The organism is Mycolicibacterium houstonense (assembly GCF_900078665.2).
In the GTDB taxonomy this organism is placed as follows: domain Bacteria; phylum Actinomycetota; class Actinomycetes; order Mycobacteriales; family Mycobacteriaceae; genus Mycobacterium; species Mycobacterium houstonense.
Window position 1 is genome coordinate 3,249,051 of sequence record NZ_LT546207.1, and the last position, 54,462, is coordinate 3,303,512.

The 54,462-nt window shown below is 66.6% G+C and carries 59 protein-coding genes, 1 tRNA gene and 3 pseudogenes (2 of these 63 running past the window's edge); 34 read left to right on the forward strand and 29 right to left on the reverse strand.

Annotated features, from left to right (window positions below):
* Positions 1-73, forward strand: the end of a protein-coding gene (locus BN4332_RS16485; RefSeq protein ID WP_066899718.1) for a family 1 encapsulin nanocompartment shell protein. The gene continues 725 nt to the left of window position 1, outside the view; the window shows 73 of its 798 coding nt (coding positions 726-798); the start codon falls outside the window, past its left edge; its stop codon occupies positions 71-73.
* 96 nt (positions 74-169) lie between these two features.
* Here BN4332_RS16485 and purQ read toward each other — a convergent pair.
* From purQ to BN4332_RS16500, 3 genes and pseudogenes are all read right to left on the reverse strand, one after another.
* A pseudogene (gene purQ, locus BN4332_RS16490) lies at positions 170-891 on the reverse strand (phosphoribosylformylglycinamidine synthase subunit PurQ).
* Positions 888-1,127 carry a phosphoribosylformylglycinamidine synthase subunit PurS gene (purS, locus tag BN4332_RS16495; protein ID WP_066899830.1) on the reverse strand — a complete coding sequence of 80 codons (240 nt, stop codon included), beginning with the start codon at positions 1,125-1,127 and terminating at the stop codon, positions 888-890. Before purS ends, purQ begins: the two are co-directional and overlap by 4 nt.
* Before the next feature lie 10 nt (positions 1,128-1,137).
* Entirely contained in the window at positions 1,138-1,773 is a 636-nt protein-coding gene (locus BN4332_RS16500; RefSeq protein WP_435405195.1) for an ATPase, read from the reverse strand.
* Positions 1,774-1,819: 46 nt separating this feature from the next.
* Here BN4332_RS16500 and BN4332_RS16505 point away from each other — a divergent pair, with 46 nt between their 5' ends.
* Positions 1,820-2,458, forward strand: a complete 639-nt coding sequence (locus tag BN4332_RS16505) for an MBL fold metallo-hydrolase (RefSeq protein WP_066899722.1) — start codon at positions 1,820-1,822, stop codon at positions 2,456-2,458.
* Between the two features lies 1 nt (position 2,459).
* On the opposite strand, the gene BN4332_RS16510 is transcribed toward BN4332_RS16505, so the two are convergent.
* From BN4332_RS16510 to BN4332_RS16535, 6 genes and pseudogenes are all read right to left on the reverse strand, one after another.
* The gene (locus BN4332_RS16510) at positions 2,460-4,103 is read right to left on the reverse strand and encodes an FAD-binding dehydrogenase (protein WP_066899723.1); all 1,644 of its coding nucleotides are present in this window, start codon (positions 4,101-4,103) and stop codon (positions 2,460-2,462) included.
* 44 nt (positions 4,104-4,147) lie between these two features.
* Positions 4,148-4,720: pseudogene (locus tag BN4332_RS16515) on the reverse strand (DUF2334 domain-containing protein); the annotation flags it as partial.
* An 80-nt stretch (positions 4,721-4,800) separates the two neighbouring features.
* A complete protein-coding gene (locus tag BN4332_RS16520; RefSeq protein WP_066899725.1) occupies positions 4,801-5,289 on the reverse strand; it encodes a glutathione peroxidase in 489 nt (162 codons plus the stop codon).
* A gap of 20 nt (positions 5,290-5,309) precedes the next feature.
* On the reverse strand, positions 5,310-5,855 hold the full coding sequence (locus tag BN4332_RS16525) for a TetR/AcrR family transcriptional regulator (protein ID WP_066899727.1): 546 nt from the start codon (positions 5,853-5,855) through the stop codon (positions 5,310-5,312).
* Between the two features lie 32 nt (positions 5,856-5,887).
* Positions 5,888-8,044 (reverse strand): S9 family peptidase, encoded by a 2,157-nt coding sequence (locus tag BN4332_RS16530; RefSeq protein ID WP_066899729.1) that lies wholly within the window; start codon positions 8,042-8,044, stop codon positions 5,888-5,890.
* The gene (locus tag BN4332_RS16535; protein ID WP_066899731.1) at positions 8,041-8,928 is read right to left on the reverse strand and encodes a phosphoribosylaminoimidazolesuccinocarboxamide synthase; all 888 of its coding nucleotides are present in this window, start codon (positions 8,926-8,928) and stop codon (positions 8,041-8,043) included. The genes BN4332_RS16530 and BN4332_RS16535 overlap by 4 nt, the downstream gene beginning before the upstream one ends.
* Before the next feature lie 30 nt (positions 8,929-8,958).
* On the opposite strand from BN4332_RS16535, the gene BN4332_RS16540 reads away from it, so the two are divergent.
* Both BN4332_RS16540 and BN4332_RS16545 read left to right on the forward strand, forming a co-directional pair.
* The gene (locus BN4332_RS16540) at positions 8,959-9,582 is read left to right on the forward strand and encodes a hypothetical protein (RefSeq protein ID WP_066899733.1); all 624 of its coding nucleotides are present in this window, start codon (positions 8,959-8,961) and stop codon (positions 9,580-9,582) included.
* A gap of 93 nt (positions 9,583-9,675) precedes the next feature.
* Positions 9,676-10,575: a type IV toxin-antitoxin system AbiEi family antitoxin domain-containing protein gene (locus tag BN4332_RS16545; RefSeq protein ID WP_066899735.1), complete on the forward strand. Its 900-nt coding sequence runs from the start codon at positions 9,676-9,678 to the stop codon at positions 10,573-10,575.
* On the opposite strand, the gene BN4332_RS16550 is transcribed toward BN4332_RS16545, so the two are convergent.
* The 3 genes and pseudogenes from BN4332_RS16550 to purB all read right to left on the reverse strand — a co-directional run.
* On the reverse strand, positions 10,520-11,113 hold the full coding sequence (locus BN4332_RS16550; protein ID WP_066899737.1) for a DUF1707 SHOCT-like domain-containing protein: 594 nt from the start codon (positions 11,111-11,113) through the stop codon (positions 10,520-10,522). The genes BN4332_RS16545 and BN4332_RS16550 overlap by 56 nt on opposite strands.
* A gap of 10 nt (positions 11,114-11,123) precedes the next feature.
* Entirely contained in the window at positions 11,124-12,326 is a 1,203-nt protein-coding gene (locus BN4332_RS16555) for a cytochrome P450 (protein WP_096867099.1), read from the reverse strand.
* A 36-nt stretch (positions 12,327-12,362) separates the two neighbouring features.
* Positions 12,363-13,676: pseudogene (gene purB, locus BN4332_RS16560) on the reverse strand (adenylosuccinate lyase); the annotation flags it as partial.
* A 50-nt stretch (positions 13,677-13,726) separates the two neighbouring features.
* Between purB and relZ the strand changes: the two are divergent.
* On the forward strand, positions 13,727-15,445 hold the full coding sequence (relZ, locus tag BN4332_RS16565; protein WP_066899739.1) for a bifunctional ribonuclease/(p)ppGpp synthase: 1,719 nt from the start codon (positions 13,727-13,729) through the stop codon (positions 15,443-15,445).
* On the opposite strand, the gene BN4332_RS16570 is transcribed toward relZ, so the two are convergent.
* Together BN4332_RS16570 and BN4332_RS16575 are read right to left on the reverse strand one after the other, a co-directional pair.
* The gene (locus BN4332_RS16570; RefSeq protein ID WP_066899741.1) at positions 15,442-16,896 is read right to left on the reverse strand and encodes an APC family permease; all 1,455 of its coding nucleotides are present in this window, start codon (positions 16,894-16,896) and stop codon (positions 15,442-15,444) included. The two genes, relZ and BN4332_RS16570, sit on opposite strands and share 4 nt — an antisense overlap.
* A 10-nt stretch (positions 16,897-16,906) precedes the next feature.
* The gene (locus BN4332_RS16575) at positions 16,907-17,545 is read right to left on the reverse strand and encodes a TetR/AcrR family transcriptional regulator (protein WP_066899743.1); all 639 of its coding nucleotides are present in this window, start codon (positions 17,543-17,545) and stop codon (positions 16,907-16,909) included.
* Positions 17,546-17,670: 125 nt separating this feature from the next.
* Between BN4332_RS16575 and BN4332_RS16580 the strand changes: the two genes are divergently transcribed.
* On the forward strand, positions 17,671-18,504 hold the full coding sequence (locus BN4332_RS16580) for an alpha/beta hydrolase (protein WP_066899832.1): 834 nt from the start codon (positions 17,671-17,673) through the stop codon (positions 18,502-18,504).
* Here BN4332_RS16580 and purD read toward each other — a convergent pair.
* Positions 18,501-19,769, reverse strand: coding sequence for a phosphoribosylamine--glycine ligase (gene purD, locus BN4332_RS16585; RefSeq protein WP_066899745.1), 1,269 nt, complete (start codon positions 19,767-19,769; stop codon positions 18,501-18,503). The genes BN4332_RS16580 and purD overlap by 4 nt on opposite strands.
* A 109-nt stretch (positions 19,770-19,878) precedes the next feature.
* Here purD and BN4332_RS16590 point away from each other — a divergent pair, with 109 nt between their 5' ends.
* Positions 19,879-21,105, forward strand: a complete 1,227-nt coding sequence (locus BN4332_RS16590) for a cytochrome P450 (RefSeq protein WP_200820419.1) — start codon at positions 19,879-19,881, stop codon at positions 21,103-21,105.
* A 38-nt stretch (positions 21,106-21,143) separates the two neighbouring features.
* Positions 21,144-21,773: a TetR/AcrR family transcriptional regulator gene (locus tag BN4332_RS16595; protein WP_066899749.1), complete on the forward strand. Its 630-nt coding sequence runs from the start codon at positions 21,144-21,146 to the stop codon at positions 21,771-21,773.
* A 12-nt stretch (positions 21,774-21,785) separates the two neighbouring features.
* Here BN4332_RS16595 and BN4332_RS16600 read toward each other — a convergent pair whose 3' ends face one another.
* Positions 21,786-22,493: a M15 family metallopeptidase gene (locus BN4332_RS16600; protein ID WP_096866923.1), complete on the reverse strand. Its 708-nt coding sequence runs from the start codon at positions 22,491-22,493 to the stop codon at positions 21,786-21,788.
* Positions 22,494-22,614: 121 nt separating this feature from the next.
* Here BN4332_RS16600 and BN4332_RS16605 point away from each other — a divergent pair, with 121 nt between their 5' ends.
* The 3 genes from BN4332_RS16605 to BN4332_RS16615 are packed head-to-tail and all read left to right on the forward strand — an operon-like array spanning position 22,615 to position 24,487.
* Positions 22,615-23,244, forward strand: a complete 630-nt coding sequence (locus BN4332_RS16605; protein WP_200820309.1) for an EspA/EspE family type VII secretion system effector — start codon at positions 22,615-22,617, stop codon at positions 23,242-23,244.
* Positions 23,241-23,858: a sensor domain-containing protein gene (locus BN4332_RS16610; RefSeq protein WP_074133093.1), complete on the forward strand. Its 618-nt coding sequence runs from the start codon at positions 23,241-23,243 to the stop codon at positions 23,856-23,858. Before BN4332_RS16605 ends, BN4332_RS16610 begins: the two co-directional genes overlap by 4 nt.
* A 20-nt stretch (positions 23,859-23,878) precedes the next feature.
* Positions 23,879-24,487 carry a sensor domain-containing protein gene (locus tag BN4332_RS16615; RefSeq protein WP_235654280.1) on the forward strand — a complete coding sequence of 203 codons (609 nt, stop codon included), beginning with the start codon at positions 23,879-23,881 and terminating at the stop codon, positions 24,485-24,487.
* A 17-nt stretch (positions 24,488-24,504) separates the two neighbouring features.
* Here the strand turns inward: BN4332_RS16615 and BN4332_RS16620 are convergent, their stop codons facing one another.
* The 5 genes from BN4332_RS16620 to BN4332_RS16640 form a co-directional block, all read right to left on the reverse strand.
* Positions 24,505-25,731, reverse strand: coding sequence for a hypothetical protein (locus BN4332_RS16620; RefSeq protein WP_066899755.1), 1,227 nt, complete (start codon positions 25,729-25,731; stop codon positions 24,505-24,507).
* A complete protein-coding gene (locus BN4332_RS16625; RefSeq protein WP_003879857.1) occupies positions 25,721-26,164 on the reverse strand; it encodes a carboxymuconolactone decarboxylase family protein in 444 nt (147 codons plus the stop codon). Before BN4332_RS16625 ends, BN4332_RS16620 begins: the two co-directional genes overlap by 11 nt.
* An 11-nt stretch (positions 26,165-26,175) precedes the next feature.
* Positions 26,176-27,087, reverse strand: a complete 912-nt coding sequence (locus BN4332_RS16630) for an NAD(P)-dependent oxidoreductase (protein ID WP_435405162.1) — start codon at positions 27,085-27,087, stop codon at positions 26,176-26,178.
* On the reverse strand, positions 27,056-27,808 hold the full coding sequence (locus BN4332_RS16635; protein WP_066899759.1) for an SDR family oxidoreductase: 753 nt from the start codon (positions 27,806-27,808) through the stop codon (positions 27,056-27,058). Before BN4332_RS16635 ends, BN4332_RS16630 begins: the two co-directional genes overlap by 32 nt.
* 83 nt (positions 27,809-27,891) lie before the next feature.
* Positions 27,892-29,361, reverse strand: coding sequence for an aldehyde dehydrogenase (locus BN4332_RS16640; RefSeq protein ID WP_066899761.1), 1,470 nt, complete (start codon positions 29,359-29,361; stop codon positions 27,892-27,894).
* A gap of 189 nt (positions 29,362-29,550) precedes the next feature.
* Here BN4332_RS16640 and BN4332_RS16645 point away from each other — a divergent pair, with 189 nt between their 5' ends.
* The 8 genes from BN4332_RS16645 (at position 29,551) to BN4332_RS16680 (ending at position 36,778) form a co-directional block, all read left to right on the forward strand.
* Positions 29,551-30,162, forward strand: coding sequence for a TetR family transcriptional regulator (locus BN4332_RS16645; protein WP_066899763.1), 612 nt, complete (start codon positions 29,551-29,553; stop codon positions 30,160-30,162).
* Between the two features lie 22 nt (positions 30,163-30,184).
* Entirely contained in the window at positions 30,185-31,387 is a 1,203-nt protein-coding gene (locus tag BN4332_RS16650; RefSeq protein WP_066899765.1) for a cytochrome P450, read from the forward strand.
* Positions 31,388-31,400: 13 nt separating this feature from the next.
* Positions 31,401-32,228, forward strand: a complete 828-nt coding sequence (locus BN4332_RS16655; RefSeq protein WP_066899767.1) for an SDR family oxidoreductase — start codon at positions 31,401-31,403, stop codon at positions 32,226-32,228.
* The gene (locus BN4332_RS16660) at positions 32,225-33,580 is read left to right on the forward strand and encodes a lanosterol 14-alpha demethylase (RefSeq protein ID WP_066899769.1); all 1,356 of its coding nucleotides are present in this window, start codon (positions 32,225-32,227) and stop codon (positions 33,578-33,580) included. Before BN4332_RS16655 ends, BN4332_RS16660 begins: the two co-directional genes overlap by 4 nt.
* Positions 33,581-33,590: 10 nt before the next feature.
* The gene (locus BN4332_RS16665) at positions 33,591-33,797 is read left to right on the forward strand and encodes a ferredoxin Fdx (RefSeq protein ID WP_066899771.1); all 207 of its coding nucleotides are present in this window, start codon (positions 33,591-33,593) and stop codon (positions 33,795-33,797) included.
* A 12-nt stretch (positions 33,798-33,809) separates the two neighbouring features.
* On the forward strand, positions 33,810-34,349 hold the full coding sequence (locus BN4332_RS16670; protein ID WP_066899773.1) for a nuclear transport factor 2-like protein: 540 nt from the start codon (positions 33,810-33,812) through the stop codon (positions 34,347-34,349).
* A gap of 93 nt (positions 34,350-34,442) precedes the next feature.
* Positions 34,443-35,576: an NDMA-dependent alcohol dehydrogenase gene (locus tag BN4332_RS16675; RefSeq protein WP_066899775.1), complete on the forward strand. Its 1,134-nt coding sequence runs from the start codon at positions 34,443-34,445 to the stop codon at positions 35,574-35,576.
* Between the two features lie 104 nt (positions 35,577-35,680).
* Positions 35,681-36,778 carry an SDR family oxidoreductase gene (locus BN4332_RS16680; RefSeq protein ID WP_074133095.1) on the forward strand — a complete coding sequence of 366 codons (1,098 nt, stop codon included), beginning with the start codon at positions 35,681-35,683 and terminating at the stop codon, positions 36,776-36,778.
* Here the strand turns inward: BN4332_RS16680 and BN4332_RS16685 are convergent.
* Positions 36,775-37,095 carry a hypothetical protein gene (locus tag BN4332_RS16685; protein ID WP_066899777.1) on the reverse strand — a complete coding sequence of 107 codons (321 nt, stop codon included), beginning with the start codon at positions 37,093-37,095 and terminating at the stop codon, positions 36,775-36,777. The two genes, BN4332_RS16680 and BN4332_RS16685, sit on opposite strands and share 4 nt — an antisense overlap.
* A gap of 110 nt (positions 37,096-37,205) precedes the next feature.
* Here BN4332_RS16685 and BN4332_RS16690 point away from each other — a divergent pair, with 110 nt between their 5' ends.
* Entirely contained in the window at positions 37,206-37,622 is a 417-nt protein-coding gene (locus BN4332_RS16690) for an HIT family protein (RefSeq protein WP_066899836.1), read from the forward strand.
* Here BN4332_RS16690 and BN4332_RS16695 read toward each other — a convergent pair.
* Positions 37,582-39,015 carry a sensor histidine kinase gene (locus BN4332_RS16695; protein ID WP_066899779.1) on the reverse strand — a complete coding sequence of 478 codons (1,434 nt, stop codon included), beginning with the start codon at positions 39,013-39,015 and terminating at the stop codon, positions 37,582-37,584. The genes BN4332_RS16690 and BN4332_RS16695 overlap by 41 nt on opposite strands.
* Before the next feature lie 30 nt (positions 39,016-39,045).
* Entirely contained in the window at positions 39,046-39,765 is a 720-nt protein-coding gene (locus BN4332_RS16700; RefSeq protein ID WP_066899781.1) for a response regulator transcription factor, read from the reverse strand.
* A 96-nt stretch (positions 39,766-39,861) separates the two neighbouring features.
* On the opposite strand from BN4332_RS16700, the gene BN4332_RS16705 reads away from it, so the two are divergent.
* From BN4332_RS16705 to BN4332_RS16720, 4 genes are all read left to right on the forward strand, one after another.
* Positions 39,862-40,677, forward strand: a complete 816-nt coding sequence (locus BN4332_RS16705; protein ID WP_066899784.1) for a hypothetical protein — start codon at positions 39,862-39,864, stop codon at positions 40,675-40,677.
* 27 nt (positions 40,678-40,704) lie between these two features.
* A tRNA-Thr gene (locus BN4332_RS16710) sits at positions 40,705-40,779 on the forward strand.
* Positions 40,780-40,819: 40 nt separating this feature from the next.
* Complete coding sequence (locus BN4332_RS16715; RefSeq protein ID WP_066899786.1) at positions 40,820-41,224, forward strand: HNH endonuclease; 405 nt, start codon at positions 40,820-40,822, stop codon at positions 41,222-41,224.
* A gap of 134 nt (positions 41,225-41,358) precedes the next feature.
* On the forward strand, positions 41,359-42,549 hold the full coding sequence (locus tag BN4332_RS16720) for a hypothetical protein (RefSeq protein WP_066899788.1): 1,191 nt from the start codon (positions 41,359-41,361) through the stop codon (positions 42,547-42,549).
* Here BN4332_RS16720 and BN4332_RS16725 read toward each other — a convergent pair.
* The 3 genes from BN4332_RS16725 to BN4332_RS16735 form a co-directional block, all read right to left on the reverse strand.
* Positions 42,546-43,691, reverse strand: coding sequence for a glycoside hydrolase 5 family protein (locus BN4332_RS16725; RefSeq protein ID WP_066899790.1), 1,146 nt, complete (start codon positions 43,689-43,691; stop codon positions 42,546-42,548). The two genes, BN4332_RS16720 and BN4332_RS16725, sit on opposite strands and share 4 nt — an antisense overlap.
* A gap of 85 nt (positions 43,692-43,776) precedes the next feature.
* Positions 43,777-44,478, reverse strand: coding sequence for a cutinase family protein (locus tag BN4332_RS16730; protein WP_066899792.1), 702 nt, complete (start codon positions 44,476-44,478; stop codon positions 43,777-43,779).
* Positions 44,479-44,575: 97 nt separating this feature from the next.
* Positions 44,576-45,229: a M15 family metallopeptidase gene (locus BN4332_RS16735; RefSeq protein WP_066899794.1), complete on the reverse strand. Its 654-nt coding sequence runs from the start codon at positions 45,227-45,229 to the stop codon at positions 44,576-44,578.
* Between the two features lie 116 nt (positions 45,230-45,345).
* On the opposite strand from BN4332_RS16735, the gene BN4332_RS16740 reads away from it, so the two are divergent.
* From BN4332_RS16740 to BN4332_RS16760, 5 genes are read left to right on the forward strand one after another with little or no spacing between them, the layout of a single operon-like run.
* Positions 45,346-47,706: a xanthine dehydrogenase family protein molybdopterin-binding subunit gene (locus BN4332_RS16740; protein ID WP_066899796.1), complete on the forward strand. Its 2,361-nt coding sequence runs from the start codon at positions 45,346-45,348 to the stop codon at positions 47,704-47,706.
* Positions 47,707-47,708: 2 nt separating this feature from the next.
* Positions 47,709-48,410, forward strand: a complete 702-nt coding sequence (locus BN4332_RS16745) for an SRPBCC family protein (RefSeq protein WP_066899798.1) — start codon at positions 47,709-47,711, stop codon at positions 48,408-48,410.
* On the forward strand, positions 48,407-49,294 hold the full coding sequence (locus BN4332_RS16750) for an FAD binding domain-containing protein (protein ID WP_066899800.1): 888 nt from the start codon (positions 48,407-48,409) through the stop codon (positions 49,292-49,294). Before BN4332_RS16745 ends, BN4332_RS16750 begins: the two co-directional genes overlap by 4 nt.
* Positions 49,287-49,796 carry a (2Fe-2S)-binding protein gene (locus BN4332_RS16755; protein WP_066899802.1) on the forward strand — a complete coding sequence of 170 codons (510 nt, stop codon included), beginning with the start codon at positions 49,287-49,289 and terminating at the stop codon, positions 49,794-49,796. The genes BN4332_RS16750 and BN4332_RS16755 overlap by 8 nt, the downstream gene beginning before the upstream one ends.
* Positions 49,797-49,849: 53 nt before the next feature.
* The gene (locus tag BN4332_RS16760) at positions 49,850-50,737 is read left to right on the forward strand and encodes an NAD(P)-dependent oxidoreductase (protein ID WP_066899804.1); all 888 of its coding nucleotides are present in this window, start codon (positions 49,850-49,852) and stop codon (positions 50,735-50,737) included.
* Positions 50,738-50,800: 63 nt separating this feature from the next.
* Here the strand turns inward: BN4332_RS16760 and BN4332_RS16765 are convergent, their stop codons facing one another.
* Positions 50,801-51,637: an SDR family oxidoreductase gene (locus tag BN4332_RS16765; RefSeq protein WP_066899806.1), complete on the reverse strand. Its 837-nt coding sequence runs from the start codon at positions 51,635-51,637 to the stop codon at positions 50,801-50,803.
* A 12-nt stretch (positions 51,638-51,649) separates the two neighbouring features.
* Entirely contained in the window at positions 51,650-52,558 is a 909-nt protein-coding gene (locus tag BN4332_RS16770; protein WP_066899808.1) for an enoyl-CoA hydratase, read from the reverse strand.
* 267 nt (positions 52,559-52,825) lie between these two features.
* Here BN4332_RS16770 and BN4332_RS16775 point away from each other — a divergent pair, with 267 nt between their 5' ends.
* From BN4332_RS16775 to BN4332_RS16795, 5 genes are all read left to right on the forward strand, one after another.
* Positions 52,826-53,182 carry an intersectin-EH binding protein Ibp1 gene (locus BN4332_RS16775; protein WP_066899810.1) on the forward strand — a complete coding sequence of 119 codons (357 nt, stop codon included), beginning with the start codon at positions 52,826-52,828 and terminating at the stop codon, positions 53,180-53,182.
* A 46-nt stretch (positions 53,183-53,228) separates the two neighbouring features.
* Complete coding sequence (locus tag BN4332_RS16780) at positions 53,229-53,567, forward strand: hypothetical protein (RefSeq protein WP_435405163.1); 339 nt, start codon at positions 53,229-53,231, stop codon at positions 53,565-53,567.
* A 96-nt stretch (positions 53,568-53,663) separates the two neighbouring features.
* Positions 53,664-54,053 (forward strand): intersectin-EH binding protein Ibp1, encoded by a 390-nt coding sequence (locus BN4332_RS16785; protein WP_084459297.1) that lies wholly within the window; start codon positions 53,664-53,666, stop codon positions 54,051-54,053.
* A 45-nt stretch (positions 54,054-54,098) separates the two neighbouring features.
* A complete protein-coding gene (locus tag BN4332_RS16790; protein ID WP_096866927.1) occupies positions 54,099-54,263 on the forward strand; it encodes a hypothetical protein in 165 nt (54 codons plus the stop codon).
* Positions 54,264-54,462, forward strand: the 5' end (the start) of a protein-coding gene (locus BN4332_RS16795) for an alpha,alpha-trehalose-phosphate synthase (UDP-forming) (RefSeq protein ID WP_066899812.1). It continues 1,253 nt past the right edge of the window; only the first 199 of its 1,452 coding nucleotides appear in the window; its start codon is at positions 54,264-54,266; its stop codon lies beyond the right edge, outside the window. It begins immediately after the preceding gene.

The following is a 54,462-nucleotide window of genomic DNA, read 5'->3' on the forward strand; positions in this document are numbered from 1 at the left end:
GCAGCTGTACCTGCAGGAGACCCTGACGTTCCTCTGCTACACGGCCGAGGCGTCCGTCGCCCTCACCGCCTGAGTCCCCTTGCTCCGCGAGCGGGCGTGTCTGCTGCCCGACACGCCGCTCGCGGGCAGCACTCTGCGCACGCTCGCGGGCAGCGAGTGAGACAGAGAGCTAGACCGACAGAACCGCGTCCAGCGCGGAGTAGAACAAGCCGAGCCCGTCATCGGACGGTCCGGTCAGCGCCTCGGTGGCATGTTCCGGGTGCGGCATCAGGCCGACGACGCGACGGTTGGCCGAGCACACACCGGCGATGCCGCGCATGGAGCCGTTGAGGTTCTCGCGGTAGCGGAAGACCACGCGGTCTTCGCCCTCGAGCTCGTCGAGCACGGCCTCGGACGCGACATAGCGGCCCTCCCCCGACTTCAAGGGGATCAGCAGGTCCGCGCCGGCGTCGTAGCGGGTGGTCCAGGCTGTGGTGTTGGAGGCCACCTCCAGCCACACGTCGCGGCAGATGAAATGCAGCCCGGCATTGCGGGTCAGCGCCCCCGGCAGCAGACCGGCCTCGCACAGCACCTGAAAGCCGTTGCAGATGCCCAGCACCGGCATGCCCTTACCGGCCGCCTCCACCACCGAGCCCATGACGGGCGCGAACNGCCCTTACCAGCCGCCGTCACCACCGAGCCCAGGACGGGCGCGAACGTCGCGATGGCCCCGCAGCGCAGGTAGTCGCCGTAGGAGAAACCGCCCGGCACCACGACCGCGTCGACCCCCTTGAGGTCGGCGTCGGCGTGCCACAGGCTGACCGCCTCGGCACCGGCCAGCCGCACCGCGCGGGCCGCGTCGATGTCGTCGAGCGTGCCGGGGAAGGTGATCACCCCGACCCGTGTGGTCACGAGTCCTCCCGGCTCACCGAGAAGTCCTCGATCACCGTGTTGGCCAGCAGCGATTCCGCGATCTCGGCGAGGGTGTCGTCGGCCACGGAGTCGTCGACTTCGAGCTCGAAACGCTTACCTTGCCGGACGTCGGAGATACCGCCGTGTCCGAGCCGACCGAGTGCCCCGACAATCGCCTGACCCTGCGGGTCGAGGATCTCTGCCTTGGGCATGACGTGCACAACCACCTTTGCCACGGCGCACACTCTACCGGCACGACCCGATGTAAGCCGTGCACAGTGGGGCCTCCAGCGCATCGAGCACCCGGCGGTCCGACGGCGCCGACCACGCCACCTGTGGCGGCACCGTCGACCACATGGCCAACTCGACGATGGTGCTGTTGCGCGGGTCGGCGACCAGATACTGGTGCAACACCCGCCCACCGTCGAGGTCGAGGACCGCGGCCAGCCGTCCGGGCCGGTCGGTGGTGATCGTCGGGGCGTCGGGCCGGCAACCACGCAGCGCGGCCACGGCCCCCTGCACGACGGCCAGTGCGGTCTGCCCGCCCTGCCACGTCTCCCCGCGCCAGTGGATGACCTGTACCTGCAGTTGCCAGTGGCCCGGGGGCTGTCCGACGTCGGCTCGCGCCGCAACGGCGTAGGTGCGTGGGTCGCCGGGCACCGGCGGCACGGCGCACTCGTCCTCGAAGCGGAAGCGCGGCGCCACCGCGGTCACGGCCAGACCGGCCAGGCCGGGCCAGCGGTAGTCGCGGGCCATCGGAAGCTGAGCCGGGTTCACCCAGGCCGAGTCCGGGATGCGGTCGCACAGCGGCGGACAGTCGGCACTCGGATCCGGCCAAGCCGAAGGCGGCGCTGCGGCCAGCCCGCAGAGCATGAGCGACATTGTCGCGATCACCCGCCAGATCCCCACCGAGCGCCACAATATAGGCATGCAACTCACGCATTTCGGACATTCGTGCCTACTGGCCAGCATTTCCGACACCACCGTGCTGTTCGACCCGGGCAACTTCTCCCACGGTTTCGAGGGCATCACCGGCCTGGCGGCCATCCTGATCACCCATCAGCACCCCGACCACGCCGACACCGCGCGGTTGCCCGCGCTCATCGACGCCAATCCGCAGGCGGCGCTGTACGCCGATCCGCAGACCGCCGCTCAGCTGGGCGAACCCTGGCGGGCCGTCCACCCCGGTGACGAGTTCCGCATCGGCTCACTCAACGTCCGCGGCACGGGCGGCAGGCACGCCGTCATCCATCCGGAAATCCCTGTGATCGACAACATTTCGTATCTGTTGGGCGACGACGAGCATGCTGCCCGTCTGATGCATCCGGGCGATGCGCTGTTCGTTCCCGACGAGCCGGTCGATGTGCTGGCCACCCCGGCGGCCGCACCCTGGATGAAGATCTCCGAGGCGGTGGACTACCTGCGCGCGGTCGCCCCGGCCCGGGCGGTGCCGATTCACCAGGGCATCATCGATCCTGGTGCGCGTGGCATCTACTACGGGCGGCTGGCCGAGATGACGAACACCGAATTCCAAGTTCTCACCGAGGAAAACGGCACGGAATTCTGACTCAGGCGATATCGGCTGCCGCGCCCCGACCGGCGGCGCGCCCGGAGAAGATGCAACCACCCAGGAAGGTGCCTTCCAGCGAGCGATAGCCGTGCACCCCACCCCCGCCGAACCCGGCCGCCTCGCCGGCGGCGTACAGGCCGCCGAATGCGGTACCGTCGGCTTTGAGCACGCGTGAGCTCAGGTCGGTCTCCAACCCGCCCAACGACTTTCGGGTGAGGATGTGCAGCTTCACGGCGATCATCGGGCCGGCTTTCGGATCGGTGAGCCGGTGCGGAGGCACGACGCGGGTGAACCGGTCCCCCAGGTAGCTGCGTGCCCCGTGGATCGCGGTGATCTGCCCGTCCTTGGTGAACTTGTTGGCCACCTCGCGATCTCGCGCGGTGACCTCGGCCGCCACGGTGGCATAGTCGAGTTCGACCACATCCGGCACACCGTTCATGGCAGTGACGAGTTCCCGCAGTGAGTGGGCGCTGACGAAGTCGACGCCACGGTCGACGAAAGCCTGAACCGGCGCCGGGGCACCGGGCTTGACGCGGGCCAGCACGTCCCGCAGGCTGCGCGAGGTGAGGTCGGGGTTCTGCTCCTGACCGGACAACGCGAACTCCTTGGCGATGATGCGCGCGTTGAGGATGAACCACGTGTAGTCCTGCCCGGTGCGGCAGATGTGTTCGAGCGTGCCCAGGGTGTCGAAGCCGGGGTAGAGCGGGCCGGGGAGCCGTTTCCCGTTGGCGTCCAACCACAATGACGACGGCCCGGGCAGGATGCGGATACCGTGGTCGGGCCAGATCGGGTCGTAGTTGGTGATGCCCTCGGTGTAGTGCCACATCCGGTCGCTGTTGATGACGCGGGCACCGGCAGACTCGGAGATACCGATCATGCGGCCGTCGACATGCGCGGGCACCCCGCTGAGCAGCTGCTCGGGGACCCGGCCCATGCGCGCCGGCCAGTTCTTGCGCACCAGTTCGTGGTTGCCGCCGATCCCGCCACTGGCGACGATCACCGCCGACGCGCGGAACTCGAAGTCGCCGACGACGTTTCGCGACGACGCCGCCCCTCGGGGCGCATCGGACGGTTCCAGCACCGACCCCCGGACCCCGACGACGACACCGTCGGAGACGATGAGCTCGTCGACGCGGTGGCGGTGCGCGAACCGGACCCGGGGGTCGCCCACCAGACGGCGGGCGAACACGTCGACGATGGCCGGCCCGGTCCCCCAGGTGATGTGGAAGCGCGGCACCGAATTGCCGTGCCCCAGCGCCCCGTAGCCGCCCCGCTCGGCCCATCCGACCAACGGGAAGGTCTGCAGGCCGCGGGCCCGCAGCCAGCTGCGCTTCTCCCCGGCAGCGAAGTCGACATAGGCATGCGCCCACTCCCGCGGCCAGTGATCCTCGGGCCGGTCGAACCCGGCGGTGCCGAGCCAATCCTGCAGGGCCAGTTCCTGGCTGTCGCGAATGCCGAGCCTGCGCTGTTCGGGGCTGTCGACGAAGAACAATCCGCCGAACGACCAGAATGCCTGGCCGCCGAGGTTGGCGGCGTTCTCCTGGTCGAGGATCAGCACTCTGTGCCCGCGCTCGATCAGTTCACATGCGGCGACCAGTCCGGCCAGACCCGCCCCCACGACAATGACATCGGCGTCTGCCATGAGACGCAAGACTAGACCTTGTCAGGCGGCCTCGGTCAGTACCNGACCGCGACCCGCACCAGGCCCTCGCGCCGCGCGGTGCGTTCGGCGGCCAACACCACGGTGCGGCACCACCACGGCTCGGTCAGGAAACCTTCGCCGATCCCCACCACCCGGGCCCGCGTGGTGGTGTGGCGGACCAGGTCGGTGATCCCGTTCAGCTCGGCCAGCAGGCGAAAACCGTTGCGTGGCAAAGCCGTCACAGTTCCCTGTGACACGGTCCAGCCGGGGGCGGCGAACAGCCTGGTACGCAGCCCCAGATGCTCGAGCACCCGGTCGGCGCCCATCAGGCGCAGGTTTGCCTCGTGCGCGGGCAGCGAGGCGAACTCACCGCGACGTTTCTTGGTGGCGGCCTCGTCGTATCCGTGCAGGACGACGGCGTCACCACCGCGACGTCGCTGGGCCACCCATTCGACGGTCGCCGCGTCGCGGTCCAACCGGTAGCCGCCCTTGAGCCGCGGCGCCACCATCAGCGAGGCGGGGACGCCACGTGCGTCGAGCTCGGCACAGAACGACGCGACATCGCCCAGCGTGCGATCGCTGATCTGCGATATCGAGACGATGAGTTGTCCGGTCACGCTGCCAGTGTGGCAACGTCACATGTCGGGACGGTGTCGAACACTCTGACGCCGAGTGTCCATTGGGATAGACCCTGCGGTCAGCCCGGCAGGACCGCCTCGATGGCCGCAATGACCTCGGGCGCGTCGGGCTCGGTGCGGGGCCGGAACCGGTTGACCACCGTGCCGCCCGGGGCGAGCAGGAACTTCTCGAAGTTCCATTGGATGTCGCCGGCCTCGCCGTCGGCGTCGGCGGCCTGCGTGAGCTCGGCGTACAGCGGGTGCCGGTCGGCGCCGTTGACGTCGGTCTTGGCCAGCAACGGGAACGTCACACCGTAGGTGGTCGAGCAGAACGTCTGGATCTCCTCGGCGCTGCCGGGTTCCTGCCCCATGAACTGGTTGCACGGCACACCGACGACGGTCAGCCCGCGCGCGCCGTACTCCTGGGCGAGCTTCTCCAGCGCGGTGTACTGCGGCGTCAGCCCGCATTTGGAGGCCACGTTGACCACCAGTGCGGCACCGGTCGCCAACTCGGCCAACGTCGTCGACTTGCCGTCGAGGGTGGTCAGCGGAATCTCGTTGAGGCTCATGGCAGGGACGGTACCCGACGCTAGTCGTCGAACAGGATCGCGGCCAGACGTTCCACCTGGGCGATCGGATCGCCCGCCGTCTCGATTGCGTCATTGAGCCACAGCATCGAAAAGCCGTGCACCAGCGACCAAGCGGCGAGCGCCGCGGCGGCCGGATCGGCGGCGGCCTTCGGGTCGGCCAAGGTACCGACGCCGCTGTTGAGTTCGGCGCCGGCGGCCGACGCTGCAGCGGCCAGTTCGGGGTCGGTGTCGTCGTACAGCGACTTGTCGAACATCACCTCGTAGTGACCGGGGTGGTCGAGGGCGAAGCGCACGTAGGCCTTGGCGGCGTCGATGAATTGCGGTCGCGCCCCGGCCAGTGCGGCGGTGAGCAACTGGAAACCCTCGGTGGCCAGTGCCGTGAACAACCCACGCCGGTCGTTGAAGTGGTGTGCGGGCGCGGCGTGTGACACTCCGGCGGCGCGCGCCAGCTCGCGCAGCGAGATGCCGTCGGCACCGCGCTCGGCCACCAGCGTCGCGGCCTGCGCGAGGATCACGGCCTTGAGATCACCGTGGTGATAACCCATGTGAGCATCTTAGGCCCACATCTTGACAGCGCCTAGATGCTGGACGACCCCGGGCCCGCGAACAGGCTGCCCACCTGACCATTGCCGAAATTCTCCGGATCGGCGGCGGCCAGCAACCAGGCGTACTGGAATGCGGCCTCCTTCCACCGCTCGTAACGGCCGGACAGACCGCCGTGGCCGGCCACCATCTCGGTCTTCAACAGCACCGGGTGGCCATCGGTCTTGGTATGCCGCAGGACGGCAACCCATTTCGCGGGCTCGACGTAGTACACCCGGGTGTCGTTGAGTGAGGTCATCGCCAGGATCGCCGGATAGTCCTGCGCCGCAACGTTCTCGTACGGCGTGTAGGACTTCATGTAGTGGTACACCTCGGGGTCCTCCAATGGATTTCCCCACTCGTCCCACTCGGTGACGGTCAGCGGCAGCGACGGATCCAGGATCGTGGTCAACGCGTCCACGAACGGCACCTGGGCCAGGATGCCGGCGAACAGCTCCGGCGCCATGTTGGCCACCGCACCCACCAGCAGCCCGCCCGCGCTGCCACCGAGGGCCACCAGATTCTGCGGACGGGTCACCCCGGTATCGACCAGATGCCGTGCCGCGGCGATGAAATCGGTGAACGTGTTGGTCTTCTCCAGCAGCTTGCCGTGTTCGTACCACGGCCGGCCCAGCTCGCCGCCGCCCCGCACATGCGCGATCGCGAACACCATGCCCCGGTCCAGCAGGGACAACCGGGCGATCGAGAATCGCGGATCCTCACACGACTCGTAGGCGCCGTAACCGTAGAGCAGCGCCGGCGCCGGGAACTGCAGCCCGGCCCGGTGGATGATCGAGATCGGAATCCGGGCCCCGTCGGAGGCGACCGCCCAATCCCGGCGCTCCACATAGTCTTCCGGCCGGTAACCGCCCAGCACCGGTTGCTCACGCAGCAGCGTGCGCTCCCCGGTGGCCAGGTCCAGGTCGTAGATGCGGGCCGGGGTGATGAACGACGTGGCACCGATGCGCAGCTTCGGCGCCGACCAGTTCGGGTTCCCGCCCATGCCCGCGGCGGTCAGCTCGGAATCGAAGGTCAGTTCCTCGCGCGCGCCGTAGCCGTCCTCCGTGAGTCGCCACAACGCCATTTTCGGCAGGGCCTCGCTGCGGTAGCTGATCACCAGGAAGCCGTCGAACGCATCCACGCCGTCCAGGCGCACATCCGCCCGGTGCTCGATCAGCGTCCGGAAGTCGCTGGGGTCGCTGACCGGGGCATCCACCAGCATGAAGTTCTCGGCGCCGTCGTTGTGCAGGATCAGGAACCGGTCCTCGCCCCCGACGACGGCATGCTCGACGGAGTACTCCACCAGGTCGCGACGGCCCCACACGGTGGTGAGCTCTGCGCTCGGATCGTTGGCGTCGACGTAGTGGACTTCGGCGGTGACCGCACTGCCCGAGGCGATGAACAGGTACTTGTCGCTGCGGCTGCGGCCGATCGCGACCCAGAACCGTTCGTCGGGTTCGTGGTACACCTTTTCGGCGGGCAGGCCCGAGGCCAGTCGATGCCGCCACACCGTGTCGGGCCGCCACGCCGCGTCCACGGTCGTGTAGTACAGCGTGCGACTGTCGGCCGCCCAGGTGCCGCCGGCCCCGATCCCTGTGATGGTGTCGGGGTAGAGCTCGCCGGTACGTAAGTCCTTGAACTTCAAGGTGTATCGCTCGTCGCCGAGGACGTCGACCGAATAGGCCAGGACGTTGCCGTCCAGACTCACCGTGGCCGCGCCGAGCGAGAAGTAGTCGTGCCCCTCGGCCTCGACGTTCTCGTCCAGCAACACCTGCTCGCCGGGAATCTCGGTGTTCTCATCGAGCGCGGGCGGGGTCCAGTCATCGGGATCGCTGATCGGACAACGGCAGTGGACCGCGTACTGCTTGCCCTCGAAGCTGCGGGCGTAGTACCACCAGCCGGCCCGGCGCATCGGCACCGACAGGTCGGTCTCCTTGGTGCGGGCCTTGATCTCGTCGAAGATCTTCTGCCGCAACGGCTCCAGATGTGCGGTGGCATCCTCGGTGTAGGCGTTCTCGGCCTCGAGGTAGGCGATCACCTCGGGATCGTCCTTGTCGCGCAGCCACTCGTACGGGTCGATGAACACGTCGCCGTGATGCTCGCGGCGGTGGTTGCCACGTTTGGCGATCGGCGGCGTCACAGGCTCGGTCATGCGCCGATCCAATCGTCGAACCGCAGGCCCGAAATCCGTTCGTACGCCTCGATGTACCGGTCGCGGGTAGCGGCCACGATCTCATCGGGCAGCGGTGGGGGCGGGGTGTCACCGTGGCGGTCCCAGCCGGAGTCCGGACCCGTCAGCCAGTTGCGGACGAACTGCTTGTCGAAGCTGTCCTGAACCACGCCCTGTTGATACGTCTCAGCGCGCCAGTACCGAGAGGAATCCGGGGTGAACACCTCATCGGCGAGCACCACGGTGCCGTCGGCATCGACACCGAACTCGAACTTGGTGTCGGCGATGATGATGCCCTTGGTCAGCGCGTGTTCGGCCCCTTGCAGGTAGGTCTGCAGCGTGCGTTCCTTCAGCCGGCCGGCCAATTCCGGTCCGACCAGGTCGACCACCTTGGCGAACGAGATGTTCTCGTCGTGCTCACCGAGGTCGGCCTTGGTGGCCGGGGTGAACAGCGGCTCGTCGAACCGGCTGGCCTCGCCCAGCCCGGACGGCAGCGGGATGCCGCACACCGAACCGGAGGCCTGGTAGTCGAGCAGGCCAGAGCCGGTGAGGTAGCCCCGGGCCACACACTCGACCGGCAGCATCTTGAGCCGGCGCACCACCAGCGCCCGGCCCAGCACGTCCTCGGGGATGCGCTCGTCGTCCGGCGGCCCGGCCAGATGGTTGGGCGCGCTGATCAGGTCGAAGAAGAACACGCTCATCGCGGTCAGGATCCGGCCCTTGTCCGGGATCTGCGAGTCCAGGACGTAGTCGTAGGCCGAGATGCGGTCGGACGCCACGAAGAGCAGATGGTCATCGTCGATGCGGTACAACTCGCGGACCTTGCCGCTGGCCAGGTGCTGGTAGTCGGACAGAGCGGGGCGCATTGGGCCAGCCTATGTGTTGGGATCGGTCCCATGAGATCGCGGTACCTGCCCTATGCCAGCAGACCCGGCCGCTTGTTGGCGCAGCTGTTCAGCGACGTGGCCGTCGTCACGTGGACGGCGGTGTGGATATTGGTCGGGGTCGCGGTGCATTCCGCGGTGTCCACCATCGCCGAGGTCGGCAGGCAGGTCGAGAGCGGCGCCAACGGGGTGGCCGACAACCTCGGCTCCGCCGGGGACAGCACCGACAACGTTCCGCTGGTCGGCGACACGTTGAGCAAACCGCTGCGCGCGGCGAGTGAGGCGGCCCTCGACATCGCCGGGGCCGGGGCCAACCTGGACAGCACGGCGAGCTGGCTGGCCTGGGTACTGGCCCTGGCTGTCGCGGCCGCCCCCATCCTGTTCGTCGCCATGCCGTGGCTGTACCTGCGGGTGCGGTTCTTCCGACGCAAGTGGACGGCGATCACCCTGGCCTCGACGGCCGCGGGGGAGCAGCTGCTGGCGCTGCGGGCGTTGGCCAACCGGCCGCTGGCCAAGCTGACCCGGGTGTCCGACGACCCGGTCGGCGCCTGGCGCAGCCAGGACCAGCAGGCCATTCGCGGCCTGGCTGCCCTGGAACTCCGCTCGGCCGGCATGCGCCTCCGCCGCATCGACTAGTGATTTGTGCACCTCTCGTAACGCCCACCGTTACTGGAGGTGCACAAATCACGGGACCGGGAACCGTTCGACCGGTAACGCCGTCGAATCTGCATGCTTGAGGACTACTTGCGCGACCACGACGGAGTCATCACGCTTGCTCAGGCCGCGCAGGCGGGCCTCTCACGCCAAGCTGTGCATCGCCGCGTGCGGTCCGGGAAATGGCTGCACTGTGCACGCGGCGTCTACTTCGCCGATGACCGACCGTTCACCGACGCCGCCCGAATCCGGGTCGCGGTCTGGTCGTTGGGTACGAAGGCAACGGCCAGTGGGCTTGCCGCGGCGTGGTGGCACGGAGTGACAACGTACGCCCCGGAAACCATCGAAGTCACCGTTCCGAAGGTCAGCAATTTTCGGCGTCGACCTGAGACCAAGTTGCGCCGGCGTGACCTCGACCCACACGACATCGTCGAACGCAGGGGCCTGCGGCTGACCGCGCTGCCGCTGACCGTGGTCGAAGCGGCGGTCCGGCGTGGCGGCGGCGCCAAGCTCATGGACAGTGCGTTGCAGCGGCACACCAACCTGCGTGACCTGTGGCGCGCACACCTGAACAACAAGGGCAGGCACGGCTCGCCCGCCGCCCGCATTCTGCTGCAAGCCGCCGACGACGGGGCCAGATCCGAAGCCGAGCGTCTGCTCGTGAAGCTGCTCAAGGAAGCCGGCGTCACCGGCTGGAAGGCGAACCACCGCCTCGGCCGATACGTGATCGACGTGGCCTTTCCCGCCGAGAAGCTCGCGATCGAAACCGACGGCTGGGCGTTCCACCACGACCAGGAGGTCTTCCAGAATGACCGCGTCCGACAGAACGAGATCGCGCTGATGGGCTGGCAGGTGCTGCGGTTCACCTGGCTGGATCTCACCGAGTATCCGCAGCGGGTGATCACCGAGATTCGGTGCGCTATCCAGTACCGCTCAGTCGCCGCAGCCAGCTTCCGAACGGGTGCCGGACGGTGACCGAGCCCATCCGCACGCGGCCACGCACGATGAGATGCAGCTGGTCCGACGGCGGGCTGGTGCGTACCTTGACCGTGGCGCTGCCGGCGACGGCGTTGACGCCGTTGAGGTCGGCGGTGGCCGCAGTGGGCACGATGATCTCGGTCGAACTGCAGTAATCGTCGACGAGGATCTCGACGACCCGGCTGGGCAGGACCGCCGAGGTGAAGTCGAGGGTCGTGCTGCACAGCCGGGTGTTCAGGCGCAGGGTGGGCGTCACGGTCCACTGGCCGCGACGCACGATCGACGACATCCACCCGCGCAGTTCCTCGGGCGCAACCGCCGGACGCGACGGTGCCGGGGCCGGTGCCGCCAGCGGCAGATCGGCGACGACGGCGCTCAGCTCACCGCGCGTGCGGGCGGCCAGTGCGGCGTCGTAGCGCTCGGTGAACTCGTCGAGCGTGATCATGCCTTCGCCCACCGCGCGTTCGAGCAGTTGTCCCACTCTGGCGCGCTCGGCGTCTGAGACTCGGAGATGGTCGTGTTGGCCTGAGTCCATGGTCCCGAGGTTAGGCGAATTCCACGACCAGATGCCGGATCCCGGTGTGGCGGTTGCTGCGGGCCCATTCGACGGGCTTGGCCAACCGGGCCGACGAGAACCGGCCCAGGAGTTCCTCGAACAGCACGCGCAATTCCAGCCGGGCCAGGTTGGCGCCCAGGCAGTAGTGGACTCCGTAGCCGAAACCCAAGTGTGGGTTGGGTTTACGCGTGATGTCGAAGACGTCCGGCCGCTCGAACACCAGACCGTCCCGGTTCGCCGACCCCTCCCACACCTGCACCTTCTGCCCGGCCTCGATGTCGCAGCCACCCAGCGTGACCGCTCGGGTTGCGGTGCGCCGCTTGGACGGCGACGGCGAGGTCCAGCGCACCATCTCCTCGATCGCGGTGGGCAGCAGACCCAGATCGTCACGGAGCAACGCCATCTGGTCGGGATGCTCGATCAACGCCAACAGGCCGCCGGCCACCGCATTGCGGGTGGTCTCGGCGCCGGCGCTGAACAGCAGGCTGAAGAACAGGTACAGCTCAAGATCGCTCATCTCGGCATCCGACGCGTTGGCCACCACCGACAGCATGTCGTCGGTCGGCTCAGCCCGCTTTGCCGCGATCAACTCGGACCCGTAGGTGTACATCCGGGATCCGGCCTCTTCGGCCGTCATCTGCGCCATGGCCGCCGAGCGGGAGCCGCCGAAGTCGAACTGCGGCTCGATCGCGCGGAACAGCCAATGCCGTTCGGATTCAGGCACTCCCAGCAGAATGCAGATCATCTGCATCGGCAGTTCGGCGGCCACCTCGACCAGGAAGTCCAGCGGTTCGCCGGCCGCCACCTCGTCGAGCAACCGGCGCGCCCGCGATCGCAGATCGTCTTCGACCCGCCGGATCATCCGTGGCGTCAGCCCGGAGCTGACCAGCCGGCGGATCTCGGAATGGCGCGGGTCGTCCATCATGTTGAGCACCTGCCCGGCGATGGACAGGTCCTGCAGCAGGGTGCCGCCGTAGGGCCGGTCACCACCGGTCACCGACGAATAGGTCTCGGCATCCCGCAGCACCGAGAGCGTTTCGGCGTGGGTGGCCACGGACCAGAAGCCTTCGCCGTCCGGGGTGTGTTCGGTGGGCGCGTGCCAGTACACCGGGGCTTCGCGCCGGTGCTCGGCGAACAACTCGTGCGGGAATCCGGCGGCGAAGTTGTCCAGGTCGGTGAGATCGACCGCCAGGCTCACAAGATGGCACNATGTGTATAAGAGACAGGTGAAGGCCTGCTTGTCGGCCAGTGCGGCTTCCAGGGCGGCCCGGTCGAGCGGCAGCCGCGGGTCGGCGGCCAGCCGGTCCAGCAGATCGGGCTCACGTCCCTGCTCGCGCATCGCCAGAGCCACGGCCACGGCGTGTTCCTTGATCACCTCGTGCGCGGTTTCGCGGCCCACCCCGGCCCGGACCGCGGCGATCAGGATGCGGGTGGTGGCCAGGAACGGCAGGTAGCGGTCCAGCTCACGCTGGATGACGGCCGGGTAGGCACCGAACTCGTCGAGCACGGTCAGGAAGGTCTCGGTCTGCCCGTCGATGGCGAAGAACCCGTCGGGCAGTGCGACGCGGCGCACCACCGAGCAGAACACGTCGCCCTCGTTCCACTGCGCACCGGCCAGTTCGGCGGCCATCGAGGCGTAGCCGCGCAGCACCACCTGCAGACCGTTGACCCGCTCACACGACCGGGTGTTCATCTTGTGCGGCATGGCCGAGGACCCGACCTGCCCGGGCGCGAAGCCTTCGGTCACCAGCTCGTGGCCGGCCATCAGCCGGATGGTGTGCGCCAGCGAGGACGGTCCGGCACCCACCTGCACCAGCGCCGAGAGCACGTCGTGGTCGAGCGAGCGCGGGTACACCTGCCCGACGCTGGTGAAAACGTCTGTGAATCCCAGGAATTGGGCGACCCGACGCTCCAGCTCGGCAAGCTTGGCGGTGTCCCCGTCGAACAGATCGAGCATGTCCTGGGCGGTACCCATCGGACCCTTGATGCCGCGCAGCGGGTAGCGGTCGATGAGCTCACGCAGCCGGGTGAGGGCCACCAGCGTCTCTTCGGCCGCCGAGGCGAACCGCTTGCCCAGCGTGGTGGCCTGCGCGGCGACGTTGTGCGAACGCCCGGCCATCACCAGGTCGCGGTAGACCACCGACCGTTCGGCCAGCCGGGCCACCACCGCCACTCCGTGCGAGAACACCAGCTCCAAAGAATTGCGGATCTGCAGCTGTTCGACGTTCTCGGTGAGGTCGCGGCTGGTCATGCCCTTGTGCACGTGCTCGTGGCCGGCCAGCGCGTTGAACTCCTCGATGCGGGCCTTGACGTCGTGGCGGGTGACGCGCTCGCGGGCGGCGATCGAGGCGAGGTCGACGTTCTCCAGGACGCGCTCGTAGTCGTCGATCACACCGTCGGGAACGGGGACACCCAGCTCGACCTGTGCCCGCAGCACGGCCAGCCAGAGTCGTCGTTCGGCGACGATCTTGGCCTCCGGCGACCAGATCGCGACCATTTCGTCGCTGGCGTAGCGGTTGGCCAGAACATTCGGGATCGTCACGAACACACAGCTTACGGCCCGGGCCGGGTCACCAATGAGACAGTGGACGGATGTACTTCGTCGGACTCGACCTCGCGTGGGGCGAGAAGAATCAGACGGGTGTCGCGGTCATCGACTCGGGTGGCCGGGTTCTCCACGTCGGTGTGGCGCAGGACGACGACGACATCGCGGCGGCCATCGAGCCGTATGTCAGCGGCGACTGCCTGGTCGCGATCGATGCACCGCTCATCGTGAAGAACCCGACGGGCCACCGTCCGTGCGAGCGGGATCTCAACCGGGATTTCCAGCGGTTCGACGCCGGGGCACGTCCGGCGTTCACCGAGCGGCCGGAGTTCAAGCATCCGCGCGGCGCCCGCATCGCCGCGGCGCTGGGTCTCGACCTGGATCCGTCGTCGCCGTCGAGCCGCCGCGCGATCGAGGTCTACCCGCACCCGGCGACCGTCGCGCTGTTCGGGCTCGACAAGACGCTGAAGTACAAGCGCGGCACCTTCGGTGACCGGCAGCGCGAGCTGCTGCGGTTGATGACGTTCATCGAGGACCTCGACACCGCGACGCCGAGGCTGCGGGCGAACCGCAACGTCGGCTGGGTGGAGCTACGCAAGCGGATCGAGGCAGCCACCCGGCCCGGGCAGCTGGACCGCGACGAGGACCCGGTCGACGCCCTGCTGTGCGCCTATATCGCGCTGTACTGGTATCACCGGCCCGAGGACGTGACCATCTACGGCGATTACGCCTCGGGTTACATCGTCACCCCGTCCCTGCCCGCCGATCGTCTGCCGCGACCGCGAACCCGGACGGCCCCGGTCCGTGAACCGGTGCTGTCGGCGGCGGTCGCCGAATACGCGGCCCGGCGCCCTGACCTGGTGGCGGCCACCGAGCAGTACCTCAAGCTGGTGACCGGGCTGCTCGACGATGCGGGCATCAACTACCTGAGTATCACGGCACGCACCAAGAGTGTGGAATCGTTCGCGACGAAGGCCGAGCGCCGGGCCCCCGACGGCACCCGCATGTACAGCGACCCGCTGGTCGAGATCACCGATCAAGTGGGCCTGCGGGTCATCACCTATCTGCGTGAGGATGTCGACGCGGTGGCCAATCTGCTGGCCGAGGAGATGCGCCTGCTCGACGACCAGGACATGGGTCTGCAGACCGCGCGGCAGGGCCGGTGGGGGTATGCCAGCCGGCATCTGCTGATCGGGGTGGAAGGTGAGCAGCATCCGGCGTCGGTCCAGGTGCGTACCGTGCTGCAGCACGCGTGGGCCGAGTTCGAGCACGACGTGCGCTACAAGGGGTCCATCCCGGCCGAGCATGTCAGCGAGCTGGACCGCCGGTTCACGCTGGCCGCCGGGCTGCTGGAGCTGGCCGACCGCGAGTTCACCGAAATCCGGGAACGCTTGCGCCTCACCATGTCCGACGAGGACGAGAAGCCATCGGAGGATGCGCGGATCGCCACCCCGGTGCTCGCCACCTATCTGGGGCATCGCTTCGCCGACGCCGGCTGGTCGCGGACCGACCACTACGGCTGGATCTCAGGCCTGCTGCTCGAACTCGGCATCACCTCACTGGATGCCCTGACGGGCGTGCTGGATTCGGTGGACACCGATGAGATCAACCGCCTGATGGACTACCGGTTCCCTCCCGGCGCGGTGCGCCGCCTCGATGATGCGCTGCTCGCGGTCTTCGGTGAGCGCTATATCGAACTGGACGGCAATGGGCATCGGATCGCCTTGCTGCAGAACCGGATCGGGAAGCTGCGCAGCGAGTCCTAGGGCGCGTCGGCCAGGTGGGTCGGGTCGGTGATGCCCGGCCCACGGATTCCCAGCTGCCGGTTGATCGCCTTGGTGATCACGAACAGCACCACGCCGATGACGACGAGCACCAGGGCCAGCACGTACTGCACGGCCGGCCGGCCAGATGTCGGCAGCACCAGATACATCGACGCGATGAACCCGATGACGGGAAGGACGGTGGGTGTCTTGAAGTGCCCGCCCTCGGCGCGAACGTCGCGACGCAGCACCAGCACCGCGACATTGACCACCGAGAACACCGCGAGCAGCAGCAGTGAGGTGGTGCCGCCGAGGATCGCCACGGTGTCGCCGCTGGCGAAGGCCGACACGTAGAAGATCAGCCCGAATGCGATGAGCGTGGTGAAAAGGATTGCCACCCATGGCGTGTGCCGTTTCGGGTGCACGGTTCCGAGCACCGGCGGCAAGACGTGCTGACGGGCCATCCCGTAGATCAGCCGGCTGGCCATGAGCATGTTGATCAGCGCGGTGTTCGACACCGCGAACATCGAGATGATCGGCAGGATGTTCGCGAACGGCAGACCCGGTGCGGCGGCCTCCATCACCTTCACCAGCGGGGAGGAGTCCGATTCGGACAGGACGCCGACCGGGACGAGGGCGACGGCGATGACGGCCACGACCACGTAGACCAAGCCCGCGATGCCAAGGCCGGTCAACAACACTTTCGGGAAGATCCGCACCGGGTCCTTGGTCTCCTCGGCCATGTTGACCGAGTCCTCGAAGCCCACCATCGCGAAGAAGGCCAGTGACGTGGCGGCCGTGACCGCGACGAACGCGTTCTTCTGTTCCGCTGTCTCGAACGCGACGACGCGGGAGAAGTCGACATCGACACCGCTGATGATCGCCCACAGCCCCACTGTGACCACGATGACCAGACCGGTGATCTCGATGAACGTGAGAACCACGTTCAGCTTGACGCTTTCACTGACACCGCGCAGGTTCACCGTGGCGATCAGGGCCATGAACAGCAGGGCCAGCAGGACGACCCCGACCGTCTTCAGGCCGGCGACATGATCGTCGAAGAACTGGTCGAAGTTGACCTCGATCGCGTCGAAGAAGCTGATCGCGAAGAATCTCGATGCCGTTGATGCCGAGGTGATTCCGGAGCACATCACGATGAAGGCCACCAGGAATGTCACGAAGTGGATCCCGAAAGCCTTGTGCGCGTAGAGCGCTGCGCCGGCGGCCTGCGGATACTTGGTGACCAGCTCCAGATAGCTGAAGGCGGTGATGGTGGCGATCAGGAACGCCGCCAGGAACGGGATCCAGGCGGCGCCACCGACTTCCTTGGCGACCTGCCCGGTCAGGGCATACACACCCGTGCCGAGGATGTCTCCGACGACGAACAGCAGCAGCAGACCGGGCCCCATCACCCGCTTCAGCTGTGGCTTCTCCGCAGTTGCGGGTTGCGACATTCCCCCTCCTTCAGCCGGTCAGACGCGTACCCGCCCGCTCGTCGACGGGCGCAAGCACGTCGATGACGTCGATCAACGTGGCGCGGGCACTGGCTCTGGGCCCCTCCCCTTCGTCGACCAACGATGCCACAACCGCTCCGTCGACGGCGCACACGAGGGCGGTGACCAGTTCGGCCCGCACCGAGCGGCCCGAGCGTTCCACCACCTCGACCACAGCGTCGGTGCGCTGTTGAAGGATACGGCGCTGAATGTCGCGCAGCCCGGGCTGCCGGGCGCACGCGATGTAACGCTCGTAGCGCGAGATCAACTCCTCGGTGCCGCGCCACTCCGGCGACTCGCCGAGCAACAAATCGACGAGGATGTCAGCGGTCGACTCGGCACCGCGACGCCGCCTCGAGAGCGCGGCCACACCGGCCGTCAGTTGCTCGGTTTCGCGGGTGCCGATGTATTCGACCGCCTTCGCGATGAGGTCGTCGAGTGAGGAGAAGTAGTACGTCGTGGAGGCCAGCGGCAGCCCGGCCCGCCGTGCCACGGCGCGGTGCCGCACGGCGTCGAAACCGCCTTCACACAGCAACTCAGCGGCCGCCCTGACGAGGGCGTACCGCCGACGCTCCCCTTTAGGAGTGACTGCTGCCGTCACCTTTAGCATGCTGCCAGCCAGGCCCTCTTCACATGGGGGTTTCGCCCAATCATCAGCCTTTACTCAGGTTTTGCCACCGTTACGTGACACCGCAAGAATGCCACCGGCGAATGCCACCTTCGGGCGATGGCAAGATGGCCGGCATGCCCAACTTGAGCCGTCGCGCAGTCCTGCGCCTCGGCGTCGGTGCAGCCGCCGGCGCCGCCGGCGCCATGGCCCTCGCCGGTGCCCCGTTCGCTGCGGCCAGCCCGGTTTCCGCTCCCACGTTCGCCAGTGGCTCGTTCGTCTCGGCTGCCCGCGGTGGCACGAACACCAACTGGGCCATCGCCCGCCCGCCAGGGCAGACCGGCAAGCTGCGCCCGGTGATCGCCCTGCACGGCAAGGGACAGGATGCTGCCGGGGTGATGGCCGGCGGGGTGGAACAGGGCCTGGCGGAGGCCGTCGCGGCCGGACTGCCCCCCTTTGCCGTCGTTGCCGTTGACGGTGGCGGAAGTTATTGGCACAAGCGCGCATCCGGCGAGGACTCGGGCGCCATGGTGCTCGACGAGCTCATCCCGATGCTCGGCGACCAAGGCCTGGACACGTCGCGGGTCGGGTTCCTGGGCTGGTCGATGGGCGGCTATGGCGCGTTGCTGCTGGGCTCACGGCTGGGTCCGGCCCGGACCGCCGCGATCTGCGCGGTGAGCCCGGCGCTGTGGACGTCGTCCGGGGCCGCCGCGCCCGGCGCCTTCGACAGTGCCGCCGATTATGCCGCCAACAGCGTCTGGGGCCAGCCCGCGCTGGGTTCGATCCCGATTCGGATCGATTGCGGCAACAGCGATCCGTTCTATTCGGCCACCAAGCAGTTCATCGCCCAACTGCCCAACCCGCCCGCCGGCGGGTTCTCTCCCGGCGGTCACGACGGTGGGTTCTGGAGTTCGCAGCTGCCGGCCGAAATCTCCTGGATGGCCCCGCTGCTCGTCGCCTAGAGGCTGATTCGGCCTTCGGCGGCGGCCAACCCGATATCACTGCGAAAATGGCTGCCCGGCAAGCGGATCGACTTCGCCAGGGTGTATGCGGCGTCACGCGCGGCCGGCAGGTCCGGCCCGGTGCCGACCACCGAGAGCACGCGGCCGCCAGAGGACGTCACCGCGCCGTCGTCGCGGCGCGCGGTGCCGGCGTGCAGCACCCCGTCGGCCTCCGCCCCGTGGATGACGTCGCCGACGCGCGGCCGGCCCGGGTAGTTCTCCGCGGCCACCACGATGGTTACCGCATAGCCGTCGCGCCACTGCAGGTCTCCGAAGGAGGCGAGCTCACCGGTGGCCGCGGCGTACAGCAGCTGGCCGAGCGGTGAATCCAGCAGGGCCAGAACGGATTGTGTCTCCGGATCGCCGAAGCGACAGTTGAACTCCACCACGGCCGGACCGTTCGAGGTGATTGCCAGTCCGGCGTAGAGCAGCCCCGAGAACGAGCTGCCGCGGGCAACCAGTTCTGCCGCAACGGGTTTGACGACCTCGTCGACGATCTGGTTCTTCACCTCGTCGGACAGCCACGGCAGTGGCGCGTAGGCGCCCATGCCGCCGGTGTTGGGCCCGGTGTCTCCGTCGCCCACGCGCTTGAAGTCCTGCGCGGGGAGCAAGGGCACCACGGTGGCACCGTCGACCACACAGAACAGCGACACCTCGGGGCCGTCGAGGAACGACTCCAACAGGACGGGGTGGCCGGAGTCGAGCAGGCTCGCGGCGTGGGCGCGGGCGGCATCGCGGTCGGCGCTCACCACCACGCCCTTCCCGGCGGCCAGGCCGTCATCCTTGACCACCCAGGCGGCCTGACCGGCGGGCGGCCCGAAGCGGTCGAGCGCGGCGTCGAGGTGGCCGGGGTTGTCGACGATCTCGCTGCTCGCGGTGCGTACCCCCGCCGCGGCCATCACGTCCTTGGCGAAAGCCTTCGAGCCCTCGATGCGGGCGGCGTCCTTGCTGGCGCCGAAGCAGGCGATACCGGCGGCGCGTATCGCGTCGGCCACGCCGAGCACCAGCGGGACCTCGGGGCCGATCACCACCAGATCGCTCTCCAGACGTTTGGCCAGCTTCACCACGGCTTCACCGGAGGTGATGTCGACGTCGTACTGGTCGGCGATGGCCTGGGTTCCGGCGTTGCCGGGAGCCACCGCCAATTCCTCCACCTGCGGATCCCGGCGCAGGGCCAGCAGCAGGGCGTGTTCACGGGCTCCGGATCCGATTACGAGGACGCGCACGGTCGTAGCGTAGCGGCAAACGTGCGGGCATACACTTGACGCCACAGTGTATGGTCGAGGCTAGAACGTGTTCGACGTCACATGAGGGAGATGACCCGCCTTGACCACCATGAATGCATGCCCGTTCGGTGCCGGGTACGACTTCACCGATCCCGACGTCCTGCTCCGCGGGATCCCCGTCGAAGAGTTCGCCCAGCTGCGCAAGACGGCGCCGGTGTGGTGGAACGAGCAGGGTGAATCGATCTTCAACGACGGCGGTTACTGGGTGATCACCCGTCACGAGGACATCAAGACCATCTCCCGCGACGGCGGAGCGGTGTGGTCGACCAACGCCAAGGGGGCGGTCATGCGACTCCCCGAAGGCGTGACCTCCGAACAGCTCGACCTCACCAAGGCGCTGCTGATCAATCACGACGCTCCCGAGCACACCCGGCTGCGCAAGCTGGTGTCGCGGCTGTTCACCCCCCGTTCGGTGGCGACGCTGGAGGAGAAACTGGCCGTGGCGGCCCGCGAGATCGTGGCTGCGGCGGCCGAGAAGGACAGCGGCAACTTCGTCGACGACATCGCGATGAGCCTGCCGTTGCTGGCGATTGCGGATCTGATCGGCGTTCCCGAGGAAGATCGGGAGAAGCTGTTCCACTGGACCAACGCCATCATGAACACCGACGATCCGGATTTCGACAGCGACCCGACGATGGCCAACGCCGAGCTGATGGGCTACGCCTACACCATGGCCGAGCAGCGGCGGAAGTGTCCGGCCGATGACATCGTGACGCGGCTGGTGCAAGCGGATGTCGATGGTGATTCGCTCGGCGAGGTGGAATTCGCGTTCTTCGTCATCCTGCTCGCCGTGGCCGGCAACGAGACCACCCGCAACGCCATGACGCACGGGATGAATGCGTTCCTCGAAAACCCCGACCAGTGGGAGCTTTTCAAGCGGGAGCGGCCGGAGACCGCGGTCGACGAAATCATCCGCTGGGCCACACCGGTGCACTGCTTCCAACGCACCGCACTGGTCGACACACCGATCGGTGACGTGACCGTGAAGGCCGGGCAGCGCGTCGGCCTGTTCTACAGCTCGGCCAACTATGACGAAGAAGTCTTCGAATCCCCGTTCCAGTTCAATATCCTGCGCAATCCCAACCCCCACCTGGCCTTCGGCGGCAACGGAGCCCACTACTGCATCGGTGCCAATCTGGCGCGGATGGAGATCAAGCTGATGTTCAACCAGATCGCCGACCAGATCCCCGACATCACCAAACTCGGTGAGCCGCAACGTCTGCGGTCCGGCTGGATCAACGGCGTCAAGGAGTTGCCGGTCTCCTACCACGGTTGACCGGCGGTCTGACCCGCTCGTTGTTCTAGGATTCGCCCATGCGTACGCACGGGTGGTCTGGCTCAGCGCCGGCCAGCGACGAGGAGGCAATTGCCCGCATCCTCGCCGCCGCGGGTAACGCCATCGACGAGCGGGGCGCCGACTTCTCCATCGCCGACGTGGCACGCAGCCTCGGCGTGACCCGCCAGACCGTGTACCGCTATTTTCCGAGCACAGACGCCCTGCTGGTGGCGTCGGCGGTCAATGCGGCCAGCGACTTCCTGGACCGGGTGGCTGCCCACCTGCAGGGCGTCACCGACCCGGTGGAGGCGGTCGCCGAAGGCATCGCCATCGCGCTGGAGTGGCTGCCCGAGGACAAGCACATCGGATTGCTGGTCGCCCCGGGCCGCGCCGACGCGCATACCGAGTCGGTGACCTCCGACGTCGCGGTCGACTTTGCCCGCGCCCTGCTGCGCAAGTTCGACGTCGACTGGGCCGGCCTCGGCTACACCGACGCCGATCTCGACGAGCTTGCCGAGCACCTGCTGCGGATCATCCAGTCCTTCGTCATCGACCCGGGCCGGCCCCCGCGGACCGGCGAAGCACTGCGCAGCTACCTGCGCCGGTGGGTCGGCTCGGCGGTGGTGGCCGGGCATCCGGCGTCCGAGAGCCCGCCGGCCGGCGTGTAGGACCTTTGGACATCAGCGTCGTTCGAAGTGCTGGTAGTCGACCGGGTCACGCCAATGACCACCCCACCGCCAGCCCCGCTCGACGAACGTCCGCACCACGACATCTCCGTCTCGGATCATCCCCTGATCAGTGCGGGCACGGTCCAGATATGCTCGCGCGGTGGCCGGCTGCAAGTCACCAGAGGCCGAGATGTACGGGTTCACCAGCGGATTGATGTCGATGGCGCGACCGTAGGCGTGCAATGACCACGACCCACTCGGCAGCGACCGGCAATTGAACGCCGAGGTGTTGTTGTCCTGCATGGACAGCTCATCGTCGGCGCGCGGATAGTGCTCCACCGGGCGCATCTTCTCGACCGGGAATCGCGCCGAGTACAAGACTTTGAAGATCTCGATCACATCGCTGACCACATCACGGTGTACGACCAACTCACCGCGGTGGGTTCTGCCGTCAAAACCGAGATACGACAGCGTGATTCGGCGAAGGCCGGCGGGCGGTACGGGGCAACCCGGCCGCCAGCTGGCACCCAGAGCCGCCGCGTCGACGGGTTGTACCCACGCGGGTTGCTCCGGCTTCGCACTGGGCGGCGAATGCTGCGGCGAGGCCGAGGTGGTTTCGGGTGCCCGCACCGGTTCGGGTGGACCATCGGCACACGCCGCCGTGCACCCGGCCATCAGGCCTGCCACCAGGGCACATGCGCGGACGGTAGCGATGCCCACCCCATCACTCTAGATCGCGGGGATGACCATCCGCCGTGATCCCAGAGAGGAAAATTGGCGCCAGGGCAGACGTTTGCCGGGACTTAGACTTGAGCCCGACACTCAGCCGGGGCGGTGAAGCATGGGGGCACTCGACGCCTTCTACACGACGTGGTCGCAAGCGCGCACCACGTTCGGTGCGGGTGCGCCCAAAACGGGTGATGAGTTCGACGGCAGTGAGCGACTCCGCCAGATGCAATCGACCATCGAGTCAGCTGCGCCCGACGACCGCTGGCAGGGCACGGCCTCGCAGGCGTATGCCGCCAAGAATGCCGAACACGCCGCTGTCTACGGCAAGCTCGCGGATCTCGACCAGCGCATGGCGGCCGAGATCAGCCGGGCGGCCGAGGTGGTCAATTCCGGTCGGCAGAATCTCGAACAGACGCAGAGTTGGGTGCAGAGCATGGCGGCTGCACTCCCCGGCGGCCAGTCCGGCGAGACGATGCGAATGATCCTGGCTCGCCGCGGCCTCAGTCAGGTCAGCGACACCGTGCAGCAGTCCACTGAGGAAATGGGTGCCATTGGCGAACGGGTGCGCGCACTCGGCAGAGTATATGAGGAAACCGCCGGCAGCCACCCGCCGAAAAATCGAGCCGACGTGTCGAAACTGAATTCTCCTACATACACTGATGATGGCGATATAACCTCGGCGCCTACCAGCACTTCGGGCGCCATCAGAGGCGCTAGTTTCGCGAGACCACGGCTGCCATGACGCAGATCCGAACGGCCGCGAGCTGCTTGGCGCTGCTCTTGGCAACTGCATGCGCCACAGGATCGGGCGAGACAACACCCTCCAGTTCACCATCGCCACGCGCCACGCCAATCGTGCTTTCTATCAACGATGTACGGGCCATTTCACAAATTCAGGACTTCAGACCAGAGCCAGATTGGGATTTGGCCGGCCCATCATCCGACCCGAACACACCGGAACCATGCCGTTCGGTTTACGACGATGTCACCGTATTCGGTTCCGGCACAGAACAGTTTCGGACGGTGGCCTACGGTGCGGTGATCAAGCACCCACTGATACCCGGCTTCGCAAGAATCACCCAAACGGTAGCGGTATACCCCGACCGCCACACCGCCGAAGCTACCTTCGACTCATTGAGAGCGGCTGTTCCTCACTGTGTTAAAGCGGGGATAGAATCGTACGACGCGGCAGTGCGGCAACCAGACGAATCAACCATTCTTCTGGATGGCCGAGGTGGGGACACGGCGTACCGCTTGACATCGTCGACGGTGTTCAGTGTGTCGTCGCTCGGATTGACCGACGATGACCGCGTCGCACTCGCAGTGCTCGACCAACTCCAACAGGCCCAACCGTGACACGAAAGTTGTTGTCTACCATGGGTAGGGGCGCATACTGCGCAAGCGTCTGCTGTTTTACTTTGCTGGCACAAGCTTGCACGTCAGGAACCGATGCGACTACGACGCCGAAAAGCGTTGAATTAAACGTAGTCTCAGTAGAAGTCGTACGGAACATCTCAGGCATTCCTGAATTCCAGGAAAATTCAGACGCTGAGCGAACAGCGCCTACGGCGTACCCGGACATTCCCGAACCTTGCCTTGCCGTGTACCACGAACCGACTGTCTTCGGCACTGACTGGACACAGTTCCGGCGTGTCGTCCACAGTGCCACGATCGATGATCCGTTCATACCGCCAATCGTCAACGTCGTCCAGACGATCGCCGTCTATCCCGACAACGCCCAGGCGCAAGCCACGTTCAACCGACTTCAGGATGCCGTACCGCGTTGTGCCGCAGCCAATATCGAGTATTTCAGCAAAGTTCCGCGCCGCCCCGACCCATCGACAATCGTGTTCGACGGCGAAGAGGCGAACTACGTCTACCGTATCGCGCAATCAGCTGTGATCTATGTGTCCGCGATCGGTCCGTTCAACACTGATGACGTCGTATCCAAGATCTCCGACCAGCTAGCCAGACAGCAAGACTGAGCTGATGGGCGCGAGAGTCACACGACGGTCAGCGGCAGTGACTTCCGCGGCTCGAATACGAACGAGGCGCCACCGCTGAACTTCGTCACCGCGACCTCATCGAATTCCTTTGCTGCGGCACCAGTTTCGATAATACGAGCGGTCCACTCGGTATCCGAGCCGATGACCTCGACGGAAAGGTGGGGGTTGACTGCGGCGACGACGGCCTCCAACGGCCGGGTCTCGGCGGGCCCGGTGAGGGCCACCCAGGAACCGTCTTCGTGTGCCGGCGAGCGGCGCACCGACACCGTGTCGGGACCGAACTCGGCGTCGACGTATGCCGCGGGATTGAACATCGGATGCAACTCGAGGACCCGCACCGCACCATCGATACCACCGGGCAGATTCAGCGCCCGGTGGATGCGCTCGGCACCCAGGCCGGCCACGCCGATCAGCTGCTTGGTGCAGATCTCTGTCGCGAGTTCGGTATTCGCCCCGGCCCGTGCACCCACCGCCAGAATGAACGACAGGTTCAGCAGGTGCATCTGCAGACACACTTCGTCGGCGATTCGGACCAGAGCCGAGTGCGAGAACGCCGCGAAGTCGAAGTCCGACAACAACGGCCCCGAGTAGTCGGAGGCTCCTTCATCGGAGGGATCGATGGCATCCAAAACCGTTTGCGCAGCCCGGGTCCGGCCGATCACTTCGAGTGCCGGGATGTCGTCGACCTCGGGGTAGGACTCGTCGATGATGACGGTCCAGGCACAGTGCGGCTGCCGGTCGGCGGGTGTCCGGGGCGGCCGGTGAATGGGACGCACCTGGCACTTGCGGTTGGTGGCCAGCGCGGTGGCGTCGAAGGTCGGGTCCTCGATGTCGTGGCACATTCCGCGCACGTAGTCCTCGCCCATCGGCTCGACGTCGAGCAGCGCACCGCAGTGATCGAGGTGAAACTCGCCGTGCCAGCGGTCATGGACGGTGTACCGGAAGTCCATAAACTGCGGCGGGGCACCGATGTCGAGCTGCAACCCTTTGAAGATCGTGATGACGTCGACGCCCTCGTATTTGAGCGCCTTCTGCATCCGCCTGGTGTAGATCGGACTGGATGCCGCCCATTCCTCGATGGCGATCTGCAGCATCTCCGGCCGGCCGAAATTGCTGATGCACCAAGCCATCCCGGAGCGGTCGATCATCTGCCCCATGAGCAGCAGCTCGGGCACCAGCTTGACCAGCTGCTCGCGGGTCAGCGAGGCGTACCTACTTGTCATCGAGCTCGCTCCCGGTGTTCATCTTGACTGCGGCATTGACGTTCGCTTTCCGATCCTCGGCCAGCCCCTTCTCGGCGGCCTTGCGCCGCTTGGCCACGACCTTGGACACCGTGCCGTTGAGCGCAGAGCCGAGCGGGAATCCGAGGTACTGGGTGAGGAAGATCGCGATGTCCTTGAGCTCTTCTTCGGTGAACTCACCGTTGAGCAACGCGGCATTGACCTGGATCTCGGCGAGGTCCTGCGAGCCGACGGCGGTCACCGCCGACAACGTCATCAGCCGCTTCTCCCGCATCGACAGCCCGGGCTTGGTCCAGATGCTGCCGAACAGGTGATCCACGGTGAGATCGAAGTAGGGATCTCCCTCGATGTTCGGCATCTCCCAGCCGTAGACCTCGTTCATCTTGGCCAGGCCCTTGGCGCGCAACTCGTCCATAGAAAGTTCTCCTAGTCGTTCTTGTGCGGTACGCCGAGGCCCTCAGCGAGGCGTTGCAGGGCCACCTGGGCCAACGGAAGGTCCACGCCCACAACCTCACCCAGCCCGAGAGCCAGGCTCAGATCCTTCTCGCCGAGCCCGCGGGTGTGGGTGAAGGCCTCGTAGAGCCAGTGATCCGGGGTCAACTCGGCCATGCTGTCGCGGACGATGATGGCGCCCGGCCCGCTGGTCAGTGCGTCGGTGTGACGCACCACGCGCCCCAACGCGCCGAGGTCCAGCCCGGCGGCCTCGGCCAGCTTCATCGCCTCACATGCCGCGGCATACGAGGTGAAGGTCAGCATGTTGCGGGCCAGCTTCATCCGGGTGCCGGCACCGGGCTCACCGGCGTGGATCACCATCGTGCCGAACTGCTTGAGCGCGGGCTTGATCCGCTCGTAGACGGGCCGCTCAGCACCGACCATGATGGCCAGCTCACCCTTCTCGGCGGCCGCGCCGCCACCGCTGACCGGAGCATCGACGATGTGGATGCCCTGCGGCTTGTACTGCTCGGCGAGTTCGGCCGCAGTGGTGTCGCTGATCGTCGAGTGGATGACGATCACGGTGTCCGGCTTGACCTTCGGCGCCAGATCCGCGATCACCGACCGCACCTGCTCGTCGTTCAGCACGGTGATGCTGATGATGTCGGCCTCGGCGACGTCGGCGACGTCGCCGGCCAGGGTCGCCCCGAGTTCCTCGAACGGCGCCATGGAGTCGGCGCGCACGTCGTAGACGACGAACCCGCCCGGCCACTCGGCCAGCCGCTTGGCCATCGGGGCCCCCATGTTGCCCAGCCCGATATAGCCGTATTTCAGATCGCTCATGAGCCGTGCCCTCTGCTCGTCACGCAGGTGCTCATGACCGGATGATCTGTCCGCCGTCGACATTGAAGATCTGACCGGTGATCCACTTGGCCTGATCGCTGAGCAGGAACAGGCACATGCCGACCAGGTCCTCCGGCTGACCCATGCGGGACAATGGGATTCCCTTGACGATGTCGTCCACCATCTCCTTGGGCGTGGTGGTGCGGTTGGCCTCGGTGTCGATGGGACCTGGCGCGACCGCGTTGATCCGGATGTTCTGGCCGCCGAGCTCCCGGGACAGCTGCTGGGTCAGGCCGTTGATGCCGACCTTCGCCAGACCGTAGTAGTTGGCGTACAGCCAGGCCGCAGTCGAGGACTGATTGACGATCGCACCGCCGCCGCGCTTGGCCATCTTGCGGTACACCGCGCGGGTGCACACCAGCGCGCCGTCGAGGTTCACGCTCATGAACTTCTTGTAGTAGTCCCAGTCGACGGTCAGCAGGAAGTCGAGCTTCATGCCGCCGAAGATCGCGGCGTTGTTGACCAGGTAGTCGATGCCGCCGAACTCCGAAAGCGTCTGCGCGGCCATGTCCTTGGCCGAGTCGATGTCGGAGACGTCGACCCGCACCGCCAGCGCGTTGCCACCCTCGCCCTTGATACCGTCGGCGACCTTCTGCGCGCCCTCGGTGTTGATGTCGGCCACCACCACTGCGGCGCCTTCGCGTGCCAGCGCCTCGGCGTAGGCCTGACCGATGCCACCACCGGCGCCGGTGACAATCGCGACCTTATCTGTGAACTGTCCCATGTCTTATTCCTTTCCCGCCGAATGGCCAGTTGTTGCACGGTATCCGCGAGATTGCGGGTCATAACTGGCCACTCGACACCTTCCTAGTTGGCCAAGGTCGCGATGCACTTGATCTCGGTGTATTCCTCGAAACCGGCCAGGCCCATCTCGCGGCCGACACCGGATTGCTTGTAGCCGCCGAACGGGGCATCGGCCGAGTACCAGACGCCGCCGTTGACGTTGACGGTGCCGACCCGCATGCGCGACGCCACGGCCTGGGCACGGGCGTCGTCACCGGAGAACACCGTGCCGGACAGGCCGTACGGCGAGTCGTTGGCGATGCGTACCGCGTCGTCGTCACCGTCGTGAGCGATCACGGTCAGCACCGGCCCGAAGATCTCCTCGCGGGACACCCGGGCATCGTTGTCCAGGCCCGCGATTACCGTCGGCTCGATGAAGAACCCGGTGTCCAGGCCCGCCGGACGCCCACCGCCGCAGGCGAACCGACCGCCCTCTTGGAGAGCAAGGTCCAGATAGGACTGCACCCGGTCACGCTGGCGCGCCGAGATCAGCGGGCCGCACACAGTGCGCTTGCTGTTGGGATCGCCGGGCTTGATGCCGCCCAGCGTGGCCGCCGCGGCCTCGACCGCTTCGTCGTAGCGGGATCTCGGCACCACCAGACGGGTGGTGATGGCGCAACCCTGCCCGGCATGCATGGCGACGGTGAAGGCCGCCATCGAGCAGGCGCCGGCCAGGTCGGCGTCATCGAGCACCAGGAACGCCGACTTGCCGCCGAGTTCAAGGAACACCTTCTTGATGGTCAGCGCCGCGTCGGTCATCACCGCGCGCCCGGTCGCGGTCGACCCGGTGAACGAAACCATGTCGACCCGAGGGTCTTTGGACAGCAGCGCGCCCACCGAGTGGTCGTTGGAGGTGACGATGTTGATCACGCCGGCCGGGAAATCGGTCTGCTCGGCGATGATCTGGCCGATGGCCGCCGCGGCCCACGGGGTGTCCGGGGCCGGCTTGAGGATCAGGGTGTTGCCTGCGGCCAGCGCCGGGCCGACCTTGGCCAGGTTGATCTGGTGCGGGAAGTTCCACGGCGTGATGGCGCCGACGACGCCGACGGCCTCGCGGGCGATCTTGCGGTTGGTCGGGATGCCCTGCGGCGTTGCGTGGCCGAGATCTGTTGTCCACTCGTAATTCTCGGCAGTGTCCGCGGAGAAGGCCAGATCATCGATCGGACCTTCCAGTTGTGCACCGGCGGTGAGCATGCGCGGGGCGCCGACCTCGGCGATGGTCAGTTCCCGTAGCTCTTCCACATTTTCGCGCAATGCGTCGCGCAGCTGGCGCAGGCAGCGCACCCGCAGCGCGTGGTTCGTCGACCAGTCGGTGTCATCAAATGCCCGACGGGCCGCCTCGATGGCATTGCCCATGTCCTCGGCGTTCGCGTCGGCCGCGACGCCGAGCACCTCCTCGGTTGCGGGGTTGACGGTCTCGAATACTCCGCCACCGCCGGCGACGAGCTTGCCGTCGATCAGCAGTTGACTCTGGCGATCGGCCAGTACCGGCATCGGTGAACTCCACTTCAGAAGATTCTGGACAACTGTCCGGCTGTCTCGTCTCGAACGATAGCCGCAGACAATGTCGAGCCGCAAGGGTGGCCGCTTGCCATACCCGCTATCTCCACAAATTCGCAGTTCATTCCGCCCTTCACGGATCCACACTTGCTCAATCCCGATATCGTCGGATAACTTGGACATGTGTCCAGCGATGCCGTGTCCGCAGTCACAGAGCCCACTCCGGAGCCAGGCAAGGAAACGCCGCGCAACCGCAGGCAGGAGGAGACCTTCCGCAAGGTCCTGACCGCCGGGACCGAGATGTTGCGCGAATCGTCCTACGCCGATCTGACGGTGCGCGCGGTCGCCGCACGCGCCGGGGTTGCCCCGGCCACGGCCTACACCTACTTCTCGTCGAAGAACCACCTGATCGCCGAGATGTACCTGGATCTGGTCAGCCGGGTCCCCTACTTCACCGATGTGAACGACACCATGACCACCCGCGTCGATGCGGCGTTGCGTGCGCTGACCCTGGTCGTCGCCGATGAACCTGAAGTCGCTGCGGCCTGCACCACCGCCCTGTTGGGCGGCGGCTCCGATCCTGCCGTGCGCAAGGTACGAGACCGGATCGGCGCGGAAATCCACAAACGGATCCGTTCGGCCGTCGGACCCGACGCCGATTCCCGCGTCGTCTCCGCCCTGGAGATGACGTTCTTCGGCGCGCTGGTCAATGCCGGCAGCGGTGCCTTCACCTACCACCAGATCGCCGACCGACTGACCTACGTCGTCGGACTCGTCCTCGGAGAGGACAAATGAGCTTGAGCCTTGGAGAGGACAGATGACCTTGAATGCCGTCGAGCTGATCTTCGACCCGTACGACTACGACTTCCACGAGGATCCGTACCCGTACTACAAGCGGTTGCGCGACGAAGCCCCGATCTATCACAACGAAGAACTCAAGTTCTGGGCGCTGTCCCGGCACAAGGACGTGGTGCAGGGTTTTCGCAACAGCGTCACCCTGTCCAACAAGCACGGGGTCTCCCTAGACCCGATCTCGCGCAACGACGAAGCACACCGCGTCATGTCGTTCCTGGCGCTCGACGACCCCGGTCACCTCCGGTTGCGCACGCTGGTGTCCAAGGGCTTCACCCCGCGGCGCATCCGCGAACTGGAGGGCCGCGTCACCGAGATCGCCCACCAGCACCTGGACACCGCCCTGCAGAGCACCACATTCGACTACGTCGACGAATTCGCGGGCAAGTTGCCCATGGACGTCATCTCCGAACTGATGGGTGTCCCCGAGGAGGACCGGGTCCGGATCCGCGCGCTGGCCGACGGTGTCATGCACCGCGAGGACGGCGTCGCCGATGTCCCTGAGTCCGCGATCGCCGCCTCCGGCGAACTGCTGGTCTACTACGCCGACATGGTGAAACAGCGCCGCAAGAACCGCAGCGACGATCTGACGTCGGCACTGGTGGAAGCAGAGATCGACGGCGACCGGCTCACCGACGACGAGATCATGGCATTCCTGTTCCTCATGGTGGTCGCGGGTAACGAGACCACCACGAAACTGCTTGCCAATGCCGCATATTGGGGATACAAGAACCCAGACCAGCTGGCTCCGGTGTTCGACAACCACGACTTGGTCGTGCCGTGGGTCGAGGAGACCCTGCGCTATGACGCCTCCAGCCAGATTCTGGCCCGGCTGGTCACCGAGGACCTCACGTTCTACGACACCACGGTGCCCGCGGGGGATGTACTCGTGCTGCTGATCGGCTCGGCGAACCGCGACGAACGTGTCTTCGAGAATCCCGACGAGTATCGGATCGATCGCGAGATCGGTCCCAAATTGGTGAGTTTCGGCAGTGGTGCCCACTTCTGCCTCGGTGCACACCTGGCCCGCATGGAGGCCCGGGTAGCGCTGACCGAGTTGTTCAAGCGTATCCGCGGATACGAGGTGGATGAATCCGCGGCTGTGCGGGTGCATTCCAGCAGTGTCCGTGGATTCGCGCATCTGCCCATCACAGTGACAAAGCGCTGAAAGGCCTCGCTACATGCCTCGATTTGCCCCCTTGCCCGACCGTCGGCCCGCCCTGGTCGCCGGCGCCTCATCCGGAATCGGTGAGGCGACCGCGATCAAGCTCGCCGCCAATGGATTTCCCGTCGCGCTCGGCGCCCGTCGGGTGGAGAAGCTGAAGGAGATCGTCGACAAGATTCGTGCCGACGGCGGCGAGGCCGTCGCGGTGCACCTGGACGTGACCGACCCCGACTCGGTGAAGGCGGCCGTCGAGCAGGCCACCTCCGAACTCGGCGATATCGAGGTGCTGGTCGCGGGTGCCGGTGATACCAACTTCGGAAAGCTGCACGAGATGAGCACCGATGAGTTCGCCGACCAATTGCAGATCCACCTGGTCGGCGCGAATCGGATGGCCACCGCGGTGCTGCCGGGCATGTTGGAACGGCAACGCGGCGATCTCATCTTCGTCGGCTCCGATGTGGCACTGCGCCAGCGTCCACACATGGGCGCCTACGGGGCGGCCAAGGCCGGTCTCGTGGCGATGGTGACCAACTACCAGATGGAGCTGGAGGGCACCGGTGTGCGCGCCTCGATCGTGCATCCCGGCCCCACGCGGACATCGATGGGCTGGAGCCTGCCCGCCGAGAAAATCGGTCCCGCACTGGAGGACTGGGCCAAGTGGGGCCAGGCGCGTCATGACTACTTCATGCGCGCCTCCGATCTGGCCCGCGCCATCACATTCGTCGCGGAGACGCCGCGCGGCAGTTTCATCGCGAACATGGAGCTGCAGCCCGAGGCCCCGCTCGCCGACACCAAGGACCGCCAGAAGCTCGCCCTGGGCGAGGAAGGGATGCCGAACCAATGAGCAGCACCCTCAAAGAAGTACAGCGCGTCTCAGGTGGCGAAGAAGAACACGGCCACCTGGAGGAGTTCCGCACCGACCCGATCGGTCTGATGCAGCGCATCCGTGACGAGTGCGGCGATGTGGGCTGGTTCCAGCTGGCCGACAAACAGGTGGTGCTGCTCAGCGGCGCGGAAGCCAACGAATTCTTCTTCCGTTCCAGCGACAGCGAGCTGAACCAGGCCGAGGCCTACCCGTTCATGACCCCGATCTTCGGTGAGGGGGTGGTGTTCGACGCCGACCCCGAGCGCCGGGCCGAGATGCTGCACAACACCGCGCTTCGCGGCGAGCAGATGAAGGGGCACGCCGCCACCATCGAGCACGAGGTGCGGCGGATGATCGAGAACTGGGGCGAGAGCGGGGAAATCGATCTACTGGAGTTCTTCTCCGAGCTGACGATCTACACCTCGACGGCGTGCCTGATCGGACCGAAGTTCCGCAACCAGCTCGATTCCCGATTCGCCAACTACTACCACCTGCTGGAGCGCGGCACCGATCCGCTGTGCTACGTCGACCCCTACCTGCCGATCGAGAGCTTCCGCATCCGGGACGAGGCCAGGGCCAACCTGGTGGAGCTGGTCCAGGAGGTGATGAACGGGCGAATTGCCAATCCGCCCAAGGACAAGAGCGATCGCGATCTGCTCGACGTGCTGGTGTCGATCAAGGACGAGGAGGGCAATCCGCGCTTCTCGGCCAATGAGGTCACCGGCATGTTCATCTCACTGATGTTTGCCGGCCACCACACCAGCTCGGGTACCTCGTCCTGGACCCTGATCGAGCTGCTGCGCCACCCGGAGTTCTACGCCAAGGTGCAGAAAGAACTCGACGAGCTGTACGCCGACGGCCAGGAGGTGAGTTTCCATGCGCTGCGGCAGATTCCCAACATCGACAATGCGCTCAAGGAGACCCTGCGGCTGCATCCGCCGTTGATCATCCTGATGCGGGTGGCGCAGGATGAGTTCGAGGTGGCCGGCTACCCGATCCACAAGGGACAGATGGTGGCCGCCTCCCCGGCGATCTCCAACCGGATCGCCGAGGACTTCCCCAACCCGGACGGCTTCGACCCCGATCGCTATGTGAAGCCGCGCCAGGAAGACCTGGTCAACCGGTGGACCTGGATCCCGTTCGGCGCCGGCCGGCACCGCTGCGTAGGTGCGGCGTTCGCGCAGATGCAGATCAAGGCGATCTTCTCGGTTCTGTTGCGCGAGTACGAATTCGAGATGTCCCAGGCTCCAGAGACGTACCAGAACGACCACTCGAAGATGGTGGTGCAGTTGGCCCGCCCGGCCAAGGTGCGCTACCGGAAGCGGGCTTAGGAGAGCGCCCATGGGCTGCTACCGCGTTGAAGTCGACGAGGATCTGTGCCAGGGCCACGCGATGTGTGAGCTCGAAGCTCCGGACGTGTTCCGGGTTCCCAAACGCGGCGTCGTCGAGATCCTCGACTCCGAACCACCCGACGAGCTCCGCGATGCCGTCGAGATGGCCGTCGAGATGTGTCCTACCCGAGCACTCTCAATCATTGAGAACGACTGAAAGGAAAGGCCAATGGCGTCAAGAAACGAGCTCGAAGACTGGTCCGATCGCTGGCTGAAGGCCAACCAGGAGGCCGAAAAGGCCGGTGACTGGAAGCCGCTGGCCGACTTCTACACCGAAGATGCCACCTACGGCTGGAACATCGGGCCCAAGGAAGACGTGATGTGCGTCGGGCGCGACGAAATCCGCGACGTGGCACTGGGTCTGGAGATGGAAGGCCTGGAGAACTGGGTCTACGAGTACCAGCGCGTGCTGATCGATGAGAAGCAGAACGAGATCGTGGGCTTCTGGAAGCAGATCGCCAACAAGAGCGACGGCACCCGCGACGAGATCTACGGCATCGGCGGCAGCTGGTTCCGGCTCAACGATCAGCTGCTCATCGAGTGGCAACGTGACTTCTTCGACTTCGGCCACGTGGCGAAGGGCTACGCAAAGCTCATCGAGTCCGGCGACCTGACTCCCGCCATGCAGAAGCGAATCGAGCGCAGCCTGGCCGGCGAGAAGCTGCCCGGCTACTACCCGCTCGGCGAGGCACCGGTCAAGATCTGGTAATTCCCGGCCAAGCAGTTGCTTGGGGGTGCGTGTGACCCACGCAACTAATGGCTCTAGTCTGTGATCAGCGGCTCTAGTGGAAGGCACATGCGGATGAAGACAAAAGGCGCTCTCATCTGGGAGTTCAACCAACCGTGGTCGATCGAGGAGATCGAGATCGGCGACCCCGTCAAGGACGAGGTCAAGATTCAGATGGAAGCCTCGGGCATGTGCCATTCCGACCACCACCTGGTGACCGGCGACATCCCGATGGCCGGTTTCCCGGTGCTCGGCGGCCACGAAGGCGCGGGCATCGTCACCGAGGTCGGCCCCGGCGTCGACCACATCCAGCCGGGCGACCACGTCGTGCTGTCGTTCATCCCGTCCTGCGGTGAGTGTCCGGCATGTCAGGAAGGTCTGCGCAACCTCTGCGACCTGGGGGCGGGCCTGCTGGCCGGCACCGCGGTGTCCGACGGCACGCATCGCATCCACGCCGTCAAGAACGGCCAGCCCGTCATCCCGATGACCCTGCTGGGCACCTTCAGCCCGTACATGGTGGTGCACAAGAGCTCGGTCGTGAAGATCGATCCGTCCATCCCATTCGAGGTGGCCTGCCTCGTCGGTTGCGGTGTGACCACCGGCTACGGCTCGGCCGTGCGCAGCGGCGACGTCCGTCCGGGCGACGACGTGGTGATCGTCGGCGTCGGCGGGGTCGGCACCGGCGCGCTGCAGGGTGCCCTGGCAGCCGGTGCCCGCAACGTGTTCGCCGTCGATCCCGTCGAATTCAAGCGCGAGAACGCGTTGAAGTTCGGCGCCACCCACGCCTACCCCGACATCTTCAGCGCGATGGCCGGGGTCGCCGAGGTCACGCAGGGTCGGATGGCCCACAAGACCATCGTCACCGTCGGTGAGCTCAAGGGCGAGGACATCGACCACTACATGAACATCACCGCCAAGGGCGGCACCGTGGTGGCGACCGCGGTCGCCAACATGGCCAGCAACGACGTGAAGCTCAACCTGTCGATGCTGACGCTGCTGCAGAAGCGCCTGCAGGGCACCATCTTCGGCGGCGGCAACCCGCATCACGACATCCCTCAGCTGCTGAGCATGTACAAAGCGGGCCGGCTGAATCTCGACGACATGGTCACCCGGCAGTACAAGCTCGAGCAGATCAACGACGGCTACGCCGACATGCTCGAAGGTCGTAACATCCGCGGCGTCATCCGCTACACCGACGCCGATCGCTGACCCGACCCGACATTTCGCGCCGAATGTCACGCCAGCGTGGCTCTGGCAATCGAGAGTCACTCCAGCGTGACATTCGGCGTGTACGACGACCCGCCAGGAGCGCCATGACCGAAACCCAAACCGAGACACCCGTCGTCACCGCCTCCCGATCGTCGTGGCGGTGCGTGCAGTCCGGCGACCGCGAGGGCTGGTTGGCCCTGATGGCCGACGACGTCGTGGTCGAGGATCCGATCGGCGAAGCCGTCACCAACCCCGACGGCACCGGCGTCAAAGGCAAGGAGGCGCTGGCCGCCTTCTACGACACCAACATCGGCCCCAACGAGCTGACCGTCACCTGCGAGGAGACGTTCCCGTCCAGCTCGCCGAGCGAGATCGCCTACATCCTGGTGCTGCGCACCAAGTTTCCCAACGGCTTCACCGCCACCGTGCGGGGCGTCTTCANCGTGGTGGTCAACGGCCGCGACACCGAGGCCGCACACGCTGCCGCACAGCGGATTTCCGGTGTGGCCCATGCCGGTTCGCCCGCCGACCCCGACGTGGCCGACGCGCTCGTCGACACCTGCACACGCGAATTCGGGCGCGTCGACATCCTGATCAACTGCGCCGGTACCGCCGAGCCGGCCGGCTCCTCGATCTTGAACGTGACCAGCGCCCAATTCCGGGACCTGCTCGACGCGCACCTGGCCACGGTGTTCGAAACGTGCCGCGCGGCGGCGCCCAAGATGGTGGCGCAGGGTGGCGGCGCCATCGTCAACACCAGCTCGTTCGCCTTTCTCGGCGATTACGGCGGCACCGGGTATCCGGCCGGAAAAGGTGCCGTCAACGGCCTCACCCTGGCCATCGCCGCCGAACTTAAGGAACACGGCGTGCGGGCCAACGTGGTGTGCCCGGGCGCCCGCACCCGGTTGTCCACCGGAGCGGGCTACGAACAGCACATCGCCGACCTCAACCGGCGCGGGCTGCTCGACGACGTCAGCATGCAGGGCGCACTGGACGCCGCCCCACCGGAATACGTCGCCCCGACCTACGCCTATCTGGTCAGCGACGCCGCACGCCAGGTGACCGGCCGCATCTTCATCGCGGCGGGCGGCTTCGTCGGCGAATTCGCCCGGCCCACACCCGGTTTCATCGGATACCGGGACCATCACAGCGCGCCGCCCTGGACCCCGGCCGAATTGCACGGCCTGATCGGCAGCGACTAGCGGCAGAAGCCCCTTCCGGACCGTCCGCTACGCGCTACCTGTCGACCCAATCGACCGGCCGGGCCGCGCGAGTGCATCGCCGGCAACTTGTGCGGACGGTAGTAGGTGAGCACGACGCGATCCTCACCCTCCGGGGAAGGGCTGCAGGAATGGAAATTCCAGCCGGATAGCCCGCGGTCGAGGACTTCGGGATGGTCGACGACCTCCCACCAGCTCTCCGCGGGCACATCCAGGTCGATCCACTCGAAATGCCCGGATCGCAGGCTCGGCAGGACCGGGTCGTCACCGTCGGCTTCCCACTTGACCGCATCGGTCACGACACATTCGCCCTTCCACGCACGATTACTAAGCCCTGCTAGTCAACCCGGTGGTGCTTACCTGCGCAACGAGATCGGCGTCTCATTCGGCGCTCACTATGCTCGTCACCATGGCATCCGTCTTCACCAAGATCATCAACGGAGAACTGCCCGGGCGATTCGTCTACGAAGACGATGAGATCGTCGCGTTCCTCACCATCGCGCCGATGACACAGGGACACACCCTGGTTGTCCCCCGCGCCGAGATCGACAACTGGCAGGACGTCGAGCCCGCCGTGTTCGGCCGGGTGATGGAGGTGTCGCAGCTGATCGGCAAGGCCGTGTGCCGCGCATTCGGCGCGCAGCGTGCCGGGGTGATCATCGCCGGGCTCGAAGTGCCGCACCTGCATGTGCACGTGTTCCCGGCCTACAACCTGGCCGATTTCGGGTTCGCCCACGTCGACAACAACCCGTCACCGGAATCACTCGACGAGGCCCAGGCGAAAATCAAAGCCGCGCTGGCAGATCTGCAATCCGCGGCAAGCTGACGGTGAACCGGCAGCCCTGACCCGGCGCCGTGGTGACGCGCACGGTTCCGCCGTGTGCGGCCACCAAGGAGTGCACGATCGACAGACCCAGCCCGGTCCCACCGCTGGCCCGGGTTCGGGAAGAGTCGGCGCGGTAGAACCGTTCGAACACCCGTCGGGCGTCGTCGGCGCTCATCCCCGGCCCCTCGTCGCACACCTCGATCACGGCGTTGTCACCCTCGGTGCCGACCCGCACCGTGATCCCGGCGGATTCGGGGGTGTGCTGCACCGCGTTGGCCATCAAATTGCTCAGCACCTGACGTAGCCGGGCCTCGTCCCCGAGCACCTCCGGGGTACCGGGCCCGTCGAACACCTCCACGCCGACCCGGCGGGACGGGGCGATCGAACGAGCGTCGTGCACGGCGTCGGTGGCCAGCGTCAACAAGTCCACCCGGTGCTGATCCAGGGGCCGCTGCGCGTCGAGCCGAGCCAGCAGCAGCAGGTCTTCGACGAGCAGCCCCATCCGCCGGGACTCACTCTCGATCCGGCCCATCAACATCTCGACATCGCGGGCGGCGCCCTGCCGGTACAGCTCGGCGAATCCGCGAATCGTGGTGAGCGGGGTCCGCAGCTCGTGGCTGGCATCGGTGATGAACCGCCGCATGCGTTCCTCGGAGGTGCGCGCCTGCTCGGCGGAGTCCTCCGAGGCGGCCACCGCACGCTGAATCTGGGCGAGCATGCCGTTGAGCGCCGACGACAGCCGGCCCACCTCGGTGCGCGGATCACGCTCGGGGACACGGCGATCCAGTTCCCCGGCGGCGATGGCCGCCGCGGTGCGTTCCACCTCGACCAGAGGGCGCAGGCTGCGATGCACGACGGCGTAGCCGACGATGCCGAGGATCAGCAGCACCACCGTGCCGATGCCCACCTGCGACCAGATCAATGCGCGGACCGACGACTGCACGTCGGACAGGTCGATCGCAACGGTGGTGCGCTCACCGTTCGGACCCTCCACGGTCATGGCCCGCCACTGCACGGCGGAGTTGCCGACGGAGTCGACGGTGACCGGTTCCGGACCGACGTCGTTGTCGTCGGGCAGCGCGGGCTCCGCCTCGCGGTCGTTGATCGCGATCCAGGTGCGGCCGTCCGCGTCCACGCCGCGGACGTAGAAGTTGGACGGCGGACGGGCCGGATTGGGTCCTTCCAGGGGCGTCGACGGCGCCGGGCGCGGCTCCTGTGCCCAGCTCTGCGAGGCGTCGAGCAATGTCTGGTCGACGCGACTGATCTCGGTGTGCCGCATGATCGAGGTCACCGCAACGCCGGAAGCGAGCAGGCCGCAGGCCACCAGGACCAGGGCGACAGCCACCAGTCCGACCCGCAGCGGCACTCCGTGCCGCTCCACCCGGTCAAACACGTGAAAAGTATGCCGCCGACGGCGAGCCGGTCAGCGCGGCTCGCGCAAAACGTAGCCGACGCCGCGCAGCGTGTGCAGCAGGCGCTTCTCGCCGGTGTCGATCTTGCGGCGCAGGTAGGAGACGTAGGACTCGACGACGTTGACGTCGCCGCCGAAGTCGTAGCGCCAGACGTGGTCGAGAATCTTGGGCTTCGACAACACGGTCCCGGCATTGATGATGAAGTAGCGCAGCAGCGTGAACTCCGTCGGCGACAGGGAGACCGGCTCGCCGGCCTTCCACACCTCGTGGGTGTCCTCGTCGAGTTCGATGTCGGCGAAGGACAGCTTGGCGCTGCGCGGCTCCTCGATGCCCTTGCCGGACCTGCGCAGGATGACGCGCAGCCGCGCCACCACCTCTTCGAGGCTGAACGGTTTGGTCACGTAGTCGTCGCCACCGAGGGTCAGTCCGGCGATCTTGTCCTGCAGGCTGTCGCGGGCGGTCAGAAACAGCGCAGGGGCGTCGATGCCGTCGGCGCGCAGCCGGCGCAGCAGCCCGAAGCCGTCCATGCCGGGCATCATCACGTCCAGGATCACCGCGTCGGGCCGGATTTCCCTGGCCTTGTCGAGGGCCGCGGCGCCATTGGACGCCGTATGCACCTCGAAACCCTGGAACTTGAGGCTGACGGACAGCAGCTCCACGATGTTGGCCTCATCGTCGACGACGAGGATCCGGGCTTCGGGGACGCTCTCAGGTACTGCTGGCATGGCCATTCCCTGATGTTGGTGGTGCCTGTTGAACTGATCCTGCATGCACGCTGTGCAGTTCCTGTGAGTTTAGCTGTGACGCGGGTAACTACACTGACGCCCATGAACCTCGGCAAGACGCTGGTCCAGGTTGCTACCGCGCCCGTGCGAATCGGGTTGGCCGTGGCCGACGCCGGACTCGGTATCGCCAACGAGACACTCAACGCGGTGCAGCGCGGAATCAACGACGCGAACCCGCTCAACGGCAGGTCATCGATGGCCTCGCTGTTCGGCATCGACGACGCCGTGGAGCGGGCGAACCGGCTGGCGCGCCTGTTGGACGACGATGCTCCGCTGGGCCGGGCACTGGCGCCCGACGGCCCGGTGAATCGTTTGCTGCGGCCCGGCGGTCTGGTCGACCAATTGACAGCCGAGGGTGGCCTGCTGGACCGGTTGACCGCGGACAACGGCGCCGTGGCCCGGGCGGTGGCTCCCGGCGGGCTGGTGGATCAGGTCACCATGGAGGGCGGGCTGCTCGACCGGCTGACCACAGAGGACGGCGCACTGTCCCGGGTGATCGCGCCCGGCGGGCTGGCCGATCAACTGCTGGCCAACGACGGCCTGTTCGAGCGGGTGCTCCGCGAGGACGGGGTCGCCGACCGACTGCTGGCCGAGGGCGGCCTGCTGGACACCCTGACCGATCCGGACGGCCCACTGCTCAAGCTTGCCGACGTGGCCGACACCCTGAACCGGCTGGCACCCGGGCTGGAAGCGCTCGCCCCCACCATCGACGCACTGCACGAGGCGGTCATCACGCTGAGCCAGGTGGTCAATCCGCTGAGCAACATCGCCGACCGCATCCCGCTGCCGCGCCGCTCGTCCCGACGAAGCTCCCCGCGACCGGTCACCTCACAGCGAGTTATCGACGCCGACGACTGACCCGCTAAACTAGGCCGCGTTCGACCCGCCTCCGTAGCTCAGTGGTAGAGCAACGCTCTTGTAAAGCGTAGGCCGTCGGTTCAATCCCGACCGGGGGCTCCACGCAGGCTCACTTGTCGGTCCACTCTCGTAGCTTCAATCCATGAGACGGTGCCAGGCTTGTAAAGCGCCGCTTTCGAAGCGCAGCCAGAAGGTCTATTGCGGTAACGCATGTCAGGCTGTGGCACGACGAGACGCCATGACGAAACGCTGGCTCGAATCTGGCGAAGCCCGGGTCAGGGGCGAGCAAGGCAAATACATCCGGCTGTACCTGATCAACACTCAGTCGGGTTGCTGCGCGATCTGTGGCGCAGCCAGCGTGTGGCAGGGTCGGCCCCTGACCTTGATCATGGACCACATCGACGGGAACCCGACGAACAACCGACGGGACAACCTGCGCCTGGTCTGCCCGAACTGCGACTCCCAGCTCCCGACGTACAAGAGTCGCAACCGTGGCAACGGGCGCCACTTCCGCCGGCAGCGGTATGCCAACGGCCAGTCGTTCTAAGGACCGGCTGCTGATTCACACTCTCGAAAGCAATACGGGGGCACGTGAAAGTGAGGTAGTCGATTACTCCAGCCCCTCCCCCGTCGAGCACCTTATCGTCGGGCGGTCCGGCAACGAGGGTGTGGTGGTTTGCGATGTCGAAGTCCAGCGGCGTATTGATCATCCGGCTTATCACGCTGTGCGCGTTGCTGTTCGCGCTGACGATCCCGGGCTCCGCCGGCGCGGCACCTCCGGAGGTCACGACGAGCGAGAACCCCGTCCTTATCGCCTACCCGCATTTCACCACGAAGAACGTCGATCTCGAATGGAGCCTTAATCCGTTTCAGGTGGCGATTCTCTCCGTCACCGAAGGCGGTGCGCCGGTGATCAATCCGACGGTGAGTTCGGCGAGCGGTGAGGGCACGGTGCCGTTGACGGTCGCCTACGGCAAGACGTACACCGCGCAACTCACGGATGCCTTCGGCAAGCCCTTGGGTGCACCGCTCACGATCACCACAGACAAGCCCCAAATCGATCTGCAGCTGTGCGCGCAGCGGTGCATCAAGAGCGTCGACGTTCAACCACACGGTGGCTGGGCGCAATTCACGATCGAGACCAGCAAGACGATGGTGATCACGGTCGAGGCGAGCACCACGCCGCCGGACGTGAACGGCAATTGGAGCGATCCCAACGCCATCGCCGCCTCCGTCGGGACGGTCATCCCGACCGACCGCTACGCGCCGGGACTGCCCAACCTGCAGCCGAACACCACCTACCACTACGTCGTGCGGGCCCACCTCAAGGGACACGAGCAGGTCAAGACCGGCAAGTTCACGACGCTGACCCGGCGCGTGGCGGTGGATTTCGACAAGGTTCAGATGATCGAGGACACCGACGGCCCGCTCGACGGCGACTGCGACTGCTTCTTCGTCTTCGGGGTCGGCGATCTGGACCCGATCTGGTACGGCGATTCCGACAACAAGCAGAGCATCGGCAGCGGGACGACCGCGCCGATCGACGTCTCGGCCGGCTTCACCAACGCCCCGAACGACCTCTTGCTCGGAGTGGCCGGTTATGACGACGACCAGGACGCCTTCGAGGTACTGACCTTTGACTGCACTATCGGCCACGGCCCACCCATGGAAGGCGAGTCCTGGAAGGACAGTTGGAGCGCAGACGGCTGCCTGCAGCATTCCGGCGACGAGATCACGGTGCCGCTGTCCCGCCAGGGGCCGCCCGGAGATCCCGGCGCCGTCGATGAGCAGTTCACTGAGCCCTTCACGATCTCGGTCGACGGTGTCCTCAAGTACAAGATCCACGGGACCTACCGCGTCAGCTACAGCTAAACCCGCGTGGTCAGCTTCCGCAGGGTCTGGTACTCGCTGTCCTTGTACGGCCGACCATCGGGCTGCAGCAGATCGCTGAACCACACGTTCGGCACCTTGGTGTACGGCTTGTCCCAGGAATCCCACGGGAAATACGTCTGCGTCTTGCCGGCCACCAGGCCCCAGCTGTAGGCGGCGACGTTGTGCCGCTTGGCGACCGGCAGCACGCCCTCGACCGTGCTGCCCTGGTCGCGGGCCAGATACTCGGTGCACAGGATCGGCCGTCCGAGCGGGGCGAGTTCGGCGATGCGCGCCTCGAAATCCGCCGGGCCGGCATATGAATGGAAGGAGATGACGTCGGAGTTGTCGAGCTGGAAACTGTCCATCTCGCTGCGGCTTCCGCGATCCCAGCTGCCCTGCCAGACGCCACTGGTCAGCGGCTGCGCCGCGTTGACCGATCGGGCCCAGCCGAACACCTGGGGCAACAGTCCGCCGACCGCGTCGATCTTGTCCTTGCGTTCGACCTTGCGATACTGCTTGGCCGGGTTGTCCGGCTCGTTCCACAGGTCCCAGCCCAAGACCCGGTTGTCGTTGCGGAACTGGCTCATCACCCCCACCACGTAATCACGCAGCACAGGGCGGTAGCGGGGATCGTCGATGCGCTGCGCGCCGGGGCTCTGCACCCAACCCGAGTTGTGCACGCCCGGCGTCGGAGCCCGTTGTGGGCCCACCTTCGGATGCGGATCCCAGCACGAATCGAAGAAGACGAACAACGGCTTGATGCCGTGCCGCGCCGCAATGGCGACGAATTGTCCTAGCCGGCTTTGGAATCCGGCGCGATCCTGCGCCCACAGCAGATCGTGCAGGAAGACTCGCACGGTGTTGAAGCCGAGCAGACGGCAGGCCCCCAACTCACTGTCGATGCGCCGCGCGTCGTAGGTGCCCGGTGAGAACATCTCGAGCTGGTTGATCGCGTTCGACGTGATGAAGTTGGTGCCGACCAGCCAGCCCTGCGCCTGGTACCACGCGTTGGCGCGTTCGACCGGCCATTGGCCGGGCGCGGCGGTGGCACGTGGAAGTACCGAGAGTGTGGACAGTGTCGGGGCGAGGGCCGCTGATGCTGCCAGTACCAGCGGGATCTTGAGGGCCGTTCGACGGTGCACTTTGTGAACATAGTGGCGCCCAGCAAATATTCAGGCCTCACGTATCACATTGCAACCATTGAGGTTTCAGATCGTTATCAACCGGCTACAGCCGGCCCACCGTGAAATCAGCGGCCTGGCCCGGCATGCCGTTGAGCACATAGGCGGTGTGCGCGAAGTTGGGGACCCCGGCCGGTGTTCCGTCGCAGATGGTGTCGCCAGGCTCGCACAGCTCGATGGTCTTGTCCTGGTACCGCGGACCGATCACCATCGGCGGTGCGCCGATGTCGCGCATGAACTCGTCTGACGGTGCCCCGAGCAACACCACCGATGCCACGTGGTCGGCGATCTCGGGCGCCATGGGTTCGGGGATGTACTGCTTGTACTCGGGCGGGATGCCCTCCGGCACGGTGGCCGCCGTGGTGTAACCCGCTACCACCGCACCTTGGGAGTAGCCGCCCAGCACCACCTTGGTCTTGGGGCAGTCCCTGGCGGTCGCCTTGATGTGGTCGGCCGCGTCACGGATACCGTCGACGACCGTCCTTGCGAACTCGATCCGATCACCGAAGTTTCCACTGGCCGGGTAGTTCACCGGGTAGACCTCGACCGAACGCTCCCCGACGCGGCCGCGCAGGGCATCGACGAAGGATTGTCCGGGTCCGCCGACACCGGGTGGCTCGTAGGTACCGCGAGCAAATACCACCTCGACATCGGGGCACGGCTGCGCCGACGCGACGGGCACAGGTGCAATCGGAATGGCGCAGGCGGCGATGAGCACCGCGCCCTGGATCAGCTTGACGACGTTCATATCGACTCCACGCCTACCCGGATCGTGACGAACGTTTCGATTCCCCATGCTGACACATCCCAAACCAGGAAAACCAGAGGTAGTTGCGAACGGCTTTCTATCCCAGCGGCACGTCGAGGTGGGGCCGCGGATCTGCCGCGCCCGGGCCGTCAAAATGCCACCACTCCCCGGAGTACACAGTGAGCCCGCCTGACCCCATCGCGTCGCGCAGCCGAGCGCGGTTGGCCTGGGCCGTCGGGCTGACGCCGTCGGTGGCATAAGCCAGGCTGCGCGGGCTGAAATCGTCGAAGCCGGTGCCCATGTCGGCGCCGGCGATCGTCACGTCAACCGAACGACCGGCCTCGTGGCTGCGCGCATAGGGACCCGGCCGCGCCACCCAGTTGGGGTTGGACACCACCTCGAACATCCTCACCTGGACGTCGTGCGGGCGGTAGCAGTCCCAGAACACCAGAGTCTCGGGACGCAGGGCGGCCGCGGCCGCCGCCAGCCCGGCGACCATCGATTCATGCACCAGGCATGGCGCCCCTGCCGGGTACAGCTGTTGACCGACGAAGTTGTCGGGGGTGGCGTAGCGCAGGTCGACCACCGCATCGGGGATTACCGAACGCACGTCGACGAGTCCGGCCTCTGCCGCAGGCCGGGCCAGCGCGCGGGGCGCCTGCACCACCTGAATCGTGCCGGCGATCACGATCAGTAACGCGCCGAGCACGAGGCGAAAACCAGCGGAAATAGCACTCTCCTCTTCAGGCATATTGCTTTCCGATGTACGATAACCGCACTCTTGATACGGCACCGGAGCCCCGGCGGCCACCTGGTTATGCGCATAAGTACAGCGCCACAAGTCAACCGACGGATTGGAGCGATCCTATGGCGTCAGCCGTACCGGAGACCGTCGCCACCCGCTATGCCGGCAGGCGGGTCGAACGGGTGGAGGACACCCGCCTGCTCACCGGTCGCGGCACATACGTCGACGACATCACCCGGCCCGGCATGCTGCACGCCTGCTTCGTCCGCAGCCCGTACGCACGCGCCAAAATCAGCGGTGTCGACGCCACCGCGGCGCTCGCACTGCCCGGCGTGCACGCCGTGTTCACCGCGGCCGACCTCAACCCCGAGGTCAAGGAGGCCTGGCACGCCGTCGCAGGCAAGGATGTGCCCGACACTCCGCGCCCGCCTCTCGCCGAGGGTGAGGTGAAGTTTGTCGGCGATCCGGTGGCCCTGGTCATCGCCGAGAGCCGGTATGTCGCCGAGGACGCGGTCGACCTGGTCGATGTCGACTACGAGCCGCTGCCCGCCATCGCCGACTTCCGCGGGGCCCTGGCCTCCGAGGTGTCCGTCCACGAGGCTTTCCCGGACAACAACGCCGGCGGGATGGCCGGCATGCCGCCGGATGAAGAGGTCTTCGGGTCCGCCGCGCACGTGGTCAAAGCGCACATCTATCAGCAGATGCACGTGCCGGTGCCGATCGAGACACGCGGCATGGTCACCGAATGGTCGGCGACCTCAGGCGAACTGACTATCTGGGCCTCCACCCAGACGCCGCACGAGCTGCGGGCGTTCGCGGCCCGCCTGCTCGGCATCCCGGCTCAGCACGTCCGGGTCATCATGCGCGACACCGGCGGCGGCTTCGGCCAGAAGGTCGTCCCGATGCGCGAGGACATGTGCATCATGCTGGCGGCCCGCCGCGTACCGGCCGCGCTGAAATGGATCGAGGACCGCCGGGAAAACCTGATGTCGGCGGGTCAATCCCGGCACGTCGACGGCGACGCGCGAATGGCTTTCGACGACGACGGCAACATCCTGGCCGCCGACATCGACTTCATCCAGGACGTCGGCTCCTACCCCACTCCGTATCCGGTACTCACCACCGCGGCCATCGGCATGTTCTTCCCCGGCCCGTACCGGGTGCCCAAGGCCAGCTTCAACTACAAGACGGTGTTCTCCAACACCGCAGGCCTGCATGCCTACCGCGGGCCGTGGCAGTACGAAACCCTCACCCGCGAAATACTTCTCGACATCGCCGCCCGCAAGATGGGCATGGATCCGGTGGAGTTGCGGCGCAAGAACCTGCTCCGCGGCGACGAGATGCCGTACTTCAACCCGAACGGCATGCCCTATGACCACGTTGCCCCGATCGAGACATTCGAGCAGGCCGTCAAGATCCTCGACCACGAGGGCTTCCGCAAGGAGCAGGCCGAGGCGCTGGCCCAGGGCCGCTACCTCGGTTTGGGCTTGTCGGCCTACATCGAGCCGACCGGTGCCGCCACCGGCCATCTCGCCAGCGAAGGCTGCACGATCCGGATGGAGCCGACCGGCAAGATCAATGTGTACGTCAACGGCGGTTCCACCGGAAACAGCTTGGAAACCACCGTCATCCAGCTCACCGCCGACGCGCTGGGTGCCGACATCGACGACGTCGCCACCATTCAAGGCGATACCGCGGTGACTCCGTACGGTGCGGGCACCCAGGGCAGCCGCAGCGCCCCGATGACGGCGGGGGCGGTCAACGAGGCGGGCACCATCCTGCGCAAGCAGCTGGTCGCCATGGCCGCGGCCCGGTTGGAGGTCGACGAGTCAGAGATCGAGCTCGGTGGCTCAAAGGCGGTCGCACGCAATGACCCCGAGAAGAGCGTGAGCTTCGCCGATCTGGCTTACCGCGCGCACTACGAACCGCAGATGCTGCCGCCGGGCATGTCGGCCAGCCTCGAGGCGACCGCCCGCTACACCGCACCGCCCACCGCCCCGATCCACTGGGCCAATGCCACCCACGCCTGCACGTGCGAGGTGGACGTCGTCACCGGGCACGTCACCCTCACCCGCTACATCGTTAGCGAGGACGTCGGCCCGATGATCAACCCCAACGTGGTGGAGGGCCAGATCGCCGGCGGCACCGTGCAGGGCATCGGTGGCGCGTTGTTGGAGAAGCTGTCCTACGACGACGCCGGAAACCCCTTGTCCTCAACGTTTGTCGACTATCTGCTGCCCACCGCCACCGAGGTGCCGACGATCGAGTACGGCCACGTCGAGATTCCCGGCCCCGGCGTCGGCGGCTACAAGGGGGCGGGCGAGGGCGGCGCCATCGGCTCCACCCCCGCGGTCATCAACGCCGTCAACGACGCGCTGTCGCCGCTGGGCGTCACATTGACCACCCTGCCCGCCACCCCGGCGGCCATCGTCGAAGCCATCGAACAGGCCCGCTCGCAGGAACAACAAGAAAGGGACCACTGATCGTGGAGCTCAACAACGAATTTCGGGTCGCGGTGCCTGCGGCGAAAACCTGGGAAGTGCTCACCGACGTCGAACGTGTCGCACCCTGCCTGCCCGGAGCCACCCTGCTGAGCGTCGACGGCGACCACTTCACCGGAGCGGTCAAGGTGAAGGTCGGCCCGATCACGGTGTCCTATAAGGGCGATGCGGCGTTCCAGGAAAAGGACACCGCGGCTCAGCGGGTGGTGCTCAAGGCCAACGGTAAGGAGACGCGGGGCAACGGCACCGCCTCGGCCGTCGTCACGGCGCAGCTCAAAGAGGACGATTCCGCGGAAAGTACAACGGTCGTGGTGACCACCGATCTGGCCATCTCCGGCAAGGCCGCCCAGTTCGGCCGCGGTGTGCTGGCCGATGTGGCCGGCAGCCTGATCGACCAGTTCGCCCGCAGCCTCGAAGCCGAACTGATCGGCGGTTCTGAGCCGGCCGCCGAAACCGGTTCTCCCGCTTCCGCGCAGGCGCCTCAGGAGGCCGCCCCGATCAACGCGCTCGCCTTGGCCAAGGTGATGGCGGTGCCGATGGCCAAGCGCTTCGCCCCCGCCATCGGTGCGGCCGCCGCCGCGGGCGTACTCGGCTTCCTCATCGGCCGCGCCGGCCGCAAGAACCGCAGACCTCACACCATCACCACCGAGGACCTGCAGGCCGCGCTGTTGCGGTTGGTGTCATGAAACCCGCCCCGTTCGCCTACCACCGGCCCGCCAGCGTGGGCGAGGCAGTCGCCATGCTCGGCGAGTACGGCGAGGACGCCAAGATCCTGGCCGGCGGTCAGAGCCTGGTACCCATGCTGGCCATGCGCCTGACCCACTTCGACAACCTGATCGACATCTCACGCCTGACCGAGCTGAACGACATCACCTTGCAGGGCAACGAGGTTCGGATCGGCGCGGCCACCCCGCACGCCCTCGTGGGGATCGATGACGAGATCGCCGACTCGGTGCCGCTGCTGACCCTGGTCACCCCGCACATCGGGCATTTCCAGATCCGCAGCCGCGGCACCCTGGGCGGCGCGATCGCGCATGCTGATCCGGCTGCCGAGTACGCCGCCGTCGCCCTGGCACTGGACGCGACGATCGAGGCCACCTCGTCGCGCGGCATCCGCCAGATCCCGGCCGCCCAGTTCTTCACGGGCCTGTGGGAGACATCGCTGGCCGCAGACGAGATCCTCACCGCGGTGCGCTTCCCGGTCGTCTCCGGCCGCAGCGGTTTCGGTATTGCCGAGTTCGCGCGGCGCCACGGTGATTTCGCGATCGCCGGCGCCGTCGTGGGAATCGAACTCGACGAGGACGACCGCATCACCCGCTGCGGCATCGGTCTGCTCGGGCTCGGTTCCACCCCACTGCGGGCCACCCCGGCCGAATCCGCGGTGCTCGGCACCCCGATCGGCGGTATCCCCGCGGACGAGATCGGCCGGCTGGCGATGTCCGAACTCACCGACATTCCGTCCGACCTTCAGGGCACGGCCGCCTACCGGGCCCGGGTCGGCGCGGCCATGGTGTCCCGGGCCTGGACCCAGGCCACCACCAACGCCACCCAGGAGGCCATCAATGCATGAACTGCCGGTTGCGGTTTCGGTCAACGGCCGCGACTACCGGGGCGTGGTCGAGCCGCGGGTGACGCTGGTCGATTTCCTGCGGGACGCCTGCGGCCTGACCGGGACCCACCTCGGCTGCGAACACGGCGCATGCGGCGCCTGCACCGTCCTGCTCGACGGGCAGGCGGTGCGGTCGTGTCTGGTGTTCGCGGTCCAGGTGGAGGGGCAGGAGGTCACCACGGTCGAGGGCATCGCCGATCCGGACGGCGGCCTGTCCCCGGTACAGGCCGCCCTCAAGGAATGCCACGGCCTGCAGTGTGGTTTCTGCACACCGGGTTTCGTCACCTCGATCACCGCCATGCTGCGCGACAATCCGAACCCCACCGATGCGGAGATCCGAGAGGGACTGTCGGGAAACTTCTGCCGCTGCACCGGCTACCAGGGCATCGTCAACGCGGTGCACCGAGCCTGCGAGAGCGCTCAGGAAACCTCAGCGGAGCTCGACCCGGCGGGCCAACAGTGACCACTGGGCGCTGAGTCCTCCGCTCGCCGGCGCCAACCGGTAGAAGTGGAGTCATGAAGATCGGTTTCATCGGCCTGGGCAACATGGGCGCGGCCATGGCCGCCAACCTGCTCAAGGCCGGACACGAGGTCATCGCGTACAACCGCTCGCCGGGCAAGGTGGCCGCCCTGGTCGAGCAGGGTGCATCGGCCGCCGCGTCTGTCGGCGATGCTTGTCAGGGCGACGTGGTGGTCACCATGCTCGCAAATGACGACGCGGTTGGGGCAGTGACATTCGGGGACGACGGTGTAGTTGCCTCGCTGCCGGCCGGCGCTGTCCATGTCTCGTCGTCGACCATCAGCGTCGCCATGGCCCAAAGACTGACCGAAGCTCATGGCGAGGCCGGCCAGGGATTCGTCGCCGCCCCGGTGTTCGGCAGGCCCGAGGCCGCCGCTGCGGCCAAGTTGTTCGTCGTGGCGGCCGGCTCCCCAGGCGCTGTCGATACGGTGTCGCCGGTTTTCGATGCGATGGGCCAGCGCACATTCGTGGTCGGCGAGGACCCTCAGGCCGCGAACCTCGTCAAGATCAGCGGCAACTTCCTGATCGCCTCGGTGATCGAATCCCTTGGTGAGGCAATGGCTCTCGTAGGCAAATCCGGCGTCGACAAACAGCAGTACCTGGAGCTGCTGACCTCGACGCTGTTCGACGCGCCGGTCTATCGCACCTACGGCGGGCTGCTGGCCCGCGAAGAATTCAGTCCGGCCGGGTTCGCGGCCACCCTCGGGCTCAAGGACGTCAAGCTGGCGTTGAGCGCCGGGGACGAGCTGCAGGTGCCCCTGCCCATCGCGAGCCTGCTGCGCGATCGTTTCCTGACTCTGCTGGCCACCGGCGGCGGTGAATTGGATTGGTCGGCGATGGGTGCACTGAGCGCGTGGGAGGCCGGCGCCGACCACCCGGCCTAGGACCGACAACGCCGTGGATCGCGGCCGACCGACCGCGATCCACGGCGTACAAGTCGTAGCCGACTAGTCGGATGCCACGACGCCCCGTAGGCCGTCAGCGCCGAAGATCGGCTCGATCATTCCGGAGATGTCGGGTCCGCGACGCAAGCCGTGCCCGCCATCGACATTGATGGCCTGGCCGGTGATCCAGCCGGAGGCATCGCTGAGCAGGAACACCGCCAGGTTCGCGATGTCCTCGACCTCGCCGAACCGCGGCAGCGGCGTGCAGGCCTGATAGTCGTCGCGGGCCGCGGGCAGTTCGAAGACCGGGCCGACCATGTCGGTGCGGGTCAGGCCGGGCCGAATGCTGTTGACGCGCACCCAGGACGGTCCGAGTTCGTCCGCGGCCAGCTTGAGCAGATGGTCCAGCGCGGCCTTGCTGACGCCGTAGGCGCCGAACCACCGGTGCGTGTTGCTCGACGCGATCGAGGAGATCCCGACGAACGAGCCGCCACCGCCGCGAACCAGCTCCCGGCCGGCGTGCTTGAGCAGATACATCGTTCCGTTGACATTCAGATCGATGGTGCGTCGCCACAGTTCGGAGTCGATCTGCGTGATCGGTCCGATGGTCTCCGACCCGCCTGCGCTGTGCACCACACCGTGCAACCGGCCGTGCCACGCCGTGGCGGCGTCGACCGCACCGCTGACCTCATCCTCCTTGGTGACGTCGGCGGGCTCGTACCGCACCGATCCCGGCCCCTGGCCCGACAATTCGTCGGCGGCGGCGCTGAGCTTGTCGGCATTGCGGCCGACCAGCATGGCGTTGCCGCCGGCCGCGACGATCGCGGCCGCGGCACCCTTGCCGATGCCGCTACCGCCACCGGTGACCAGGTAGGTGCGATCCTTCAACGACAGTTCCATTTACCTCATCCCTTACGGTGTGTCGCGCCGGGCCGGTTTGGGAGCACCCAGGGTGCGCCAGTCCGGCACGTCCGGTGGCATGCCGACCGGCCAGCGGTTCTCGTTGGCCGACGCCCAGTGCGCGTGCCCGAGTTCGTGAATGTGGAAGGCGTGGCGCAGCGCCTCGGTGAAGCCCATCGCGTCGCTGGCCGCGTTGACGGAATCCTTGACCAGCAGAGCCGCCATCGTGGGGCGCTCGGCGATGCGCCGCGCGAATTCCAGTGTCTTGTCCTCTAGTTCGTCGCGCGCGAAGACCTTCGACACCATGCCCAACCGGTATGCCTCGTCGGCATCGATCGAATCGCCGGTCAGCAGGAGTTCTTTGGCCTTACGCGGACCGAATTCCCATGGATGGGCGTAGTACTCGACGCCAGGCATCCCCATTCGTACGGCGACGACATCGCTGAACTTGGCGTCGTCGGCGGCCACGATCAGATCGCATGCCCAGATCAGCATCAGCGCCGCCGAGATCGCGTTGCCCTGAACCTGGGCGATGGTGATCTTGCGCAGATCCCGCCAACGCCGGGTGTTCTCGAAATAGAAGTGCCACTCCTGCAGGTACGTTCGCTCCGCGACCCCGGCTGCGGTGGCGCCGTGCGAGCGAAACGTCGGGTGCTGGCCCGGCCCCGGCTGGCGCTCGGCGAGCGCCGCCTCGGAGCCCAGGTCGTGCCCGGCCGAAAAGTTCTTGCCACGGGCGGCCAGGATCACTACCCGAACGGCGTCATCGGCCTCGGCCCGGCCGAACGCTTCGTCGAGTTGAACCAGCAGGGTCCGGGACTGGGCGTTCTGCGCATCCGGTCGGTTCAGCCAGATCCGCGCGATGCGTCCGTCATCGAGTGTCTCGTATTCGACCTGGCTGGCTGCGTCGTCGGAACTGACCATGTCGGACCACCTCTTAGGCAGAATAAGTAAGTAACGGACTGCACATTACGTGTATCACGTAACCGAGCTCACACCGGGATCACAGCAACCAAGAAGCGGCCTCACAGACTCGCCGCAGATGCCTCAGATTTCGGCCTGCCCCACGGCGATAATCCCCGGTAAGTCGTAGGATATGACGCAGCGAACGACATCAGCCGCAACCAGGAAGCCCATCGCACAGTAGGGTTGCCAGCAAACTGCGACGGTCAGTGAAGGGAACGTACGACGATGGCCTTTGTCCCGATCTCCGCCTCCCGCTTCGTCGCCGCGGCAGGTATCGCCGCGGCCATCGTCTCGGTGCCGATGCTCGGCCTGTTGTCGACACCGGCCGTCGCCCTGGCCGCATGCCCCAACGGGGAGAGCGAGGACATGTACACCGGGGTGTGCGTCCCGGATCTGGTGCCGAATTCACCGGCGTTTCACTCGGCCCCGGACCAACTGCCGCAGATCGACGGGATCCCGTGCACCGGCGCCAATTCCGGTGAGTGCATCGGCCTGTCCGAGGAGCAGCAAGCCCAGGGCCCGCAACCGATTCCACAGTCGACGGTCGGCAGCAGCCCTACCGTGACCGGCCACATCGGCTGATCGCAGAGATCGCACAGTAAACCCTCAGCAGTCCTAGACTGCAGGGGTGAGGTTGCTTGCCGTACCCGCCGCGTTGTCCGTCGCCGGTGCGGGTTGCGCGCTTTCCCTGTGGCTGGGTGCGCACGCCGCACACGCGACCTGTACATCCGGTGAGGAAGCGGACGTCTACACCACCACGTGCACACCGTTTCTGGTGCCCAATTCGCCGTCGCCGTTCAGCGGAATTCCCGGCAATCCGGATTTGCCCGCGGTGAATCTGCCCGGCGGAGGCGGAGCGATCCCGTGCACCGGCCACAACGCCGGCGAGTGCATCGGATTGGCCGAAGAGGACGAGGCCGAAGGGCCGCGACCGGTTCCACGGTCGACCATCAGCGCCAGCCCGTAGAACTCCCAGCCGCCTGGTAGATCAGATGCAGAACTTTCCCAGCTTCCATACAATCCTCGGCGACGAAACAATCGAATAACTAGAGAAAGCGTGACGATGGCGACCTTCCCGATCTCAATGCGACGACTGATCTTTGCCTGCGGATTTGCGGTCGCCGCGGCCGCAGCCCCGGCCATCGCCGCGCTCCCCGTGCCCGCCTCATCCGGTCCGGCGGTGGCCTGCCCGGCCGGCGAAGAGGAAGACCTGTACACCGGCGTGTGCGTCCCGCACACCGTGCCGAACTCCCCCGGTTCGTTCAGTGGCATTCCCGGTAACCCCAACCTGCCCGCGGTGAACCTGCCCGGTGGCGGCGGCTCGATCCCCTGCACCGGCGCCAACACCGGCGAGTGCATCGGCCTGGCCGAGGAGCAGCAGGCGCAGGGTCCGCAGCCGGTGCCTGAGTCGACCGTCGGCAGCAGCCCGACGGTGCACGGCTCCATCGGCTGACGACGTGCGGCGACCGGGGTTTCCCCGGTCGCATACAGTTGTGTCATGCCTGCGAAATCTGATCCCGCCGACATCGACGAAGTCGAACCGCTCGCCGACAGCACCGCCAGCCAGGCCCGCCGCGTAGTCGCGACCTACGCCGCCGACGCCGACGAGTGCCGGATGTTCCTCTCGATGCTCGGCATTGGGCCCTCGAAAATCGAGGCGTAAGTGAGTCCGGAAGGCGGCCGCAAGGCCGTCTCCGGTAACTCCGACTTCGTCGTGGTGGCCAATCGGCTGCCCATCGACATGGAGCGGTTGCCGGATGGCAGCACGTCCTGGAAGCGCAGTCCCGGCGGTCTGGTGACCGCGCTGGAGCCGCTGCTGCGCAAACGTCGCGGTGCGTGGATCGGTTGGGCCGGTATCCCCG

What these genes read in the sequence shown, in the direction of transcription:
- BN4332_RS16500 (WP_435405195.1), bottom strand. Translation starts at nt 1,773, where the DNA reads ATGTCGCTCATGCTCTGCGGGCTGGCCGCAGCGCCGCCTTCGGCTTGG.
- BN4332_RS16505 (WP_066899722.1), top strand. Translation starts at nt 1,820, where the DNA reads ATGCAACTCACGCATTTCGGACATTCGTGCCTACTGGCCAGCATTTCC.
- BN4332_RS16510 (WP_066899723.1), bottom strand. Translation starts at nt 4,103, where the DNA reads ATGGCAGACGCCGATGTCATTGTCGTGGGGGCGGGTCTGGCCGGACTG.
- BN4332_RS16520 (WP_066899725.1), bottom strand. Translation starts at nt 5,289, where the DNA reads ATGAGCCTCAACGAGATTCCGCTGACCACCCTCGACGGCAAGTCGACG.
- BN4332_RS16525 (WP_066899727.1), bottom strand. Translation starts at nt 5,855, where the DNA reads ATGGGTTATCACCACGGTGATCTCAAGGCCGTGATCCTCGCGCAGGCC.
- BN4332_RS16530 (WP_066899729.1), bottom strand. Translation starts at nt 8,044, where the DNA reads ATGACCGAGCCTGTGACGCCGCCGATCGCCAAACGTGGCAACCACCGC.
- BN4332_RS16535 (WP_066899731.1), bottom strand. Translation starts at nt 8,928, where the DNA reads ATGCGCCCCGCTCTGTCCGACTACCAGCACCTGGCCAGCGGCAAGGTC.
- BN4332_RS16540 (WP_066899733.1), top strand. Translation starts at nt 8,959, where the DNA reads ATGAGATCGCGGTACCTGCCCTATGCCAGCAGACCCGGCCGCTTGTTG.
- BN4332_RS16545 (WP_066899735.1), top strand. Translation starts at nt 9,676, where the DNA reads ATGCTTGAGGACTACTTGCGCGACCACGACGGAGTCATCACGCTTGCT.
- BN4332_RS16550 (WP_066899737.1), bottom strand. Translation starts at nt 11,113, where the DNA reads ATGGACTCAGGCCAACACGACCATCTCCGAGTCTCAGACGCCGAGCGC.
- relZ (WP_066899739.1), top strand. Translation starts at nt 13,727, where the DNA reads ATGTACTTCGTCGGACTCGACCTCGCGTGGGGCGAGAAGAATCAGACG.
- BN4332_RS16570 (WP_066899741.1), bottom strand. Translation starts at nt 16,896, where the DNA reads ATGTCGCAACCCGCAACTGCGGAGAAGCCACAGCTGAAGCGGGTGATG.
- BN4332_RS16575 (WP_066899743.1), bottom strand. Translation starts at nt 17,545, where the DNA reads ATGCTAAAGGTGACGGCAGCAGTCACTCCTAAAGGGGAGCGTCGGCGG.
- BN4332_RS16580 (WP_066899832.1), top strand. Translation starts at nt 17,671, where the DNA reads ATGGCCGGCATGCCCAACTTGAGCCGTCGCGCAGTCCTGCGCCTCGGC.
- BN4332_RS16590 (WP_200820419.1), top strand. Translation starts at nt 19,879, where the DNA reads ATGAATGCATGCCCGTTCGGTGCCGGGTACGACTTCACCGATCCCGAC.
- BN4332_RS16595 (WP_066899749.1), top strand. Translation starts at nt 21,144, where the DNA reads ATGCGTACGCACGGGTGGTCTGGCTCAGCGCCGGCCAGCGACGAGGAG.
- BN4332_RS16605 (WP_200820309.1), top strand. Translation starts at nt 22,615, where the DNA reads ATGGGGGCACTCGACGCCTTCTACACGACGTGGTCGCAAGCGCGCACC.
- BN4332_RS16610 (WP_074133093.1), top strand. Translation starts at nt 23,241, where the DNA reads ATGACGCAGATCCGAACGGCCGCGAGCTGCTTGGCGCTGCTCTTGGCA.
- BN4332_RS16615 (WP_235654280.1), top strand. Translation starts at nt 23,879, where the DNA reads ATGGGTAGGGGCGCATACTGCGCAAGCGTCTGCTGTTTTACTTTGCTG.
- BN4332_RS16620 (WP_066899755.1), bottom strand. Translation starts at nt 25,731, where the DNA reads ATGACAAGTAGGTACGCCTCGCTGACCCGCGAGCAGCTGGTCAAGCTG.
- BN4332_RS16625 (WP_003879857.1), bottom strand. Translation starts at nt 26,164, where the DNA reads ATGGACGAGTTGCGCGCCAAGGGCCTGGCCAAGATGAACGAGGTCTAC.
- BN4332_RS16630 (WP_435405162.1), bottom strand. Translation starts at nt 27,087, where the DNA reads ATGTCGACGGCGGACAGATCATCCGGTCATGAGCACCTGCGTGACGAG.
- BN4332_RS16635 (WP_066899759.1), bottom strand. Translation starts at nt 27,808, where the DNA reads ATGGGACAGTTCACAGATAAGGTCGCGATTGTCACCGGCGCCGGTGGT.
- BN4332_RS16640 (WP_066899761.1), bottom strand. Translation starts at nt 29,361, where the DNA reads ATGCCGGTACTGGCCGATCGCCAGAGTCAACTGCTGATCGACGGCAAG.
- BN4332_RS16650 (WP_066899765.1), top strand. Translation starts at nt 30,185, where the DNA reads ATGACCTTGAATGCCGTCGAGCTGATCTTCGACCCGTACGACTACGAC.
- BN4332_RS16655 (WP_066899767.1), top strand. Translation starts at nt 31,401, where the DNA reads ATGCCTCGATTTGCCCCCTTGCCCGACCGTCGGCCCGCCCTGGTCGCC.
- BN4332_RS16660 (WP_066899769.1), top strand. Translation starts at nt 32,225, where the DNA reads ATGAGCAGCACCCTCAAAGAAGTACAGCGCGTCTCAGGTGGCGAAGAA.
- BN4332_RS16665 (WP_066899771.1), top strand. Translation starts at nt 33,591, where the DNA reads ATGGGCTGCTACCGCGTTGAAGTCGACGAGGATCTGTGCCAGGGCCAC.
- BN4332_RS16670 (WP_066899773.1), top strand. Translation starts at nt 33,810, where the DNA reads ATGGCGTCAAGAAACGAGCTCGAAGACTGGTCCGATCGCTGGCTGAAG.
- BN4332_RS16675 (WP_066899775.1), top strand. Translation starts at nt 34,443, where the DNA reads ATGAAGACAAAAGGCGCTCTCATCTGGGAGTTCAACCAACCGTGGTCG.
- BN4332_RS16690 (WP_066899836.1), top strand. Translation starts at nt 37,206, where the DNA reads ATGGCATCCGTCTTCACCAAGATCATCAACGGAGAACTGCCCGGGCGA.
- BN4332_RS16700 (WP_066899781.1), bottom strand. Translation starts at nt 39,765, where the DNA reads ATGGCCATGCCAGCAGTACCTGAGAGCGTCCCCGAAGCCCGGATCCTC.
- BN4332_RS16705 (WP_066899784.1), top strand. Translation starts at nt 39,862, where the DNA reads ATGAACCTCGGCAAGACGCTGGTCCAGGTTGCTACCGCGCCCGTGCGA.
- BN4332_RS16715 (WP_066899786.1), top strand. Translation starts at nt 40,820, where the DNA reads ATGAGACGGTGCCAGGCTTGTAAAGCGCCGCTTTCGAAGCGCAGCCAG.
- BN4332_RS16720 (WP_066899788.1), top strand. Translation starts at nt 41,359, where the DNA reads ATGTCGAAGTCCAGCGGCGTATTGATCATCCGGCTTATCACGCTGTGC.
- BN4332_RS16730 (WP_066899792.1), bottom strand. Translation starts at nt 44,478, where the DNA reads ATGAACGTCGTCAAGCTGATCCAGGGCGCGGTGCTCATCGCCGCCTGC.
- BN4332_RS16735 (WP_066899794.1), bottom strand. Translation starts at nt 45,229, where the DNA reads ATGCCTGAAGAGGAGAGTGCTATTTCCGCTGGTTTTCGCCTCGTGCTC.
- BN4332_RS16740 (WP_066899796.1), top strand. Translation starts at nt 45,346, where the DNA reads ATGGCGTCAGCCGTACCGGAGACCGTCGCCACCCGCTATGCCGGCAGG.
- BN4332_RS16750 (WP_066899800.1), top strand. Translation starts at nt 48,407, where the DNA reads ATGAAACCCGCCCCGTTCGCCTACCACCGGCCCGCCAGCGTGGGCGAG.
- BN4332_RS16755 (WP_066899802.1), top strand. Translation starts at nt 49,287, where the DNA reads ATGCATGAACTGCCGGTTGCGGTTTCGGTCAACGGCCGCGACTACCGG.
- BN4332_RS16760 (WP_066899804.1), top strand. Translation starts at nt 49,850, where the DNA reads ATGAAGATCGGTTTCATCGGCCTGGGCAACATGGGCGCGGCCATGGCC.
- BN4332_RS16765 (WP_066899806.1), bottom strand. Translation starts at nt 51,637, where the DNA reads ATGGAACTGTCGTTGAAGGATCGCACCTACCTGGTCACCGGTGGCGGT.
- BN4332_RS16770 (WP_066899808.1), bottom strand. Translation starts at nt 52,558, where the DNA reads ATGGTCAGTTCCGACGACGCAGCCAGCCAGGTCGAATACGAGACACTC.
- BN4332_RS16775 (WP_066899810.1), top strand. Translation starts at nt 52,826, where the DNA reads ATGGCCTTTGTCCCGATCTCCGCCTCCCGCTTCGTCGCCGCGGCAGGT.
- BN4332_RS16785 (WP_084459297.1), top strand. Translation starts at nt 53,664, where the DNA reads ATGGCGACCTTCCCGATCTCAATGCGACGACTGATCTTTGCCTGCGGA.
- BN4332_RS16790 (WP_096866927.1), top strand. Translation starts at nt 54,099, where the DNA reads ATGCCTGCGAAATCTGATCCCGCCGACATCGACGAAGTCGAACCGCTC.